This is a genomic window from Vibrio sp. 5S239, from assembly GCF_041439575.1.
In the GTDB taxonomy this organism is placed as follows: Bacteria; Pseudomonadota; Gammaproteobacteria; order Enterobacterales; family Vibrionaceae; genus Vibrio; species Vibrio kanaloae.
The window spans coordinates 1-57,068 of the sequence record NZ_JBGOOM010000025.1 but is presented as its reverse complement, the minus strand read 5'-3'; the positions used below and the strand labels follow the sequence as shown (position 1 = coordinate 57,068).

Below are 57,068 nucleotides of genomic sequence, written 5' to 3'. Positions count from 1 at the left end.
GGATATCCGCCTTGTAGCACCAAAAGCATTTTGGCCAGAAGAACAACTTGTCGAAAAGTGCCAAGCCATTGCACAAAGCTCTGGTGCAACAATCACACTAACTGAAGACGTAACTGAAGGTGTGAAAGGCTGTGATTTCCTATACACCGATGTTTGGGTTTCGATGGGTGAAGCACCAGAAGCCTGGGACGAACGCGTGGCTGTAATGACGCCTTACCAAGTAAATATGGATGTCATAAAGCTCACAGGTAACCCTCAAGTGAAGTTCATGCATTGCCTGCCAGCTTTCCACAACAATGAAACCGTGATCGGCCAACAAGTCGCAGATAAGTATGGAATGAACGGTTTGGAAGTAACAGACGAAGTGTTTGAATCTGATTACTCTATTGTGTTTGATGAAGCAGAGAATCGCATGCACACCATCAAGGCCGTAATGGTGGCAACCTTAGGTCAATAACGAAGAATGAAAGTAAACAAAAGCTTGATGTAATCGCTTGCGCTCACAATTTGAAAGCGTATAATTCTCGGCAATTTGTCTGAGAGTAGTGAAAATGACGCCAACTAATATTGTGAAAACACATAATAAAATTGTGAAAACACCTAATATTGATCGCAAGCTAAGATGCTTAACAGGTCGTCTATTCTGCTTTTCAGCACTTTTTTAAAGCCTCCCATTATGGGGGGCTTTTTTATGGCTAATACATTATTATGAGGAAGAAGATCATGGCGAATTCGCTCTATCAAAAGCACATCATCTCAATTCCAGAGCTTTCTCGTGAAGAGCTAGAATTAATTGTTCAAACGGCAGGTCGGCTAAAGGCTGAACCAAACCCAGAACTCATCAAGAACAAAGTTGTTGCAAGCTGCTTCTTCGAACCTTCAACGCGAACTCGTCTCTCTTTTGAAACGGCTATTCAACGCATCGGCGGTGATGTGATTGGTTTCGACAGTGGTGGTAACACTTCACTGGCGAAGAAAGGCGAAACGCTAGCAGACTCAGTACAGGTTATCTCTTCATACGTTGATGCTTACGTAATGCGCCACCCTCAAGAAGGCGCAGCGCGTCTAGCTTCTGAGTTCTCTAACGGTGTGCCTGTTATTAACGCAGGTGACGGTGCAAATCAACACCCGACACAAACGCTATTAGACCTGTTCTCTATCGCCGAAACTCAAGGCCGCCTCGACAACCTGAACGTTGCATTCGTTGGTGACCTTAAGTACGGCCGTACGGTTCACTCTTTAACTCAAGCCCTAGCTAAATTCGACAACATCTGTTTCTACTTCGTTGCTCCAGAAGCACTGGCGATGCCTGACTACATTTGTGAAGAGCTTGATGAAGCAGGCATCAAGTACCAACTGCTGACAGACATGGAAGATGTCATTCCTGAACTTGATGTTCTTTACATGACTCGAGTTCAAAAAGAACGTTTTGATGAATCGGAATATGCGCATATCAAATCAGCGTACATCCTGACCGCTTCGATGCTGGAAAATGCACGTGATAACCTAAAGGTTCTTCACCCTCTTCCTCGTGTTGATGAAATTACTGTCGATGTCGATAAAACACCTTACGCGTACTACTTCCAGCAAGCAGAGAACGGTGTTTACGCACGTGAAGCACTGCTAGCCCTTGTTCTTAACGAAACACTGTAGAGGAGAGATATCATGTCTAAAGAGACTCAATTAAAAGTTGAAGCAATCAAAAATGGAACGGTTATCGACCATATCCCAGCCAACATCGGGATCAAGGTGCTAAAACTGTTCGACATGCATAACTCAAATCAGCGAGTAACGATTGGCCTAAACCTGCCATCTTCTGCGCTCGGTGGAAAAGACCTGCTCAAAATTGAAAATGTGTTTATTACGGAAGAGCAAGCGAGCAAGTTGGCACTTTACGCGCCTCACGCAACCGTTAACCAAATCGAAGATTACGCAGTCGTTAAAAAGCTGCCATTAGAACTTCCTGAGCAAATCAACGACGTATTTGAGTGTCCAAACACCAACTGCATCACTCACAACGAGCCCGTTGAAAGCAGCTTTAAGATCTTTGAAAAAAATGAAGATATTCGATTAAGGTGTAAGTACTGTGAAAAAGTTTTCTCTCGCGAAATCGTGACAGAAAGGTAACACGATACGGCAACACCGATCGAACGCAAAAACTACTCAATACCTCGTCTGTGCGGGGTATTTTACTCTTTACCTATCCTAAGTTTGAAGGCACACTGAAAATCAATTTTTATCTAATAATTGATGGAATAACTAATGACTAAAGTACTTCACACAGAATCTGCTCCAGCTGCAATCGGCCCATACGTACAAGGTGTTGACCTTGGCAACATGGTACTGACTTCTGGTCAAATCCCAGTAAACCCAGCAACTGGTGAAGTATCTGCAGATATCGCAGAACAAGCTCGCCAATCTCTAGATAACGTTCAAGCCGTAGTTGAAGCTTCAGGCCTGACAGTAAAAGACATCGTAAAACTAACGGTATTCGTTAAAGATCTAAACGACTTCGGTACTGTAAACGAAGTTTACGGTAAATTCTTTGATGAACACGGTGTTGCAAACTACCCAGCACGTTCATGTGTTGAAGTAGCGCGTCTACCAAAAGATGTAGGTATCGAGATCGAGGCGATTGCAGTTCGCAAATAGATCTTAATATCTAGAATAAACGGTTTCTAGTAAACAAGTTGGCATAAAGCTGAACGTTTATCAGAGACAAAAAAGGTTGCCCTATTGGCAACCTTTTTTATTGTTCATCGTTTCGCTTAGCTTAAATTACTTCTTATTAAGCTCAACCACTTCTTTGTCTAACTCTTCAAGCTTAGCAGCCATCTGCTCACGAGCTAGGTTAGCCAGTTCACGAACATTCGACTTGCTGTAGCCTTCAGTGCTGATAGGTGGCAACATCTCAACAATCACGTGACCATTATTCCAGCGGTTCAGCTTCACGTCACCCGTTGAGCTACACACGATAGGAATAATAGGCAAGCCAGCACCAATCGCAGCATGGAAAGCACCCGTCTTAAACGGCAACAGGCCGCGGCCACGAGAACGAGTTCCTTCAGGAAACATCCATACAGACACATCGCTGCCTTTTAGGCTATTAACCACTTGATCAATCGTACCCACAGCTTTGCTGCGGTTCGCACGGTCGATCAAAATGTTACCCGTCAACCAGTAAAGCTGACCAAATAGAGGCATCCATGCTAGGCTTTTCTTACCCACTGTCACAACTTTAGGCGTTACCGCGGATGAAATCGTGAATAGGTCCCAGCTGTTTTGGTGGTTGGCCACATAAACATGCTGCCCGCGAGAGTATGCATCTTCCGGGATACGCAGCTCCAGCTTCATACCAAAGACTCTTGACATACGTCCAAAGTAACGGCCAAAAGTAAATACGTGTTTCGGGTTACGGGGGCTTAATAAACAGTAGCCACACCCAAATACAAACATAAGAATCGCAAATATCGCTAAAGCGAAAATACGTAAGATTGCTATCATTTTGTTCCTCACCAACCGTAACATTTATTTATCTGCTAACAGAGAATAGTAACAGAGTCATTTACGGTAAATACAACTATAAAAAAGCCGAAACCAAGGTTCCGACTTTTGTGTTTTTATCTTATTTACTCATGAAGACACTAACCTAAGTTAGTTAGGCTCATGAAATCGTGTGATGTTAGCACCTAAAGCTGACAGTTTATCTTCAATCTTATCGTAGCCACGATCGATGTGATAAATACGGTCAACGATGGTTTCACCTTGAGCAATACAACCAGCAATAACAAGGCTCGCTGATGCACGAAGGTCCGTAGCCATGACTTGAGCGCCGCTCAATTTCTCTGTTTCACCACAGATAGCCGTGTTGCCTTCGATTTCCGCTTTTGCGCCCATTCGCTGTAACTCAGGAATGTGCATAAAGCGGTTTTCAAAGATAGTCTCAGTGATAACACCACTGCCCTTCGCCATCATGTTAAGCAGAGTAAACTGTGCTTGCATGTCGGTTGGGAAGCCAGGGTGAGGTGCTGTTACGATTTTCACCGCTTTCAGCTCACGACCTGTCATATCAAGGCTGATCCAGTCTTCGCCCGTTTCGACCTTCGCACCCGCTTCTTCAAGCTTCGCTAAGGCAGCTTCAAGAAGATGAGCGTTGGTATTGCGACAAACCACTTTACCGCCAGACACTGCCGCAGCAACAAGGAAGGTACCCGTTTCAATACGGTCAGCAACCACAGAGTGTTGACCACCACCAAGACGTTCAACGCCTTCGATAGTAATCGTGTCTGTACCGGCGCCAGAAATCTTAGCACCCAGTTTGTTTAGGAAGTCAGCAGTATCAACGATCTCAGGCTCACGCGCAGAGTTGTCTAATACTGTTTTCCCTTCCGCTAGTGTTGCTGCACACATGATAGTAATCGTAGCGCCAACGCTTACTTTATCCATCACGATGTGCGCGCCTTTCAAACGGCCATCAACACTTGCTTTCACATAACCATCTTCCAATGTAATGGTCGCACCTAGTTGTTCTAGGCCATGGATATGCAGATCAACAGGCCGAGCACCAATCGCACAACCGCCAGGAAGTGACACTTGCCCTTCACCAAAACGGGCCACTAGCGGACCTAAAGCCCAGATAGAAGCACGCATTGTTTTTACCAAATCATAAGGCGCACAAAACTCATTGATTTCGCTACCATCAACATGAACACTACCGTTGCGTGATACTTTTGCGCCTAAACGCTTTAGCAGTTCCATCGTAGTATCGATGTCACGTAGGTGAGGAACGTTACTTACTTCTACTGGCTCTTCAGCAAGAATTGAAGCAAATAAGATAGGTAGCGCTGCATTTTTTGCGCCTGAGATCGTCACTTCACCGCTTAGCGGCTTATCTGATCCAATAACTCGAAACTTTTCCATCATAAACCTTAAAGTGACATCAGTTTCTTATCACGTTCCCACTCTTCTGGCGTGAAAGCCTTAATAGAAAGAGCATGGATGTCATTGCGTTGAATGTATTCCATTAATGGGCCGTAGATTAGCTGCTGCTTCTTAACTCGATTCATGCCATCAAAACATGAATCAACCGCAACAACTTCGTAATGACTGCCTTCACCCTTCACGAAAATCTCCTGAAGGTTCAGTGCTTCTGCTAATAATTCTTGTACTTTTGTGCTGTCCACAAATAGCTCCTGCCTAATTTTTTGTGTGTTCTGCCATCATTGGCTGGATATTGCTCAATTGGAACAACGTTCGTAATTGTTCTGGCACGAAACTGAGCATTATATGACAGTTTTGATTTTTTGCATGCTCTAATAAGTGAATTAGCATCACCATTCCTGCTGAATCGACTCGATTTATATGGCTAAGGTCAATTTCAACGCTCGATTCCGTCGTTTGCCACTTTTCCAATATACGCCAGATTGCAGGAACACTGTCACGGTCCAAATCGCCATGAAGCTGATACTCTCTAGAACTTAGCGTTTGCCATTGAGAGTGATTCATTATTTGCTACTCTCAAAACGAATCGGTTGTGCAGCCAATTTATCTAATTCAGCAGCCACCTGTAAGATACCTTCTTGACGAATCTTAGTATTCCACTCTGACTGCTTACTGGATAGTAAGCTAATACCTTCAGCAACCATATCAAATGCCTTCCACTCGCCCGATTTCTTGTCTTTGCGTAGCTTAAATTCAAGCTTAATATTTGGTCGTGGTGTATCAATAATATCGACTTTGATACTTGTAATACGGCTATCCGCTTTGATTTTGGGTTCTGGACCAAATTCAATCGTTTGATCTGTGTATTGGGTTAGCACCTGAGCATAAGAAGAAACGAGATATTTACGGAATGAATCGATAAATACAAACACATCTTTTCTATCCGCACCTTTCAAATTAGGCCCGAGTAGTTTAAGCGCCGCATATTGAGCATTCACATAGGGCATTAACTCTTCTTCCACAATGACCTTCAATAATTCAGGATCTTGTTGGATATTTTTTTGTTCACTCTTTAAGCGAGCAAAAGCAACTTCAGCGACCTGTTTCATCATTTGGTAAGGCTGGGTGCGGTCGATAGGCTCGGCCGCCAAAACCTGAGTCGATATCAGCAAAGTAACCATTGTCATAAACCATCTTTTCAAGATGGTAGTCGCTTTAAGCATGTTATAGACCTTCAACAGAATACTGTTTTTTAACATGAGACTACTCCTCAGCTTCGTTTTCATCAGAGCCACCAACGCTATACAGCACTTGGCCAATCAAGTCTTCTAACACTAACGCAGACTTAGTGTCTTCGATGGAATCACCATCAACCAACATCTCTTCGTCGTCAAAAACAAATCCTGGAACCAGACTAATGTACTGCTCACCGATTAAGCCAGACGTTAAGATTTGAGCACTCGAGGTATCTGGAAATTGTGAGTACTTCGCATCAATAGATAATTCAACCATAGGGAGATAGCTTTCAGTATCAAGTTGAATACTTTGCACTCGGCCAACAACCACGCCACCCACTTTCACCGGAGAGCGAACCTTTAGGCTACCAATATTGTCAAATGTCGCTTTCAGGTTATAAGTATGATTCGAACCTATGCCTTTTACGTCAGCGACTTGAAAGATCATGATTAAGATTGCGCAAATTCCGGCAATAACAAAGGTGCCGACCCATAATTCTAATTTTCGAGTTTGTTGCATGATTAATTCCCAAACATCAATGCGGTAAGAACAAAATCTAGCCCTAATACCGCTAGAGAAGAGTGCACTACAGTGCGTGTGGTAGCCTGACTAATACCTTCAGAGGTCGGTACTGCATCATAACCATTGAAAAGTGCGATCCAAGTTACGGTGATCGCGAAGACCATACATTTGATCATGCTGTTACCTATATCTCGGCCAAATTCAACTGAAGACTGCATCGCAGACCAGAAACTGCCGTGATCAATGCCTTTCCAATCAACACCAACCAACTGAGCACCCCAAATCCCGATCGCCATGAAGATCATAGCGAGCAGTGGCATTGAGATAAGCCCCGCCCAAAGACGCGGCGCAATAATGCGTTTGATAGGATCGACAGCCATCATCTCAAGGCTTGAGATCTGCTCCGTAGCCTTCATTAGGCCAATCTCAGCCGTTAACGCCGAACCTGCGCGACCTGCAAACAGTAGTGCCGTCACCACAGGGCCAAGCTCACGCAACAATGAAAGCGCAACCATTTGACCAAGGTTGCCCTCAGCGCCGTAATCAATTAACACGACATAGCCCTGCAGGCTAAGTACCATGCCAATAAACAACCCCGAAACTAAAATGATAGCTAATGACTGAACACCAACGCTATAAAGTTGCTTAACTAATAAAGGGAAGTTTTTTAGTCTCGGAATGCCAAACAAAGCCCCAAACAGCATTAGACTTGCTCGACCAAATGACTCACAGATCGCAAGTGTTCGCTTACCGACACCCGCAATAGTTTTAACAATCATATTAAAACAAATCCTCTTCTAGGCTCTTTGCTGGGAATCTAAATGGCACAGGGCCATCCGACTCGCCTTGCAAAAATTGTTGCACTCGTGGATCGCTGTTGCTGTACAGATCTTCAGGTGAACCCGCTGCAATGATTTTCCCATCAGCCATCAGATAAACCCAATCGGCAATGCTCATCACTTCAGGAACATCATGCGACACAATGACAGAGGTTAAACCCAAGGCTTGGTTAAGATTATGGATGAGTTCGACCAACACGCCCATGGTGATAGGGTCTTGGCCAACAAAAGGCTCATCATACATAATAAGTTCCGGATCCAACGCAATTGCACGAGCCAACGCCGCTCGTCTCGCCATACCGCCAGACAACTCACTCGGCATTAATTGTGCAGCCCCTCGTAACCCTACTGCTTCAAGCTTAAGCAATACGATGGTACGAATAAACTTCTCATTGAGTTCGGTATGTTCCCTTAATGGAAAAGCCACATTATCAAAAACATTGAGATCCGTAAAAAGTGCACCAGACTGAAAAAGCATGCTCATTTTTTTACGGGCCTGATATAGCTTTCGGCGTGATAATGCAGGGATATTATCCCCATCAAACCAGACTTCACCTTCATCTGGCGGCAATTGGCCACCAATCAAACGCAGCAAGGTCGTTTTTCCAATCCCAGATGGTCCCATGATCGCAGTAATCTTTCCTCGAGGCACCTCCAAGCTAATATCATCAAAGATAAGTCGCTCTCCTCGAGAGAAGCTAAGGTTCTTAACTTTCACAAGCTCAGTGTTCAACATATTTTTGTTGTTTCCTTGCTTTAAAAAACGCCAATTATGGCTGCAATAATAATGAGTCTACTTTAGAATTAAAAGCACTGTTCAATTAATTCATATTAAACATGAATCTATGCATGGATTTGAAAGCATTAGAAAATTATCTATTCAGCTCTTTTTCTTACCGACTAACTAGTAATTAATTTGCCGAGTGACTTCCCTTTTATCTAGCAACAGGTCAAAATTAGCGGTTAATTCTTCGTTTTTATTAATTTTTTTAGGAATCATCATGCTTGAAGCGATTGCGTTTCTTATTATCGGTCTAGGTTTTTTGGTGTGGAGCGCAGATAAGCTGGTCTACGGCGCCGCGGCTCTTGCTCGCAACTTCGGTATCTCACCACTAGTTATCGGTATGACGATCTTAGCAATGGGTTCTTCAGCTCCTGAAATGATGGTTTCTGCGACAGCAGCCCTTGACGGCAAAACAGATACAGCCGTAGGTAACGTTATCGGCTCAAATATCGCAAACATCGCCCTGATTTTAGGTATTACTGCGCTTATCAAGCCGTTATCGATTAGCTCTGGCGTCATTCGCCGTGAACTACCATTAATGATTGGTGTCACTTTATTAGCAGGCGCACTCCTCTGGGATAACCATTTAGGTTTCTATGAAGGCGTATTACTGTTTGTACTTTTTGCCGCGTTCTTGTTTGCCATGCTGCAAATCAGCCGCAGTGAGAAGAAAAACGGCGATGCCTTCCTGGATGAACAAGAATCCGAGATTCCTCAAGGTGTAAGTAATCCTAAAGCCGCGATGTGGGTCGTGATTGGTTTGATCATTCTGCCTTTGGCCGCCGACATGCTGGTTGATAACGCGGTGATCATCGCGAAATATTTCGGCATGAGTGATCTAGTGATTGGTTTAACCATCATTGCCGTTGGTACTAGTTTACCTGAACTTGCAGCGTCGCTTGCTGGTGTGATGAAAGGTGAAGATGATATGGCCGTTGGTAACCTCATCGGTTCAAACGTATTCAACATCCTTGCGGTAATGGGGATCCCGGGCATCCTAAACCCTTCAATCTTGAGCGAGTTCGCTATGGGGCGTGACTTCTGGGTAATGCTAGGCGTCTCGCTATTGCTTGTAGTCATGGCACTAGGGAAGTCTCGTAGCGTGAATCGTATTGAAGGCGGTGTGTTAATCGTGACGTTCGTGGCCTATCAAAGTTACCTACTAATGAATATGTCGGCTTAATTGTTAATTTAACTTCTCGTACTTGGAGTATTTGATGTCTCAGCCATTTGATTACCGCAGTGTTGCAAAACAAGTTTTGGACACCGAAGTTGCAGGTCTCACCCAATTAGACCAATATTTTAATGATGATTTTTGCAAGGCTTGCGACCTTATCCTGAACAACAAAGGCAAAGTCGTTGTGATGGGCATGGGGAAATCAGGTCACATTGGCAACAAAATCGCAGCCACATTAGCAAGTACCGGGACATCGGCTTTCTTTGTACACCCAGGAGAAGCAGCGCATGGCGACTTGGGTATGATCGAACCTGGCGATATTGTGATTGCAATATCCAACTCAGGTGAATCGGGAGAAATCCTCAGCCTATTCCCTGTATTGAAGCGTCTGAACATCAAGATCATCAGCATGACAGGTAAGCCAGCATCGAACATGGCGACCTTGTCCGATATTCATTTACAAATTTCAGTACCGGAAGAAGCGTGCCCACTGGGCTTAGCACCAACCACCAGTACCACGGCGACTTTGGTAATGGGTGATGCGTTAGCCGTTGCACTTTTGCAGGCTCGAGGATTCACCGCTCAAGATTTTGCACTGTCTCACCCTGGTGGCGCTTTAGGTCGTCAACTGCTGTTAAAACTGGACGACATCATGCACACAGGTGACGCACTTCCTGTTGTAGCACCTGATGCACTAGTTCGAGATGCTCTGTTAGAGATATCTCAGAAAGGCTTAGGCATGACAGCAATCGTTGGTGAAGATGGCCAAATGGCCGGTATTTTTACCGACGGTGATTTACGCCGTATCTTAGACAAACGCGTTGATATCCATAACACTCAGATCGGCGATGTGATGACACTTAACCCAACGGTAGCAGAACCAAACATGCTTGCGGTAGAGGGGTTAAACTTGATGCAAGCTAAAAGCATCAATGGCCTGATGTTGTGCCAAGAAGGTAAATTAGTTGGAGCGTTAAACATGCATGACTTACTGAAAGCAGGAGTAATGTAATGACACAGACAGTCGAAACTCTATACGGTACTGTTAACTCAGATGTATTTGCAATCGCAAAAGAGATCAAGCTGCTAATTTGCGATGTAGACGGCGTATTTTCTGATGGTCGTATCTACATGGGCAACAACGGTGAAGAGCTGAAAACCTTCCACACTCGTGACGGTTACGGCATAAAATCACTGATGAACGCTGGCATTGAAATCGCGATCATCACTGGTCGAAAATCTCAAATTGTTGAGAATCGTATGACCGCCCTAGGCATTAAGCTGATTTATCAAGGTCAAGACGATAAAGTGAAGGCATACCAAGATATTTGCGATAAGCTTTCTGTAAATCCTAAAAATACAGGTTACATCGGAGACGATCTGATTGACTGGCCTGTAATGGAAAAAGTCGGCTTGAAGGCCTGTGTGGCAGATGGTCACCCGTTACTTGCAAAGCGCGCAAACTACGTGACAACTATTAAAGGCGGGCATGGCGCAGTACGTGAAGTCTGCGACCTTATTTTACAAGCAAGAAATGAACTCGACGTGCATAAAGGTTTAAGCATATGAGTTTTACTCGTATTATCTATTTAATACTCATATTTATTGCTTCTTGGTCGACCTATTACCTGTACGACAAAGAGCAAACATCGACGATACAAGTAGCTCCAAATTTGGAGTTGCCCGCGTTTAGTGGCAAAAGTCTAAACAACATTAGCTATGACCAATCAGGTATTCGTAGCTATCAGGTTGAATCGACCTATTTAGAGCACTACTCAGTGGTGGGCGACACGCACTTTCAAAATCCAGTTCTTTCGGTATTCCGTGAAGGGCACACGATTGAATGGCAAGTTACCGCCGATCGCGCGATTATGGATGAGAATCAAGTTGTCACTTTTTATGACAACGTCGTGGCAAAGAACCTGTTGCCAGAAGCCAGCTTCGATACAATGACCACAGACAAAATGGTTGTTGAGCTGCCTAGCCGAGATTTTTATTCAGATACTCCGGTCCATATGATCGGTACATTTTTTGAAACTGAGGGGCAAGCAATGAAGGGTAACTTCGGTACCAACAATGCAACCCTCTTTAATTCTGTTCAAGGTAGATATGAAACTCTTACACCTTAGTTTATTCGCTTTGACCCTTGCGGCGCCTAATGTCTATGCCCTGTCTTCGGATAGCGAGCAGCCTGTCTACATTGACTCAGACAGCCAGCAATTGGATATGAAAAGTAACCAAGTGACGTTCCTTGGTGATGTGAACCTTAAGCAAGGTAGCATCAATATCAATGCCGATAAGATCATCGTTACTCGTAACGCAGTAAATGGTGAGATTGAAGAGATTCAAGGCTTCGGTAAGCCAGCAACCTTCTCTCAGCTTACTGACGACGGGAAGACACTCTACGGTGAAGCTGACGATTTACATTACCAGCTTGTTGCTGACCGACTGATCATGACCAAGAATGCAATGCTATCTCAAGATGGCAGCATCATTCGTGGTTCTAAGATCACTTACCAGATCGGCTCTCAGAAATTAGTCGCTGACAGTGGTGAGAACAAACGTGTGTCAACGGTTTTACAACCAACGGAAGTGAATAAGTAACGATGGCTGTCTTAAAAGCAAAAAACCTAGCGAAAACCTACAGTAAACGTAAGGTGGTAACCGACGTAAGCTTGCAGGTAGAGTCAGGCCAGATCGTCGGCCTGCTTGGACCGAACGGTGCAGGTAAAACCACGTCTTTCTATATGATAGTTGGTCTGGTTGCGCGTGATGAAGGCACCATCAGCATTGATGACCGAGACATCAGTATCTTACCAATGCACAGTCGATCTCGCCTTGGTATCGGATACCTACCTCAAGAAGCGTCGATTTTCCGCAAGTTGTCTGTAGAGAACAACATCATGGCGGTTTTACAAACCCGTGATGAGATGACCAACGAACAACGCCAAGATAAACTGGAAGACCTGCTAGAAGAGTTCCACATCCAACATATCCGCACCAGCAATGGTATGGCTCTGTCAGGTGGTGAGCGTCGTCGTGTTGAGATTGCTCGCGCACTAGCAGCAAACCCGCAGTTCATTCTATTGGATGAACCGTTCGCTGGCGTTGACCCGATCTCAGTAATCGATATCAAAAAAATCATTGTTCACCTGCGCGATCGCGGCTTGGGCGTTTTGATTACGGACCACAACGTTCGTGAAACATTAGACGTGTGTGAAAAAGCTTACATCGTAAGCCAAGGACACCTGATTGCTGAAGGTACTCCTGAAGATGTTCTCAATAACGAGCAAGTTAAACAAGTTTATCTAGGCGAACAATTCCGTCTATGATTAGATAGAGAGTATCGAGAATTCTAAGAATAATAACTAGGTAAGTCACACTGAATGAAACCCTCATTACAACTTAAGCTAGGCCAACAGTTAGCAATGACCCCTCAATTGCAGCAAGCGATTCGTTTGTTGCAATTGTCTACTTTAGATTTGCAACAAGAGATCCAAGAAGCACTTGAATCTAACCCACTACTCGATGTCGAAGAAGGCAATGAAGATACGCCGATATCGGAAGAAAAACCTAGCAGTGACGAGAAAGAAACAGTTGAAGCCACAGAGCAAGACTTACCTGATAGCTCTGATTTAATCGAAAAATCAGAGATTGGCAACGAACTCGAAATCGACACAACTTGGGAAGATGTCTACAGCGCAAATACTGGTAATACTGGTATTGCTATTGATGACGACATGCCCGTTTATCAAGGCGAAACCACACAAAGCTTGCACGACTATCTACTTTGGCAACTCGGCCTAACCCCCTTCACTGACACTGACCGAAGTATCGCCTTCGCGCTGATCGATGCCATTGATGATTATGGCTACCTCACTGTTTCTTGTGAAGATATCCTTGAAAACTTTGATAACGAAGAGATCGAGCTTGATGAGATCGAAGCCGTTCGCAAACGAATTCAGCAATTTGATCCATTAGGCGTTGGTTCCGTGAACCTGCAAGATTGCTTGTTACTGCAACTCGCGACCTTCCCTCAAGATACCCCTTGGCTTAATGAAGCTAAGTTAGTACTTACTAGCCATATCGATCAACTAGGTAATCGTGACTATAAACTTGTCATAAAAGAAACCAAGTTGAAGGAAGCAGAACTGCGTGAGGTTATGCAACTCATTCAGCAGTTGGACCCTCGCCCTGGCAGCAAAATTACACCGGATGAAACTGAATATGTGGTTCCTGATGTTTCAGTTTTCAAAGAGCTCGGTAAATGGATAGTCACCATAAACCCTGATAGCGTGCCTAAGCTTAAGGTAAATCAACAATACGCAGCTCTTGGTAGCAAAGGCAACAGCGCCGACAATCAGTACATTCGATCGAATTTGCAAGAAGCAAAGTGGCTAATTAAAAGCCTAGAAAGCCGAAATGAGACGTTACTCAAAGTTGCGAGATGCATTGTTGAACATCAGCGCGATTTCTTCGAACATGGCGAAGAGTCAATGAAGCCAATGGTCCTAAACGATGTTGCGTTAGCTGTTGAGATGCATGAATCCACAATATCCCGTGTGACGACTCAAAAGTTCATGCATACACCACGCGGCATCTTTGAGCTCAAATACTTTTTCTCGAGCCATGTTAGCACCGACAATGGTGGTGAGTGTTCATCTACAGCAATTCGTGCGCTCATTAAGAAGCTGGTCGCGGCGGAAAATACCGCGAAACCTCTCAGTGATAGTAAAATTGCTGCTTTGCTGGCTGATCAAGGAATTCAGGTAGCTCGACGTACCATAGCGAAATACCGTGAGTCTCTGGGTATTGCCCCATCAAGTCAGCGTAAACGCCTGCTGTAAAATAATTTAACTAACTATTTAATTTAGTTATAGCCAGGCAACCAACTGAAAAGGAAAGTCTATGCAAATCAATATTCAAGGCCATCACGTTGATCTTACCGATTCAATGCAAGACTATGTTCACACTAAATTAGACAAACTTGAGCGTTTTTTTGATCATATCAATAGCGTCCAGGTTGTATTACGAGTTGAGAAAGTTGATCAAATAGCAGAAGCGACTCTTCATGTTAATCAAGGAGAAATCCATGCAACAGCAACAGATGAAAATATGTATGCTGCGATTGATTCATTAGTTGATAAACTAGTCCGTCAACTCAACAAGCACAAAGAAAAGCTAAGTAGCCACTAACATGCAATTAAGCGAAGTACTTTCATTGGACTGCACTAAAAGTGCTGTCCAATGCACGAGCAAAAAAAGAGCCCTTGAACTCATCAGCCAGATTGCAGCAGAAAGCTGCGGTCAAGATTCAACAGAACTGTTTGAGTGCATGTTGAGCCGTGAAAAAATGGGCAGTACTGGTATTGGTAATGGTATCGCTATTCCTCATGCTCGTATGAGTGTCAGTGATAAAGCGATCGCAGTGCTGCTGCAATGCCAAGCTCCAATCGAATTTGACGCTATTGACAACCGCCCTGTCGACCTATTATTTGCTCTTCTTGTCCCTAGCGAACAGTGTAAGGAACACCTAAAAACCCTTTCTTGCATGGCAGAGCGCCTTAACGACAAGCAGACTCTTAAACAATTGCGTAATGCTCAAAGCGATCAAGAGCTTTATGACATCATGATTCAAGTACCATCTGGCGAGTAATAATATGCGACTCATCGTTGTAAGTGGCCAATCGGGGGCCGGTAAAAGTGTTGCGCTACGAGTCCTCGAAGACTTGGGGTATTACTGTGTCGATAACCTACCAGTAAATCTACTCAACGACTTCGTCAAATCCGTCAGTGAGATCAATCAAAACGTTGCCGTTAGTATTGATATTCGTAACCTACCGAAAGAGCCTCAATTAGTCACAGATACACTAGAACAACTAAAATCTGCCACTGATATTGACGTGAACGTTTTGTTCCTAGATGCGAGTAAGCAAACACTGCTTAAACGCTATAGCGAAACACGTAGAATTCACCCTCTATCTATTGGTCAAGAAAAGCTATCACTTGAGCAAGCTGTCGATTTAGAGAAAACACTCTTGGCTCCCCTTGCAGAGCAAGCCAGCATTGTAATTGACAGCAGTGAATGCAACCTTTACGAATTGAGTGAAAAGGTTCGCTTTAAAGTGGAAGGCAAAGAGAAGCAAGAGCTGATTATTGTCTTTCAATCGTTCGGTTTTAAGTTTGGCTTACCAAGTGACGCTGACTATGTGTTTGATGTTCGCTTCTTGCCAAACCCTCACTGGGAGCCAGACCTACGACCATTAACCGGTCTTGATGCTCCGATTCACTCTTTTCTAGAAAAACACCCCGAAGTTATTGAACTCAAGCAACAGATCCAAGGCTTTGTTGAGCAGTGGTTACCAATGTTAGAGAAGAATAATCGTAGCTACCTAACGGTCGCGATTGGCTGCACTGGCGGTAAACACCGCTCAGTTTATCTGACACAAAAAATTGGTGAGTACTTCGAACAACTTGGCCATCAAGTACAAATCAGACACGCCTCCCTAGAGAAGCACCAACAGGGCTAACCATGGAATTAACTCGAACTGTACTGATCCAAAACCGTTTGGGTCTTCACGCTAGAGCAGCCGTAAAGTTGGTTGAACTTGCACAAAGCTTTGATGCCACCATTACTATTCATAGCGAAGACGATAAGATCGCGACGGCAGACAGCGTTATGGGACTATTGATGCTGGAATCAGCACAAGGGCAACACATCACAATTCAAGCCATAGGCAGCGATTCACAGCAGGCGCTTGATGCCGTCTGTCACCTCATTGAAGATAAGTTTGATGAAGGTGAATAAGAGAAAAAGCGTTACTCACAACGCCTAAGACTTAAATAAATAGCCAACCAATATTAAATATTAATTCTACCTAAGTTAATGATTTAAATAAGCCCTAGAATTAAGTTACTATTCTAAATATTGTTAGAATAATGAGATAGGAGGAACATATGGCAGAGCAATTAGAATTTGACCAAGCTCACCAAACCCTCCAAGAAGTCAGCGAAGCCCTAGAAAATGGGCGATTTGTTCACGTACGCCGACAACTTCAGGACATGGAGCCTGAAGATATTGCACACCTTTTAGAAGCCTCCCCTCGCAAAAGTCGTGATGTACTCTGGCAACTCACCGATCCTGAAGACTTCGGTGAAATTCTTGATGAATTAAACGAAGACGTCAAAGATGCTCTTGTGTCAAAAATGGCACCAGAAACGTTGGCAGAAGCAACCGAAGGCATGGAGACCGATGACGTCGCGTACGTACTTCGAAGCCTACCCGACGATGTTTCTCGCGAAGTCCTTTCTCAGATGGACTCCGTTGACCGTGCTTTGGTTGAGACAGCACTATCATACCCAGAAAATTCTGCGGGTGCGTTAATGAATACCGACGTGATCACGATTCGTGGTGACGTCGATGTTGATGTTGTTTTGCGTTATCTACGTATGCGTGGTGAACTTCCGGACGCTACCGATACTTTATATGTCATCGATGAAGAAGAGCGTTTGATTGGTAACTTATCATTAACGACCCTGATCACAACACAACCGGATGTTGCAGTCTCTGAGGTGATGGAAGATGCAGACGAAGCTATCGCCGTTGAAACCAGCGCTTCCGATATTGCGAGCCTGTTTGAACGTCGTAACTGGGTTTCTGCCCCTGTAGTCGATAGTAACCAGCACCTTGTGGGTCGTATCACCATCGATGACGTGGTTGATGTCATCCGTGAAGATGCTGAACACTCAATGATGAGTATGGCGGGTATGGACGATGACGAAGATACCTTCGCACCGGTCGTAAAATCCGCTCGTCGTCGTAGCGTCTGGCTTGGGGCCAACGTACTTGCAGCACTGGCAGCGGCTTCAGTATCGAACATGTTTGAAGCAACGCTCGACCAAATGGCCGCAATTGCCGTACTGATGACTATCGTGCCTTCAATGGGCGGGGTTGCCGGTAACCAAACCGTTGCGTTGGTGATTCGTGGTTTAGCGCTCGGTCATATTGGTGATAGTAACAAGCGTGAATTGCTACTTAAAGAAGCGGCTATCGGTTTCCTAAACGGCATTTTATGGGCCGTTATCATTGGTGGTATCGTAGTAGCCTGGAAGGGTAACTGGATACTGGGAGGCATCATCTCCGCAGCGATGATGACCAACTTACTTGTCGCTGGTATTGCCGGTGTAACCATCCCGGTAATGTTGAAGAAAATGAACATCGATCCTGCATTGGCAGGTGGTATGGCACTCACCACAGTAACGGATGTTATTGGCCTATCGGTATTCTTAGGCTTAGCGACCATACTGATCTAGCTTGATTACCTACTCGGTAAATACAAAAAGGGAGCCATCGGCTCCCTTTTTGTATTCATCCAATAGCGTTAATTAAATTACTCGCCTGCGACTTTCATCGACTCAAGCAAGATAGAACCCGTTTGAATCTGTGAACGCGTTTCAACATCGTTACCGACTGCCACGATCTGATTAAACATGTCTTTTAGATTACCTGCAATCGTCACTTCCGATACTGGGTATTGGATCTCTCCGTTCTCAACCCAGAAACCTGCAGCACCACGAGAGTAATCACCTGTCACTGTGTTTACGCCTTGTCCCATTACTTCAGTAACAAGGAAACCTGTGCCCAATTCTTTCAGCATCTGCTCAAAGTTTTGACCGGTCGATTTAACGAACCAGTTATGAATACCACCAGCATGGCCGGTTGGTGTCATATCCATCTTACGCGCGGCATAGCTCGTTAGTAGGTAAGTTGCTAACACACCATCAGTGATGATTTCACGATCTTGAGTGTATACACCTTCACTGTCGAACGGGCTTGAAGCCAAACCTCGTAAGATATGTGGACGTTCAGAGATATTGAACCAATCTGGCAAAATTTTCTGACCTAGATGATCCAGTAAGAACGACGACTTACGGTAAAGGTTGCCGCCACTGATCGCCATCACAAGGTGACCAATTAGACCTGTGGCAACATCGTTAGCGAACATAATTGGGTATTGGCCTGTTGATAGCTTTTTCGCATCCAAACGGCTGATAGTCTTTTCAGCAGCCTCTTGACCTACACGCTCAGGCGTCCACAGCTCGTCACGGTGACGAGCAACGGTATAGCTGTAGTCGCGTTCCATTTCACCGTTAGTGCCTTGTCCAATCACACAGCAACTCGTGCTATGGCGGCTTGAAGCGTAGCTCGCTAGTAAGCCATGGCTGTTACCGTACACTTTAACGCCGTAATGGCTGTCGTAGCTCGCGCCATCACTTTGTTTGATCTTGTCGCTATAAGCTAGCGCTTGCTTCTCAGCAGCAATCGCAATCTCAGCGGCATAGTCAGGGTTTGGTTCATCAGGGTGGAAAAGATCCAAATCTGGAATGTCTTTTACCATGTACTCTTTTGCCGCAGGACCTGAAAATGGGTCTTCAGACGTGTACTGAGCGATATCAAGCGCAGCCGCTACCGTTTGAGCAATCGCCTTTTCACTTAGATCGGATGTAGATGCGCTGCCTTTTTTCTGGCCACGGTAAACAGTAATACCTAGCGCACCATCACTATTAAATTCAACGTTTTCCACTTCACACATACGTGTTGAAACACTTAAACCCGTTGACTTAGTAATAGCAACTTCAGCGGCGTCGGCACTCACAGAGGCCATGTCCAATGCTTTTGCTACTGCGGCTTCTAGCTCAACTCTTTGCTGAGCGACTTGCTGTTTTACATCCATATCTATTCTAATTTTGTAGGTCAATATTACGTAGGATAACAAGAATTTCGCTTTCTCCCCAAGATTCTTGCTAAAATAGGCAATATATTCGTTTGAGATAGTGACATAGGCAGAAAAGATGGCTCGCAAAAACCAAAAAGCCCCATGGGAACCAGAAGAAGAAATCATCTGGGTAAGTAAGACAGAAATGAAAACCGACATGGATGCCCTGCAAAAGCTGGGAGAAGAGCTTGTTGGTTTAAAGCCTTCTGTATTAGACAAGTTTCCTCTGTCTGAAGATTTGGCACAAGCGATAAAAGATGCACAACGCTTTAAAAATGAAGCGAAGCGTCGTCAACTTCAATACATTGGTAAAGTAATGCGTAGTGTCGATCCTGAGCCAATTCAAGCGGCTTTGGATAAAGTACGTAACAAGCACTCACAAGCAACCGCTGAGCTACATAAGCTTGAGCAATTGCGTGACCGTGTTGTAGCTGAAGGCGATACTGCCATTTCAGACGTTATGGAGATGTACCCTGAAGCAGACCGTCAACGTCTTCGTCAGCTAGCGCGTCAAGCTAACAAAGAAAAATCAGCGAACAAGCCAGCCAAAGCTTCTCGTGAAATTTTTCAAATCTTAAAAGAGCTAAAGCTAGGCGACTAATCCTCGTCTCGCTTTACTTATAAAGATAATAAAAGACCTAGCGCATGCTAGGTCTTTTTGCTTTCTACGTACTCAATATCAAGAGATATTAAACAGGATTGGTGAATCGTCACTCACCCGCTTTAACAAACGATCTTAGCTCTTGCTGTGGATGGTCAGCCGTCAGTGTCTCTATCAAATCTTCAACCAACACCTTACCTAGCGCCACAAACACAAACTTATTGGCGATACTACGTGCGTCACCTAAATGGTGAGTCACCATCAAAACCGTAATATTGCGCTCTGCTGCTAATCGTCTCACTAAGCTCAACATCTCTTCACGAAGCAAAGGGTCAAGCGCCGAAAAAGGTTCATCAAGCAGCCAAATGTCGTGTGGTTGAACAAAACAACGCGCCAGTGCGACACGCTGACGTTGGCCGCCAGATAAATGTTCAGGCAGCCTATCTAAATACTCTGCAACACCTACTTGTGCAGCGGCTTGCTCAACATCGAGCTTTTGGGTTGCGGTAAGCTTTAACCCCGGATGTAAGCCTAAGCCAATATTTTCACGCACCGTGAGGTGAGCAAATAGATTGTGTTCTTGGAACAACATCGCCAATGGACGCTGATGCGCTTCTTTGCCAATCAGCGATTGTCCTGCTACCGATATCTCACCCGATGTCGGCTCAATAAACCCAGCAACCAATGCGAGTAGCGTTGATTTACCCGCACCACTAGGCCCCATCAAAGCAACAATATCACCCTGTTCTGCTTGGAAATCAAAACTAAACAACTCTTGGTGATAGTGGTAATCCACCTCTTTCATCACTAACATCATCGGTTCCTTAACTCTTTAGCTTTGAGCTTCGAGTAAACAAAAATTCAATCAGACTAAAGCTGCCCACACTCAATAACAGTAAACTCACTGAAACCACCGCAGCCGCTTCCATTTGATAGCTGCCTAACAATTGGAATAGATACAAAGGCAGAGTTCTAAAATCGTGACTACCAAACAAGGCAATAGCACTTAAGTCGCCCATCGCCAACATAAAGCTGATAGAGAAAGCCTGCGCCATTGGCTTGCGAAGTGCACGCCATTCCACCAGTCTAAAGCGAGTGAATCCTGTCATTCCTAAGCTTGCACACACATACTGATACTGCTGAGAAAGATGCAGCATAGGTTGAGCCAAGGTTTTAATCACATAAGGCAGCGCCATCAAACTGTTTACTGCAATCACAATAAAGAATGCCAAGCTAAACACATCGGTAAAGGAACGCAGTAATAAAAAGAGACCAGTACTAATCACTAAGCCCGGCGTCACTAAAATAATAGTACCAATCAGTTCGATTTTATCGGCTCGAAAGTTCTTGTTCTGCAAACGCCATGCGCGACTGGTCAGGAGTATCGCAATACCAATACCAACGGCGATAATGCTTGCGAGGGAAGCGACACGAACCGAGGTCATTAACGCAGCCCAGAACGGATCACTGCTCAGCACTATCAAAGCTTGTGAGTTAATGCCACTGAATATGACCATGGCTAGTGGCGGCAATACCAGCATTGAGACAACTATGATCCAAAAGCTATCCCAAGCTTTTGACCACCAGCTGTCCTTAACCAGATATTTCTCTTCCGACAGTTGGCTGGCTGTTACGGAGATAGGTTTAGACAAGCGCTGAATACTCACCGCTAATACGCCACACAACAACATTTGCCATATCGCGAGTAACGCGCCAGCCTGCAGGTCAAAGTCGAATTTAATCGCTTGATAGATGGCCAGTTCGATAGTGGTTGATTTAGGGCCTCCACCAAGAGCCATCACGGTAGCAAAACTGGTGAAGCACAGCATGAAGACCAACCCGCACACATGCGGCAGTTGCTGTCTTAGCCTCGGCCATTCAACCCATTTAAATTTATTCCAATGGCTCATACCTAAGTGAGCACACAGCTTGTGCTGCTCGGCAGGCACAGTATCTAAAGCTTGTAAAAGCAAACGACTAGCATAAGGCAAATTGAAGAAGACGTGCGCCAACAAAATACCATTCAAGCCATAAATCGAGAATGGTAGCTCAATGTCGAAGTTTGCCAAAAACTTAGCTAACCAACCACTGTTGCCGTAAATCGCCAATAAGCCAAAGACACCAACTAACACAGGTAGAACCAAGGTCGACGCAAACAGCCTTAACAACAAAGCGCGTCCAAAAAATTGCCTACGACACAGGGCGTGAGCGATAGGTATAGCAAAGCTAACACTCAGAAAAGTTGAGAGTGTCGCCTGATAAAAACTGAATTTCGTTACATGCCAATAGTAAGGATCGGACCATACTTGGCTGATATCAAGAGAAGGGGCATTGCTAAGCAATGCCCCAACTGCTGAAACCACGAAGGCGGTAATGAGCATCGCAACCCAGATCCCGACCTTAGGTGTTTTCTTTATCATAAATTGATTTTTTACCGTAAATGGTTCACTCCAAACATAACGAATGAACCTTTAAATACAGAAAGCTAGTTTTTAAAGTACGTTAGAAAGCTCATTTTCTTAAATAGTAAATTAAAAAGTAAGCGCACTCTGCCATTCACGAATCCAAGGCTTGCGCTGAGCTGCAATTTCTTCAGGCGTAAAGCTCAGAGCTTTCTGAGGTACCGTTAACTGTTCGAACCCTTTTGGTAGTTCGATGTCCGTCACTGGGTACATCCAGTTACCTGTTGGCATCGCCGATTGGAATTCATCACTTAGGATAAACGCCATAAACTCATCAGCAAGTTTCTCGTTCTTACTGCCTTTAACTTTAGCGGCCACTTCCACTTGAGTGTAATGCCCTTCTTCGAAGCTTGCTGCTGCATACTTAGAATCGCTCTCAGCAATAATGTGGTAAGCCGGAGACGTTGTGTAAGACAAGACTAAGTCTGACTCACCTTCTAGGAACATAGAGTAGGCTTCAGACCAACCTTTGGTTACCGTCACTGTTTTCTGGGCAAGCTTCTTCCAAGCTGCCGTTACTTCGTCACCGTAAACCGATTTCATCCAAAGCATCATGCCTTGGCCTGGTGTTGAAGTACGTGGGTCTTGGTAGATAACCTTCAGATCATCACGCTGCTCAACCAGTTCTTTCAGGCTCTTAGGCGGGTTTGCCAGTTTCTCTTTGTTATAGATAAACGCAAAGTAACCAAAGTCATAAGGGACAAAGGTACTGTCGCTCCAACCATTAGGAAGCGTCACAGATGACGTATCAATCTTGTGTTCCGCCAATAATCCCGTTGCTTTCGCTTCAGCCATCAGGTTGTTGTCGAGACCTAGCAAGATATCGGCTTTGCTGTTGCCGCCTTCAAGACGTAAACGGTTCAGGATAGACACGCCATCTTCAAGCGCGACAAAGTTCACATCACAACCACACTTCTCTTCGAATGCTTTCTCTACGGCAGGACGAGGGCCCCAATCCGCTGCAAAAGAATCATAGGTGTATACGGTCAAAGTGTTATCTGCAGCAAAGGCAGAAAAAGAGATCGCTGTAGTAACAGCAAGGGTAGTTAATGTGAATTTCACTGGACGCTCTCCATGGTCTGAGCGGCACAGGTTTGAGGGAGGAGAACGGTAGAAGTTGTTCCTAACTCAATTCCTACGCCAGCATTATCTGGTTCAGGTTTACGGGTCCCAAGCGCCTGCTTGATCTCAGCTCGCATTCATTATTTGAATGGTCAGCTCCCCGATGAGTGTTCAGAATTGTAATTCGAACTTTAACAATAAGCTATCAAGTTTGGATTAATTACGTTGATCGTACCCCCAACGTGGCACTAAACCTTGATCAATACCAAGATGATCCAAAATGCGCGCCACCATAAAATCAACCAGATCTTCAATCGACTTAGGTTGGTGATAAAAACCTGGAGCGGCAGGCATGATTGTCACGCCCATGGTTGAGAGTTTGTGCATGTTCTCTAGGTGCAGAGTCGAAAATGGTGTTTCACGCACCACCAACAACAGTTGGCCTCGCTCTTTCATGACGACATCTGCAGCTCGTTCAATCAAGTTATCCGATAAACCATGAGCAATTGACGCCAAACTTCCCGCAGAGCATGGACATACCACCATCTGCTTCGGCGCAGCAGAACCAGATGCAACCGGTGAGAACCAATCATCTTTGCCACACACCATCAACTTTTCTGGGTCGCAGCCTAGATGCTTAACCAAGGCTTGTTTCGCCGCTTCCGGTCCAGCAGGTAACTTAAGTTCATGCTCGGTCGCTAAGACTACTCGCGCTGCCGACGATATCATCAAATAGACCTGATAATCGGCCGCCAAAAGGCATTCAAGTAAACGCAGTCCATAAGGCGCACCAGATGCGCCAGTGAAAGCAAGAGTTATCGCTTTATCGTGTTTTGTCATGTTCTCAATTACTTCAAATTATAAAGTCGTGAATCAGTTAAGCTTTGAGTGCCAATCCATCCAACAGCTTTTGATGAATACCACCAAAGCCACCGTTACTCATTACCAAGATTTGGTCACCCACTTGTGCCTCTGAGACAATTCTAGCAACGAATGCATCCATGTCATCACTTACATGGGCGGGTTGATGGCACGCATCGGCAACATCTTGTACTGACCAATCAATGTTATCCGGTTGGAATAAGTAGGTAGAATCCGCCTGTTTGAGCGAATCAGCCAAGGTTTCTTTGTGCACACCACGCTTCATGGTGGCAGAGCGAGGCTCTAGAACGGCAATGATTTTTTTCGTGTCGACCTTATTACGTAAACCACCGAGCGTAAGTTCAATTGCCGTTGGATGATGAGCAAAATCATCATAAATAGAGACACCTGCGACCTCGCCTTTAAACTCCAAACGACGCTTAGTATTAATAAAGGTAGCTAGCGATTCACAAGCAAGGTCAGGTGTCACACCCACATGTCTTGCCGCCGCAATCGCCATCAAGGCATTACTTACGTTATGATCACCAACCAAATCCCAGTCGACGGTTCCAATACATTCGCCTTGGAAGTACACCTCAAATTTAGAGCCGTCTTTAACCCGCTTCTTGGTATCCCAATCACCGAGTTCACCACTCGATTCCGTCTCACTCCAGCAACCGCGAGCTAGAACATCTTGGATCGCGATGTCTTGCTTCGGTGAAAAAATGCGGCCGTTGCTTGGCACTGTACGCACTAAATGATGAAACTGACGCTTGATCGCTTCAAGATCATCGAAGATATCGGCATGATCGAACTCTAAGTTATTCATGACTAAAGTTCTTGGGTGATAATGAACGAACTTAGATCGTTTATCGAAAAAAGCACTGTCATATTCGTCGGCTTCCACCACGAAGAACATACTTTCACCAAGACGAGCAGAGATACCAAAGTTACCCAACACACCGCCAACTAAAAAGCCCGGCGCATAGCCACAGTCTTCCAAGATCCAAGCCAGCATGCTGGATGTTGTGGTCTTGCCATGCGTGCCTGATACCGCCAGAACCCAACGGTCATGCAGTAAGAACTCTTGCAACCACTGTGGGCCTGATGTGTATCTAAGGTTGTTATTCAAGACATACTCAACGCACGGATTACCACGGCTCATTGCATTGCCGATCACCACGAGATCCGGCCTTGGCTCTAACTGGCTAGGATCGAACCCTTCAATAATTTCAATCCCTTGAGATTCCAACAAAGTACTCATTGGAGGGTAAACATTCGCGTCACTACCTGTAACCTTGTGCCCTAATTGACGAGCTAGTACTGCAGCACCACCCATGAAGGTGCCACAAACTCCTAAGATATGAATATGCATAAATTGCTTCCAAACGCTTGGCTAAATGAACCATGTCTAAATCAAACTACTGCACTCATTATCATGAAATGGCAATTAAAAGCGAGTAGCAATGCAAAACAAATGAAGTAGACATAGTAAGTGAGATCTGTGTCGCTTAGTTCATTACCATTAAAAAGATCTAAGCCGTAGAATTTAGGTAAGTGTCTAGATGAATAAAGCCCACACAAGAGGCAAGTTCTACAGTGCTCAAATCCCCCCTAATATTCAGAGAAGTTTAAGGAAATAACATGTCTGAGATGCGCACCCTTGGTGAGTTCATTGTTGAAAAACAAAGTGACTTCCCCCATGCAAGTGGTGATCTATCATCCCTTTTGTCATCAATTCGCCTTGCTGCAAAAATTGTTAACCGAGAAATCAACAAAGCAGGTCTTGTCGACATTACTGGCGCTGTTGGTACAGACAACGTTCAAGGTGAAGAGCAACAGAAGCTAGACCTTTACGCGAACGATAAATTTAAAGCGGCTCTTGAAGCTCGTGACCAAGTTTGTGGTGTAGCAAGTGAAGAAGAAGACGAAGCGGTAGCCTTCAATAAAGAGCTCAATAAAAACGCAAAATACGTTGTTTTGATGGATCCACTCGATGGCTCTTCAAACATCGATGTGAATGTCTCGGTTGGTACAATTTTCTCTATCTACCGTCGAGTATCACCGATTGGTACCCCACCAACACAGGAAGATTTTCTACAACCTGGCCACAAACAAGTAGCCGCTGGTTACGTGATTTACGGCTCTTCAACCATGTTGGTGTATACAACAGGGGCAGGTGTAAATGGTTTTACCTATGACCCATCACTGGGTACATTCTGTCTATCTCATGAAAATATGATGATTCCAGACGAAGGTAAGATCTACTCTATCAACGAAGGAAACTACATCCGCTTCCCTACAGGTGTGAAAAAATACATCAAATACTGTCAAGAAAGTGAGCCTAGTGATAACCGTCCATACACGTCACGTTACATCGGCTCTTTGGTTTCTGATTTCCACCGTAACCTACTTAAAGGCGGTATATACTTATACCCAAGCACAGAAAGCCACCCTCAAGGTAAGCTACGCCTACTTTATGAGTGTAACCCTATTGCCTTCATTATGGAGCAAGCTGGCGGTATCGCTTCTGATGGTGCACAGCGCATCATGGACATCAAGCCAACAGAATTACACCAACGTGTACCATTCTTTGTAGGTTCAAAGAACATGGTGAGAAAAGTAGAAGAGTTTCTTGAGCTTAACCGAGACTAAACCTCTCGTTTACTTCTCAAAATAACGTCATTAAAAAAGCCAGCATTCACATGCTGGCTTTTTGTTGGATATTGAGAATATAGAGAGACTACGGGTTGTTCTACTTACACCAGTCACCCGAAAGTATTTCTTTATTAGCGGTTAGCTCAAGTTGATACAAATATACCCACGCTAATCCAAATGTGGTCTCTATTTGCTCGCGACGATACTCAACCGGGACATCCTCTAGCCGCTCAAGCGAGGCTAGAACTTCATCGTTAATGACATAGACCTCGCCAGCAACACTTTTACTTCCACAAGTTAGAGCTGGATACGCACCTAAATCGAACAGAGCAAATTCCTTAGGAGTATCAAAGCGCCCCAACAACTCGCAATCCTGCACATAGTGATGATTGGACTGGCCTTGTCTCAAGGTGCCATATACAAAAACAAGATGTCGCATATACACTCCATAGCCTATTCACATTTGCACATCGACGAACTCACAAAGTCGCTACTCGAATTCAAACTGATATAACAGGTCAACGGCACTGTCTAGGCCAGATACCGCTTCAACATAAAGGTCCTGCATTAATCGGTAACGAACGGTAAACTCACCTAAAGAGTTAAAAATACCGACACCATACTTCACCTGCAAGCCAGGCAGAATGTAGCCACTGACTGTTACTTGAGAGTCATCACCTGAACCGGCAGTGTCCAGTTGTAAATCTTGTACACCAAATGCCTCACCGATTTCGCCAACAACCTTACCGCTTTTCGCCAAACTCAAGCCAATTAAGGTAGTCGTCATCGAACCATTCGACTCTCCATCTATATCTTGACCACGCAAAATATAAGACAGCGCGTTGGCTTGCGGCATGGCAGGATCAGAATAAATCTCGATGGCTGGCTCTGCCGCAGGGCCCGTAACTCGAATCCCTGCGATCACGTCATCCTGAGTATTATCCGGATTACGTATTGCATTTATCGCTACGTATGGCTGATCTGGCGGTCCATTCATCAAAATCTTACCCTCTTTGATCAACAGGTCTTGTCCGAATGATCGGTAAGTACCACCCACAATGTTTACTTCACCTGTGATAAACGGCCCTTGGTCTTTTTGAGCGACATTAAGCTTACCGACTAAACCGCCTTCTAGGCCGAATGCAGAAAGTTTAAAGTCATCACCGATAGAGATATTAATATTGGTCATCACATCAAATGGGATCGTGTCTTCGCTTTCCGGCTCAAGGTCTTTATTCAAGATAACTTGATCAGAAGAGACGCCAACGGCAGACGGTGGTAAGTCTTCGACAACAATGCGTCCCCATGGTAATGCAATATCACCAGTGATTTTTGCCAATTCTGGGGTGACATCGATGGTCATATCAGGCACAACCTTAACCTTAACCATCGGTGGAATATCGACCATCAACTCATCAGCGAAGACTCTAACGTTAGAGTGCCATGCTTTAAGATCTTGCCAATCCCCATTCCCCTCTATATCAAGATGACCATCAGGCGTTTCAACATTTGCATCCAGTTTTGCACTATAACCATCAAAGTCGAGGTCGATACGGCCATCTTGAACATCAATAGGCGTTACATCACCTTTAACTTGAATACCATCAACAGAGAACTGACCAAAGACTTGAGGATGCATCAAAGAGCCTTTTACTTTTAAATCACTCTCAAGGTCGGCCTTCAATAAGCTGTATTCACCGAGAATTGGTTGTAAGAAATCAAGATGGAACGTGGTCAGCTTAATTGCAGCATCGACCATTTTGTCTTCGGCAAGAATATTCGGCAACGACACCGTGCCAGACAGGTCACCATTGTCGGAAACATCCAACTTAAAGTAGGCATCCAGTTTGTTGTCTTTCAGTTGAGCATTCAATGCAACGCTTTCCCAACCTAGTGTGATGGGCTCTCCGACTTGTTGCACAACCTGACCTTTCGGCATATCGACACTGACCATCACCTCAGGCTCACCTTGCTCCGACCATTTAGCATGAGCGGTCGCATTCACTAAGCCCTGTAGTTGCGTCTCTTTAGGCACAAAAGCTTTAATTTGTTCGAAGTTGAATTGGTTGATCGCCAATTTCGCCTCACCCGATTTTCCAACACGAACGTCTTCATCCAGACACACACTCGAACCCGATTGATTCCAACAGTGTGCTTGAACATCGGCAAACTGCTTATCAACATTCGCCTTAATTGCGACAGGTTGATCTAACACCCAGGGCCCTTGCTGAGTGCTGATTTTGACTCTGTCTAGCGATCCATCCCAAATAATAGAAGGCTTTTGAATCAATTCACCAGAAATCGCTAAGCTTGTCGACACGATGTCAGATATCACATCAAGTGTTACCGTATGCTTCTTCTCACCGCCACTCACCGTTAAGTCGATGCTTTCAACGCTTTGCTCTTGATAGGTTAAGTTCTTGGCTGTTAATACAAGATCAGCTTGAGCTTCAGGTAATGGTAGGGGAACCACAGAGCCATTGAGCGACAATGACTCAAGTGTTGCCTCGCTATTCCAATCAACCTTATCGACATTTACAGCAAGATCGACCTTCGGTTCTTTCGTTGGGCCGCTCAGTTGGATGTTACCGATCGCTCGACCTTTCAACTCGGGGATACTTTTTAGAAGATCAGGGACGTAAATTTCAACGCCCATGTCCCATTGCTGATCAAGCTGACCCAAAGCCTTAATTGAGTTAACACCGTGAGCCAAACTCAAACCACTGGTCTTCAGTTTAGGTTCACCGCTCGCACTGCGATCCGACGCCGACAACTGGCCTTCGATATCCAGAGGATACTCTCGCAAGATCCCTTCAATATCCAATTTAGGCAGTTCAATCCCCCAGCCGCCCGCTTCCGTCAACTCACCCGAGGTGACGATGCTTCCGCTAATGTTGCCCTCGGCTTCAGGCCACTGCAGACCCGGTTGAATATCTTTGAGTGTTACATCAGCTTGCCAGTTAACGAGATTTTTCCAGTTCGCTTTAACGACACCGTTAAGTTCACCGCCTAACGTGTTCAGCTTAAGACGCTCGAGCTCAATCTGTTCCGTCGTGCCTTTGCCCTGTAGATCGATGGCTAACTCAGGAATCTCCTTACCATCGGCTTCACCTTTAAGTAGAACATTGAAACCATCTAGTGAACCATCGGCTTTGAATTGCTCAATTGTCGCTTGGTAATCGCTTTTTCCGGTAAGGGGCCACTGCGCTTGCCCGCCCTCTAAAAGAAGATCAAATGGCAGAGTCGGCTCTAAGGGTTGAATATCCCCAGACAACTTTGCCTCAATCAATTCAGAAAACTGGGAATCTAGGTTTAGCTTGGCCACACTCCCTTGTGCTTTCAGTGATAATTTCTGGCCTGCTAGATCGGTTTCTTTAACCAACGCCTCCAAAGAAAGATCTAACGGGTAACCTTCTTTCAGCTCAACCTTTGCTGCAAGATTAGCGCTTGCTTGTGGCATATCGAGTTCTAAAGTTGAAACATCGACCGTATGTTTGCCTGCCTTAGCTTCGAGGCCAAGGTGGTTGACGATAATTGGAGTTTCTTGCTCTAAAGTAAAACGGTTTAGGTCAAAACGCTCCAGCACAACCTGTAAAGGAATCCAGACTTCAGGCAGCTCGATCGCTGTTTTAGCGGTTGATCCTGGCTCGACCGCTTCTGCTTGCGTTTCTTCCTCCGATTCAGCAAGTTGAACTTTCAGATCATTGAATAAGGTTGGCGATACCGTCAGCTTTTCACCCTGCATGCTTAGAGCTGTTGAGAACAAGCTCCATTCGATTTCATGACCCAAGATATTCAGTTTAATATCAGACAAAGCGACGCGATTGATCACTATAGGTAAAGGTGTTTTCACCGATGTCACTGGCGGAGCCGGTTCTGTTTCTTCTGTAGAGGCAGGAGGTAATTCAGTAAATGCGAAGTCTAAACCTTGAATCGTTAAACGGTCGACACACAACTTAGGGTCGAGTACACAGCGAGGATTAATAGCCAATACCAGTTTTTTAACTTTGGTATCAATATGAAGGCTATCATCTTTAAACTTCACATTATTAAGCGTAAAACTTGGGAACAGTGCTCCTTTGGTGCTTTCCACTTCAAGTTGTGGCAATGCTTTTTCAGCGCCCCACAACACTGTATTCAGCCCTGGATTGGTGAACAAAACAAAACCGAGTAGGGCTATCAACAACAGCAAAATAGACGTCAAAGAAATCGACGTCCACTTAATGCATTTGCCCATCACTTTGATCATAATTCTGGCCCTAAACTAAAGTGCAGTTGGAACTCATCGCCTTTCTTCGCATCTAGTCCCCAAGCAAAATCTAAACTCACAGGACCAACAGGCGACGCCCAGCGAACACCCACACCAGTACCATGTTTCCATTCAGGTTTATCATTGAATGCATCACCAATATCGTAGAAGGCTGCTCCCCACCAATTACCAACCAATCTGTATTGGTATTCAAATGAGCTGGTGGCAATGTATTTTGCCCCCGTTAGTGCGCCACTTGCATCACGAGGAGAGATAGATTCATAACCATAACCACGAATACTATTGTCACCACCGGCAAAGAACCTTAGTGAGGGAGACAACTTATCAAATTCATCGGCAAAGTTACCGCCGAATTGAAGCTGAGTTAAGCCTCGGTGATTGTCACCAATGCTGCGAATCCATGCCGTTTGTCCCTGAAAACGCACCACTCGAGTTTCAGACAACAAGGTGTCGTCTGCAGCTTCTACCATGATGGTTTGTTTATCGCCCCACATTGGCATCGAGCCACCACGAGTTCGAGTTCTTGAGAAAGAGATCCCCGGCAACACGAATTGCGCTAAGTCATCTTGCAGACCTTGCTCATAGTTTTCGAGCAAATATCGAATAAAGACAGTGCGCTGCCAGCCATTATCAAGACGCCAATATCTTTCTAACGCTAAGTTTGACTCCAAACTCTTAGTATCACGGTTATCTAAATTCTTCATTCCGTACTTAACTTGATAATAATCATTAAGAACATCAGCTAGCGGGATTTTATAAGTCGCGGTTATAGTCTGCTCAGGCTTAGAAATTGACAGACTACTATTGAAACTGTGACCACTGGCGTTAACCCACGGTTTCTTCCATTTGAGAGTGCCTTTTACACCAAGGTCGGTTGATACACCGATACCCGTTTCGATTTGGTTACGCGATTGTGGAGCAAGGCTCACCTTCATCGGAATTTCACGGCCTTCGCCCAATTGACTTAAATCCGGTTCAACAAACACAGAAGAGAACCAATCCGTATTGGACAGGTTTTGGTTATACTCGCCGACTTTAGTAATCGAGTAAGCATCTCCATATTTAAAAGGCTTAAGAGATTGAACTTTGTCTTCCTCGATCTGGCTACCAGTCACCTTCGTTTCACCAAAGTGGTAGCGAATACCACTGTTGTAATGCAATCGAACATATGCACGATTAAGTTCCGGGGCGACTTCGAGTTTACTCACTTCATAAGTTCCATCAAAGTAGCCTTTCGCCAAGCCAAGGTTACGCACTGAAGACTTTAACGAATCGTAATTACCATGATTGAGAACCGAGCCTTTAGACAAGTTACTTTTTGCCACTAAAGCCAAAAAGTCGGGATCATCTTTTGCTTCTCCGCTGAGCACGATATCAGAGGTATAAATTAGAACAGGCTCGCCCGGTTCAACAGACACAATAAGCTCAGAATCATCTTCAGAGCGAGAGAATGTAATACTAGGTTGGTAATAGCCCAAAGCATTAAGCGCTTCTTGAATCATGGATTCCAAGCGTGATTGGAACCTAAGCGAAACTGAATACTCATCTTCGGGAATGGCACTTAAATAAGCATCCACATTGTCTTCAAGCGCACCTTTAACCCCTTCAATTCTAAGGGATACATCAGCGTAAGCGAGTGTCGAGGACAGCAGAGTGCCAATCAGAACTGGTAAAGTTTTTCTTATCATGTTTAATTGGTTGAAGAAGTTATCAGTACGTAAATGAGTGAAAATAAATCATACCGTTAAAAGGGCACTGAGTCTGTAATAAATCCAGTAATAACACGGTCTAATTTGAAGACTTAATCAATATTAACCAACCGTTAATATCAGCCTACCGTTCATAAAAACCAACGCGGTAAACGTATGCAAGAAGGAACATAACATGCTAAACAAACAACCTCTGGTTTCCGCAGCAACCGCATTACCGGGAAATGCTGACCCAATCCGAATCACTGAGCGCCATTTCGTCAATCAGACCGACTTGCTAGATACCCCTACAGGTTCTCAACAAGAAGTCCTGCTTGGCATGGGATGCTTCTGGGGAGCTGAGCGTTTGTTTTGGCAATTGCAAGGGGTTGTCTCTACCTCAGTGGGTTACGCAGGTGGATACACAGTCAACCCAACCTATGAACAAGTATGCTCAGGACAAACTGGCCATACCGAAGTGGTTCGTGTGATTTTTGACAGCAAACAAACCTCTTTAGCTCAAATACTAAAGACCTTTTGGGAGCGTCATGATCCAACTCAAGGCATGCGCCAAGGCAACGACTTGGGGACTCAATACCGCTCCGCAATCTACACTTTCAGTGAAGAGCAACAGGCTATCGCTGAGCACTCTAAGCAAGAATATCAAAGAGCAATGACTGAATCTTTAGGCAACGAGATCACAACGGAAGTTCTACCGGCAGGGAAATATTTTTTTGCAGAAACCTACCACCAGCAATACCTAGCCAAAAACCCTAATGGCTATTGTGGGTTGGGCGGAACAGGGGTTTGCTTTCCTCCACAATAACTTTCAGTTCGGGTAATAAACGAAAACGATACTCATTAAAAAAGGGCTTCCATTCGGAAACCCTTTTTTGCTGTTGGTCTATTTGAAGCTTGATCAATAAAGGTCGGTTATACCGGCAGAGCAGCAATCGTGCCGTTAACTTCTTTAAAAATGGTGAGCTTTTGCTTGTCTGACACTTCAGGAAGAAGCACCTTGCCTTGGTCGAAGCGAAACTCTCCGATACCTTCGATGGCAAACTGGCCTTTGAACAGGACTTTAACGAAACGCGCCACCTGATGTGGGCGATAAGTCGAAAATTCTCTTAACATAATACAACCTCAATTCCATTTGAGTACTACAGTCAGGCACCTGAACATATCCTAGTTCAAAGCACATTTAATCGCTAAATCCGTTAGCAAACAGCAAGATAATCTGTTATTTAACTTGCTATCAATGCATTATACCTTTTGGCAACAAGTGTGCAACTTATTTCAACATCGTACGATAAAAAGTTAAAGAGGCATTTTTCAAATTTCATATTATACTTCCAATGCAAACCAATAAGCGGAACAAAAATATAATGAAAAACAAAATTCTACTGGCTTTTTTAGCCGCAGCCTCTCCACTCTTCGCCAATGCTCACAATCTATCTGTAGGTGAAACTCTACCTGCTGTCGATGTTAGCAACTATGGTGAAATTGTTATAAACGACGGCAATACCGCCTATCAAGCTTGGGCAACCAGCAATCTCCTAGGTAAAGTTCGCGTCGTTCAAGCTATTGCTGGCCGCAGCAGCTCTAAAGAGCTCAACGCCCCATTAATGGCAGCGATTACCGCATCGAAGTTCTCAGAAGACAGCTACCAAACCACAACCATTATCAATCAAGATGATGCGATTTGGGGGACAGGGTCTTTTGTTAAATCGTCTGCCGAAAGCAGCAAAGAAGAGTTCCCATGGTCTTCTATGGTGTTAGATGAAGACGGCGCAGTCGCGTCTTCATGGGCTCTGCAAGAAGATAGTTCTGCGATTATCGTTCAAGACAAACAAGGTAAAATCTTGTTTGTTAAAGAAGGGGCGCTTAACGAATCAGAGGTCACACAAGTTATTGGACTGATTAAAGCGAACCTTTAATAAGATATTCGCGTCTTTTTCGAGACCTGACCAAAGGATATTGTTATATTATAACAGTATCCTTTTTTAATTTCTGTGGTTAATCATCCTGATGTGGAAAAACACACCTAACAATGTGAAACGTAAAACAGGCTTCTTGCTTGGGCTGATGCTTATGTTAAGCGTGTTAGCCGCGACACACATCGTGGATATCTCACCAGAACACCACACTTCACACCATTGTGAGCTGTTTTCGATAAATCAATTCATTACAGGGCACTCACTTCCACAGATCCCAGAGTTCCATTCGGAATTTACTGTCGCTATCACAGAGTCTGTCATTTCGTTACAGCGCCTGTATTTTGCCTATTTAGCACGTTCACCTCCTGTAAAGATTGCTTAATTACCACTACTTTTTAATTAACCTTTATTCAGGAAAAAAACATGAAACCTACTATTTTAGCCGTTGTTATCGGCATGACTGTCTCGACTAATGTTCTAGCTAACGAAGAATTCCGCTCTCACGAAGCACACGTGCACGGTAAAGTTGAAGTGAACATCGCTCAAGATGGACAAGAGCTACTTGTTGAAGTGACAGCACCCGGCGCTGATGTGGTTGGCTTTGAACATGCTCCAGAAACGGCTGAGCAGAAGAAAGTATTTGAACAAGCGATTGCGCAATTAAACAAGCCAGACGAGCTGTTTAGCTTTAACAATGCGAGCTGTACGCTGAAATTTAAATCGGTGACTAACACGCTAGAAGGCGAGCATGATGACCACAAAGACCCTGACCATGCAGAACACGATCATAATGACCACGAAGGCCATGATCATGCTGAACACGAGCATGATGACCACGAAGGCCATGACCACGCAGAACACGATCATGACGACCACAAAGGCCATGACCACGCAGAACACGATCATGACGACCACGAAGGCCATGACCACGCAGAACACGAGCATGACAACCACAAAGGCCATGACCACGCAGAACACGAGCATGATGACCACGAAGGCCATGACCACTCAGAAGGCGGCCACGGTGAGTTCACTGTCGAGTACCACTACCAATGTTCTGACATTGAAAAACTGGATACCGTGAATACTCAGTGGTTCTCTAAGTTCAGCAACACAAAATCAATGACTGTGAACCTGCTAGCTGACAGTGCTCAAATTCAAGAAGTACTTAACGCAGATCGTATTAGTTTTCGATTCTAATTAGCATTAGATTGAATTAAACGTAGATAAGCAGCCAAGTAAGTATTCACTTACTTGGCTGTACAAATCGGTGTGCTCTGGGAATTTATTATTCTAATAACTGTCCAGTAGAGACACCGCTTTAATTATTGGAGCTAATATGTCTTTTGACAGTTCATCACTTGTGGTCAAACTCGAAAATATCAGCTTTCGTTGGAAGCCTGAATTGCCCCCAACGCTAGAGATCCCCTCACTGCATATCCAAGCCCAAGAGCACCTTTTCATCAAAGGGCCTAGTGGTTGCGGGAAATCAACATTGTTAGGGTTACTGACCGGAATCAACCAAGCTGAACAAGGCGAAGTATCTATCCTTGGCCAAGATCTCACACAGCTAACACCTCGCCAGAGAGACAAATTCAGAGCCGATCATATTGGTTATATATTCCAACAATTTAACCTGCTTCCTTACTTGTCTGTCATCGACAACGTGACGCTTCCTTGTCAGTTTTCTAAGATTCGTAAGCAGCAAGTCACTGAAAGTCAGAACAGCTTGCAAGCAACCGCTCAAGAGTTGTTGCTCAGATTAAAGCTACCTCAAGCTCTAATGGACAAGCCCGTTACCGAGTTGAGTATTGGTCAACAACAACGTGTTGCTGCCGCTCGTGCTTTGATCGGCCAACCCAAAATCATTATTGCCGACGAACCGACATCGGCTCTGGATCATGACAACCGAGAAGCCTTTATCGAACTGTTGCTAGAACAAGCGAATCAGGCGGGTTCTACCCTGATCTTTGTCAGTCACGATCCAACACTAGAAAAACTGTTCACTCGAACCATAGATTTAAAAACCGTTAACCAAGCTAAGGTTGTCGTATGAAAGTCATTACTCACTTAGCCTTAAAAAGCGTACTCAACCGTAAAGCCACAGCCATTCTGACTATTCTCACTGTGGCGGTTTCAGTCATTCTATTACTCGGTGTGGAACGTGTAAGAACCGAAGCTAAGAGCAGCTTTGCGAATACGATTTCAGGTACTGACCTTATCGTCGGTGGCCGCTCTGGTCAGGTAAACCTGCTGCTTTATTCCGTATTTAGAATCGGTAATGCGACCAACAACATCGACTGGAAAAGCTATGAAGAATTTAGCCAGCACAACGCTGTAAAGTGGGCGATCCCAATCTCATTGGGTGATTCACATAAAGGCTTCCGCGTAATGGGTACCAATCATAGCTACTTCGAGAATTATCGCTATGGAAGTAAGCAACCACTTACTTTTCAGCAAGGCAAAGAGTTCAATCAGCTATTTGATGTGGTGATTGGTGCCGATGTCGCGAAGAAGTTAGATTACAAGATTGGTGATCACATCATTCTGGCGCACGGTATCAGTGATGTCGCCTTCAGTCGCCACGACAACCTGCCCTTCACGATTGTCGGAATACTCGCACCAACCGGAACACCGGTAGATAAAACGGTGCATGTGTCATTAGAGGCAATTGAAGCGATTCACGTTGGCTGGGAATCGGGGGCTAACCTCGGTCACACACCAGATGCTGAAACGTTAAAAACTTATGATTTCCAACCTAAGCAGATTACCGCCATGATGGTTGGGCTTAAATCTAAGATCCAAACCTTTGCACTGCAACGAGAAATCAATAACTACCGCCAAGAGCCGTTGAGCGCTATTATGCCGGGCATTGCTCTGCATGAATTGTGGGGAATGATGGCAGTAGCAGAGCAAGCACTACTGATTGTATCAGGCTTTGTTGTCATTGCGGGACTGTTAGGGATGCTGAGTAGTCTACTCACTAGCTTGCAAGAAAGACGCAGAGAGATGGCTATTCTTCGTGCAATGGGAGCAAGGCCTCGCCATGTCTTCGGTTTACTGATCAGTGAAGCCAGTGCCCTGACCTTTCTGGGAATCACACTTGGCGTCTCACTCTTATTTGCCCTGATCGCAGTGGTTGCCCCTATTGTGCAACAAAGTTATGGTATCAACATATCGATATCCGCAATCACACCTCATGAGTGGAAACTGCTTATGTTGGTGCAAGTTGCTGGAATCATTATCGGCTTTATTCCCGCTTTCAGGGCTTACCGTCAGTCATTGTCTGATGGCATGACTATTAGAATCTAAAATAGGAACCTACGATGCAACGCAAATTCCTACTGATACTTGGGTTACTTATGTTCCCATTGATCAGCACAGCTCACGCTGAAACCACTCAGACTGACGAATCGGTATTAACACTCGATTGGATTGACTTGATTCCAGAGTCAGAGCGAGCACAACTCGACTCATTTGGCATGCCAACGGTCGATCACTCGCAGGAAAGCCCACAACAATCGACACTTGGCGCAGTTCGTCCGGAACTGAATGGTAGCAAAGTGAAAATTCCTGGTTTTGTGATTCCACTAGAAGGTGATGAGAACATGATCACAGAGTTTCTGCTGGTGCCTTACTTTGGCGCATGTATCCACGTGCCACCACCGCCGCCAAACCAAATTATCTACGTAAAGTTTCCACAAGGAGCACCAATACAACAATTATGGGATGTGATCTATTTAGTAGGTACGCTGAAAACAGAGTCAATAAGCCACGACTTAGCTCAAACAGGTTATCTTATTGAAGGCACAGCGATTGAAGAGTATGACGATATGTAGCCATTAGAGGGGTGGCTTAAGGATGAGCTACCGTCACCGAACAAGTGATATTATTCAATAACAGTTTAATAACTAGAGCTTTCATCTAAATTATACGATGTAATTAGACATATAAGCTAGAAAACCAACATAAGTAACGAGTAATACCCCTATGCCAAGCTTTTTCTTCAGCTTATTATCATTAACTTGATTCATAAATCCCCCTTGATAATTACAACAAATTTAACATTTTATTATCATTATAAAAAGTAAAATTTTGTTGAAGTCTTCAACTCTGCACGCAAAATCTAGCCACTAATAAGATAAAGAGTTACATTTTAGGCAGTTAAATCGTCTCCTACGGTACTTTTATGTCTGAAACCAAACAACCAGTAATTATTGAGCATGCAAGTGATACACAGCATAAGCATGATAAAAAGCCTCATATTGCCGACAGTGCAAGCAGAATGCTGCATATCGCACAAACCTTCGGCTTAGATTCCTTAATCGTTCATAGTGTAAAACCAAACGGTAAAGCTGAGAGCACGCTTATCGAACGAGCCCTATTGCGTGAGAAAAAACGTAAGGAGCTGCGTCAAAAGAATCTAGAGCAGATTCTCAAATTGGCGCACTCTTCCTGTAAGGATGAAGCCGCGGGAGACCCGGATCAGGACTGGCTATACCGTTTTTTCGATATGGCGCAAGAGATCCATAATACATCGATGCAAAGACTCTGGGCTCAGGTGTTAAAAAGAGAAGTTACCAATCCAGGCTCAACCTCGATGAAGGCGCTGAAAATATTGCAAGACATGACCCCAAAAGAAGCATTAACTCTGCAAAGAGCAGCTTCACTGGGCTGCAGTTTTGGCAGTGATAACAGCAGGAAACTATTACTTGGTTTTAAATCCCATGCAGGAATATTCAGCTTTGGTAAAAGAGACTCCACCAACACTATCAACCTAGGTGGACACAATCTGCCCTACTCTAGCCTGCTTCACTTAATTGAGATCGGTATCATTCTAGGTACTGAATTAGAGTCTGGTGAAATTGATTTCGATCCAGCGTTACACTTGGCTTACCAAGGTAAGAGCATGTCACTGGCACCTATATCAAAAGGGGTTAAGCTGGTTTACTACCGATTTAGTCCAACAGGCAATGAGCTGTGTACCTTACTTGGCAACAAACCCAACATGCAGTACTACGACCAACTGATTACTCTGTTGAGCCAAAAATTCACGGTACAGACAGAAACGAAAAGCACCGTAAACTACACTGTTTAGCAATATGATTGAAGAGATAGGCTTGCAGTCTCGACACAACCAAGGCTACGTTACTGAAAGGGACATTCAATACATGGCTAAGTAAGCGTAGTCTCAGTCATACCACTCAACTCAATTGGCTAAAATGTTGCGCTTCTCTAAAGCGTCAATACACAATTCTACTAACTCATCGAGTGTTTTCTCTCCCGCGGGTAGATCTATCTCAGGACTCTGCGGCGCCTCGTAAGCTGAGCTAATGCCAGTGAAATTAGGGATTTCTCCAGCGCGCGCTTTCTTATACAGCCCTTTGGGGTCACGCTGCTCACACACCTCAAGTGGCGTATTTACAAACACCTCAAGAAACTCACCTTCCGGCAATAAATCACGCACTAACTGTCTTTCCGCTTGATGTGGCGAAATAAACGCTGACAACACGATCAAACCTGCATCTGCCATCAATTTAGCGAGCTCACCAATACGACGGATATTCTCTCGGCGATCTTGCTCAGAGAAACCAAGGTCACTACATAGCCCATGACGAACATTATCGCCATCCAACAAATAAGTATGGTAACCAAGCTGTGCCAAACGATTCTCTAGTGCCCCTGCGACTGTCGACTTTCCAGAACCAGACAACCCCGTGAACCAGAGCACGGCGGGCTTTTGTGATTTCAAATCAGAACGGAATGTTTTATTAATCGAGTGTTGGTGCCACACAACATTCTCATCTTTTGGCTTGAGTACTGCGGTCATAATGAGTCCTTTAAATAAAGAGCATTAAAATGGGAAAAAGTAAGGAATTAAGGTCAAGACCAAACCCGAATAGACAATCGAGATTGGAATGCCGATGCGCAGATAATCCGTGAGGTGGTAATTACCTACGCTATAAACTAGCAAATTGGTTTGGTAGCCGTATGGCGAAATAAAACTGGCACTCGCTCCAAACAAAACCGCCATAATGAACGGCATTGGGTCGACACCATAGCCAACAGCCATGCTGTAACCAATAGGAAACGAGAGTGCTGCGGCCGCATTATTGGTAACCAGTTCAGTCAACACCAACGTCATAAAGTAAGTCGCGACTAACGCACCAAACACGCCCCAACCATTAAAGGCTTCCATAAACATCAGCCCCATACGCTCAGACAGACCCGATGAAATCATCAGTTGAGCAATCGACAGCGCTGAACCTACAATTACCACAATATCAACGGGAAAACGTCGGCGAAGTTCACCAAGCTGTACCACTCCAAAGGCCACCAGCAATAAAAGAAAGACAGCTAAGCCTTTGATAATAGGTAGTACGTCAGCAAGTGCTAGGCCAATTACACTGGCGAAGCCAAATAGAACTAACGTCGACTTATCAGCATCCAGCTTGGCACTCGAATCTAGGTCATTCATCAACACAAACTCTTTGTTGTGTTGCTGACGCTGCTCTTCAAAACGTTTACCGGGAACCAAAATCAAGGTATCACCAGCCGTTAAAGTGATGTTTCCAAGGCCACCTTCAAGGCGCTCATGGCCACGACGAATAGCCACTACAACCGCATCGAAACGGTCTCTAAACTGACTGGTTTTCAGGGTTTTGTTACAGAAGCTGGCCGAAGAGCTCACCACAACTTCAACAAAGCTCTGGCCATTAAGGTGATGTTGACCAAACAGAGTCAGCCCTTGGATTTCTTGCAGTGTCGCTACGCTCTCGACGTCGCCACAAAACAGTAATCGATCACGAGCTTGAAGAATAAAATTAGGGTCAATAGACGCGGTGGTTTTACCGTCTCGAATCACTTCCGCTAAGAAGAGTTTTCTCAGTGCTCTTAGGTTGTTCTCACTAACACTGCGGCCAACTAACGGTGAGCCCGGTTCAACTCTGGCTTCTAAGAAGTAAGGCAGATCATCTTGAGATCCATCATCGTAACTGGGTAGAAAGTAGCTTAGAGGAATAAGGATCAACACACCACCGACCAAGACTGCCAAGCCAATTAGGGTGGGGGTGAAAAAATTCAGGCTCGGTAATCCCGCATCTTCAACAAAGCTATTAATGATCAAGTTGGTTGAAGTGCCGATCAATGTCAGCGTGCCACCTAATATGGCAGCGTATGACAACGGGATAAGCAATTGGGAAGGCGCATGTTGCTGATTACGTTTAATCGCACCGATCAGAGAAACAACGACTGCCGTGTTATTGGTAAAAGATGAAAGTAACGCGGTGGAAATACCCAACTTCGCGACTACTGTACCTAGCCGACCTTCAGATATATTGCGGCTAACCCAGCTGATTAAGCGAGTTTTCTCCAACGCACTCGATGCGAGGATCAGAAGAATTAAAGTCAGTAGTGAGGAGTTAGTGAAGTTATTAGCCAGGCTCGACAAGTCAATCATTCCTGCCATAAAAGCAATAAACGCCGCACCAGCAAAGATAAAGCTCGGCTTAATACGGGTTACGAGTAGGCAAGTAATGATGCCAAGCAAAATCGCTAATACAAATCCTTGTTGCCACATATACCCGTCCTTTATGGCGGAAACGATGGGTTTCCGCCTGATTCAATAAGCGATGACTTGGTCGTTATGACTTCAGTAGTTGGCTTAAATCTTTGGCATCCCAATGAGGGAAATGTTTGCGAACCAATGCGTTAAACTCAAGTTCAAATGCAGAGAAGTGACCAGCTTGCTGTTCAACTGAGCCCAAACGGTCTCGAATCAAACCAGCGCCAACCGTCACGTTAGTCAGACGATCAATAACGATGAAGCCTCCGGTATCAGCACTTTCACGATATTTATCCAACGCAATAGTCTCGTTCAGTGACCACTCACACAAGCCAATACCATTCAGCGGTAACTCGTCAACTTCGTGAGTCGACAGGTTGTTGATGTCGTATTGGTGACGAACCGTTTCAACCTGACCGACGGTTTTCTTGCCTGCGATTTTAATGTCGTAAGCTTTACCCGGTTGCAGTGGTTGTTCTGTCATCCACACGATATCGGCTAATACGTGGTTAGTTGATTCAATCTGCGCGTTTTCCAACACAATCAAATCACCACGACTGATGTCGATCTCATCTTCAAGTGTCAGCGTGACTGCTAAGCCCGCTTGCGCAGATTCCAAGTCACCATCAAAGGTAACAATACGTGCAACCTTAGAGCTTTTACCTGACGGCAGAGCCTTGATTTCATCACCGACACTCACACGACCAGAGGCGACAGTGCCAGCAAAGCCACGGAAGTCTAAGTTAGGACGGTTCACATATTGCACAGGGAAACGGAACTCACCTGCAGAACGCTTTTTATCAATATCGACGTTCTCTAACACTTCTAATAAAGACGGACCTTCGAACCATGCGAGCTCTTTATTTGACGTTGCTACGTTAATGCCTTCAAGCGCCGAAACCGGCAAGATCTGAATATTGGTTTCGCCTTCTAGGTTTTCAGCAAACTCTAGATATTGATCGCGAATCTCTTCAAAACGATCTTGCGAATAATCCACCAAATCCATCTTGTTCACTGCAACGATGAAATGCTTCAAACCAAGCAGGTTAGAAATAAACGAGTGACGACGTGTTTGATCCAGCACGCCCTTACGAGCATCAATCAAGATCACTGCCAGATCACACGTTGAAGCGCCTGTTGCCATGTTGCGCGTATACTGCTCATGCCCTGGGGTATCAGCAATAATGAATTTACGTTTTTGCGTCGAAAAGTAGCGGTAAGCTACGTCGATCGTGATGCCTTGCTCACGTTCAGCCTGCAAGCCATCAACAAGCAGTGCCAAGTCAGGCTTCTCACCTGTGGTGCCCACTCGTTGGCTATCTGAGTGAACCGCGGCTAGCTGATCTTCATAAATCTGTTTTGTATCATGGAGTAAGCGACCGATTAAGGTACTTTTACCGTCATCTACTGAGCCACAAGTTAAAAATCTAAGCATAGATTTATGCTGATGCTGACTTAGATAACCTTCAATTCCTAGTTCAGCCAATTCGGCTTCTACTGCACTATTCATTTTTCTTTCCTTAGATTCTTAGAAATAACCTTGGCGCTTTTTCAGCTCCATAGAGCCCGACTGATCATGGTCAATCGCTCGACCTTGACGCTCACTGGAGGTTGCCACCAGCATTTCTTCAATAATGCCAGTGAGCGTATTCGCCTCAGATTCAACCGCTCCAGTTAGTGGGTAGCAGCCTAAAGTACGAAAACGAACGCTTTTCTCTTCGATCACTTCACCTTCTTGCAACTCCATACGCTCGTCATCGACCATGATCAGCATGCCATCACGTTCAACAACAGGGCGCTTATCCGATAGGTAAAGTGGAACAATATCGATGCTCTCTAGATAGATGTATTGCCAAATATCCAGTTCAGTCCAGTTTGATAACGGGAATACACGGATGCTTTCGCCCTTATTAACCTGACCGTTATAAGTGTGCCAAAGCTCTGGACGTTGGTTTTTTGGGTCCCACGTGTGGTTCTTATCGCGGAAAGAGTAAACACGCTCTTTTGCTCTAGATTTTTCTTCATCACGACGCGCACCACCAAAAGCAGCATCGAACCCATACTTGTTTAACGCCTGCTTGAGGCCCTGAGTTTTCATGATGTCCGTATGTTTCGAAGAACCATGTACAAATGGGTTACAACCCATCTCGATACCTTCAGGGTTTTTATGTACCAATAAATCAAAGCCATACTTTTCTGCTGTACGGTCACGGAATTCGATCATCTCGCGGAATTTCCAATCCGTATCAACGTGTAATAATGGGAATGGAATCTTTCCTGGGTAAAACGCTTTGCGAGCTAAATGAAGCATCACAGAAGAATCTTTACCGATGGAGTACATCATCACTGGGTTATCAAACTCAGCCGCCACTTCACGGATAATATGGATACTTTCCGCTTCTAGCTGTTTTAGGTGGGTTAAACGTTCTTGGTCCATTACAGTGCTTCCTTTAAGGCTCGCATAACGAGCAATTCATTACTTGTTCTTGCCAAGTAAGGGATTTAACTCATCCACTTCAGTGAATAGGAGTATTGGCACTAGAAGAAAAAGAAGCTTCGTTTTGAGCTGTCCTTGCTATTCATCTGCCTGATACGTCCTTGACTTAGGCATTATGACGAGCCTCTCATATTACTGGAAATTCTAAAATTTCATTCTTTATTCGAAAAGCTGATAAGGAACTGAATTCATCGATAGATAGACCTATTAAATTGGTATCAATTATTTGTCGATTTAACAGATTTGGGAGGCTCATTGCAGAGCAGCACAAAGTAATCGATCTAAGTCACGGATTAAAATTAGCTGTAATCATTGTTTCATTGCATTTTGTTACATTACGCAATGAATTTTCTACCATCCACTTTGGAGCCCACAATGAAAGTTGCAATAAAACCTTTGTCATTGGCTGTACTTGCAGGCCTTGGTCTGACTCTAGCAGGCTGCACAACCACACCAGATACCGATGAAGTGATTAAACTACGTGTCGTAGAAACAACGGACATCCATACCAACCTAATGGATTACGACTACTACAAAGACAAGCCATCAAAAAAAATCGGCTTAGCACGTACTGCAACCCTAGTAAAAGAAGCGCAAAGCGAAGTAATCAACAGCGTATTGGTTGATAACGGTGACTTACTGCAAGGTAGCCCAATGGGTGACTACATGGCAGACAAAGGTATCGAAGCAGGTGAAGTTCACCCCGCATACAAAGCCATGAATCAACTAAGCTATGAGGCTGCAAACCTAGGTAACCACGAATTCAACTACGGTCTTGAGTTCCTAGAAGAATCGATCAACGACGCTGATTTCCCGTACATCAGTGCTAACGTTTACGATGCAAAAACCAAAAAACACTACTTCACGCCATACATCATCAAGACGCACACGTTTGAAGATACTGCAGGCGTAGAGCATGAAGTAAAAGTGGGTTACATCGGTTTTGTTCCACCACAAATCATGACGTGGGATAAGAAGAATCTAGAAGGCAAAATGATCGCTCGCGATATCATTGAGACCGCTAACGAGTTAGTGCCTCAAATGAAAGCGGAAGGCGCAGAGGTTATCGTTGCTATCCCTCACTCTGGCGTATCTCAAGACCCATACAAAGCTGGCGAAGAGAACTCTACGCTTTACCTTTCTGAAGTAGAAGGCATTGATGCTATCGCATTCGGCCACTCTCACGCCGTGTTCCCAGGTAAAGGGTTCGACAACATCCAAGGCGTTGACAACGAAAACGGCACCATGAACGGTGTTGCGGCAGTAATGCCAGGTCGTTGGGGTAGCCACGTTGGTGTTATGGATCTAACACTTGCACAAAAAGACGGTAAGTGGGAAGTGGTTAAGGGCCAATCGGAAGCGCGTCCTATCTACGACAAAGTAGAGAAGAAGTCGCTTGCTGCTGCTGATGAAGGCATCGTAACGGCACTAGAGAAAGACCACGCGGGTACTCGTGAGTTTGTTAACCAACCAATAGGTAAAGCAGACGATGTGATGTACAGCTTCCTGTCTCTAGTACAAGACGATCCAACCGTACAGATTGTTAACCTTGCACAGAAAGATTACGTTGAGCAATTCATCCAAGGTGACCCAGACCTAGATGGCACACCAGTACTTTCAGCGGCTGCACCATTCAAAGCAGGCGGTCGTAAAAATGACCCAGCTAACTTCACTGAAGTAGAATCTGGTCAACTGACATTCCGTAACGCAGCTGACTTGTACCTTTACCCGAACACGCTAGTTGCGATGAAGGTAACAGGTCACGAAGTAAAAGAGTGGCTTGAGTGTTCTGCTGGTCAGTTCAACCAAGTGGATGTTAACTCAACAGCACCACAACAGTTGATCGAGTGGGATAATTTCCGCACTTACAACTTCGATGTTATCGACGGTGTTGATTACCAAATCGACGTCACTCAACCTGCGAAATACGATGCAAACTGTAAAGTCGTTAACCCTGACTCACAACGTATTGTTAGCCTAACTTACCAAGGTAAGCCAATCGACATGAAGCAAGACTTCTTGATCGCAACCAACAACTACCGTGCATACAGTGCTAAGTTCCCAGGTACCGGTGAAGACTTCATCGCATTTGATGCACCAGATGAGAACCGTACTGTACTTGCAAACTACATCTCTCGCGTAAGCAAAGAACAAGGCCAAGTGAGCCCAACAGCTGACAACAACTGGTCATTCGCACCAATCAAAACGGATAAAAAGCTAGATATCCGCTTTGAAACATCGCCAAGTGAGAAAGCGGCACAATTCATCAAAGATAAGGGTCAATACCCAATGAAACGTGTTGCGACTGACGATGTTGGCTTCGGCGTTTACCAAATTGACCTAACTAAATAGATTACTCAATTAATCAATAGTTAACCGTCTAAAAGGCTGAGTTTAACGACTCAGCCTTTTTGTTTTCTCGTCTAAATTCACAGTTTAAAGCCTTAACTTTCGAACCTCAAACTCCTGCTCATTCTTCATCTAAACAACACAGCTCAAGCCGCTAATTGAATCCAATCAACGTAAAAAAGCAGCAATACGCTGTAAGTTTTTCTCAGCTCCTCCTGTCTATTTAATTTACTACACTCAATGAATGGCCAATAAGCCATTCATCTATAGGATAGATAAGGACATTTGATGGGCACCGTCGAGAGCATTCAAGCATGGTTAAATTCAGGAGAGGAGTCGCTGCTATGGCTGATGCTTGGCATTATTGCGCTTTCTTACCTGCTTGAAGATCTGGCCATCGTTACGGCGGCAGGTTTAGCGACCCAAGGGCTCATCCCACCTCAATATGCGTTACTTGCGATTTTCATTGGCATTGCTACTGGTGATCTTGGCCTTTATTACCTTGGTAAATCAGGACGTTATTTCAGAGGCGTTCGTTACAAAGCCCTCACCAACCGATACTTTCGAATGCTTCGCACCAAATTACGTCAAAACGCATTCAGCAGTCTTTTTGTCATTCGCTTTATACCGGGGCTTCGTACCGTTGGTTTTACCTTAAGTGGTTTTTTCGCCATACCACTGCCTACTTTCTTGTTTGCCGTTATTAGCGCGACAGCGATCTGGACTGGCATTGTCTTCTCTGCCATCTACTATTTAGGGACATCAGCGTGGCTGCAAGCCTCTGAATATCAATGGATCATCATCCCGTGTGCCATCGCTTTGCTGCTAGTCGGCAATCGATTAATGAATAAAACCTACTCTAGAGGATTATCATGAGTTCACCGCAAGATATTCACATCATTACAGCACATCAAATTAATGCCGGCATGCCCCTGCTTGAAAAAGATACCGTGCGCAGTATCTCTCCTTACGAGTTTCTTCCGACGTGGTTCTTTTACACTCCAGTAGTGATTCAAAGCCTGATACAAGGGTTACGGCACTTTGACTGGGCGCTGCCGCTCATCGCCAACCCGAGCATCAAACTCAGTGGCATGGTCGGCGAATCAAAGCATGAGATATTGAGCCTTGCCGGATCTTCAAGTCAGCGTTGGATCTCACCGTTTATCACCCTAACCAAAACGGATCTCAGCAGTAAAAAACAAGCCGAAAATGCACACTGCGCATTGATACAATCGGATCTCGATTTCCCTATTGTGGCGAAACCGGATCTGGGTTGCCGAGGTGTTGGAGTAAAACTGATCAACAACCAAGATCAGCTTGAGCAATATATTGAATCCTTCCCAATTAGTGCTCGCTTTCTATTGCAAAAAAAGGCGCCTTATCAGGCTGAAGCGGGTGTTTTCTATGTTCGTTATCCAAACAAAAAACAAGGTGAGATCATCTCGATCACTCTTAAATATTCGCCAATGGTGACGGGGGATGGTACCTCGACACTCAAACAGTTAATCGAGAACAGCCCACGTGCTGGGCAGCTCAGTCACCTGTATCTACCAAGACATCAAGATAAATTGGATCGAGTACTCGCAGAGGGCGAAGAATTCCAACTTGCGTTCGCAGGTAGCCATAGCCGTGGCAGTATCTTCCGAGACGGAAATCAATACATAACTCAAGCTTTAACCGAATGTTTAGATGAGATATTCGACGACTTCGATGGCTTCCATTTTGGTCGACTCGACGTCAAGTTTAAGGACATGTACAGCCTAATGAAAGGTGAGGATTTCACCATCCTTGAGGTCAATGGTGCAAGCAGTGAAGCCGGGCACATCTGGGATCGCAACACACCACTACGAGAGATATTTTCCACACTACTTCTGCAATACCGCATTCTTTTTGATATTGGCGCTCAACAAAAACAAAGAGGCCATCAACCTCCTTCTTTTAAGAGCTTGCTTCACGCGTGGCAAGAAGAGCGACGCCTTGTTCAACAATATCCGACCACCGACTAACTTTGTACGAGGATCATGAATGAACCCGATAGCCCAACCAATCGCCCTCACTTCTGCCTCTCCCAGTATCAAGGGAGCGACAGAGATATTGAATCAGGGTTTAGAGTTTTTGTTAGCGATATCTGACAGTGACTATCTGACACGAGCAAAGCCGCACGTCACAAGCTCTATTGGTGAGCATACTCGTCATACGCTCGATCTTTTTCATGCTCTGATTTTAAAAGAGAACGCGACCGTTGATTACAATACCCGTCGTCGTGGCCATCCAGTCGAATACAACCGCTCAATTGCAGTCAAAGAGATCCGCTATGTGATCAACTGGCTTGAGCGACTAGACCACAACGATCTCGAAGCGCCCATCATGATCCAAACCGAGGTTTCGATGGATACTCAGGTGTTTGCAAGCCTGCCTTCTACGCTAGAAAGAGAGATCACCTTTGCCGCGCTGCATGCCAATCATCATTACGCGATGATCAAGGTGATCACCAGCTTCCTAGACATGGAAACCTGCAACACTTTTGGTTATGCCCCAGCCACCAGTAGTTATCTGAGGGAGCAATAACCATGTGTTCAGTATCTTGGCTACTTGAAGAAAATGGCTATCAGGTCTTTTTTAATCGTGATGAACAAAAGACGCGAGCACTGGCGATGCCGCCCAAACAATATCGAGTTAACGGTGTCGATATCATCATGCCACTCGACCCAAGTGGCGGTGGTAGTTGGATAAGTATTAATGAGTTCGGGCTTTCGCTTTGTCTACTCAATAACTATCAAGGCATTGTACCTGATGGCCCTTTGGTCAGCCGTGGTTTGTTACTTAAGAACCTATCATCGAGTCGTCATATCAGTCAGCTCTCTGATGCATTTCATAAGCTCGATCTGCATTCCTTTGCCCCGTTTACCCTACTGGCTTTCGCGCCGAACTTAACTCAACACCATGGTTTGGTTATCACCTACATGTGGGATGGCATTCAACAAAAAATAGTCGAAACCGATTCTCCACTCTTCTCATCTGGTGTTGATTTAGAGCGAGTGCAAACCTACCGACAAGCAAAGTACGACCAACTTATGGCAACAGGCAAGAATCAACAGAACTTACTGCAGTTTCACTCTCACCATCACAACGAACAACCTCATTTAGCGACCTGTATGCATCGCGAAGACGCACATACCGTGAGCTTTACACACTTACGTAATCTGCATGGCCAAGCCTCTATGTTTTATACACCCGGCTCGCCATGCGAGCCCATTAAACCATGCCAGATAAATCAGCAACGCTTTAACTTTGATTTATCACCCGCAATCAATCTATAGATGGAGCCCATCATGAGAAAACTATTAACCATGGTTCTGCTACTTGTTAGCCCTTACGTATTTGCCGCCGATGAAATCTACACCGGATTCTTTAGCAGCAAGGCGCTCGATGGCTACGACACCGTCGCGTATTTCACTTCCGGGAAGCCCGTTGAAGGCAGTAAAAAATTCAACACTGAGTACAAAGGGGCGGACTGGTATTTCTCTTCTGAAAAGAATCTGACTTTATTTGTTAATAATCCTGAAAAATATGCCCCTCAATATGGTGGTTATTGTGCTTGGGCCGTATCGGCAAAAAGTGACTTTGCGCCGGGTGACCCACATCAATGGTCGATCGTTGATAACAAGCTTTACCTCAACTACGACCAAGAGATTAAGCAGCGTTGGGAACAAGACCAAGCACAGCACATTCAACAAGCCGATAAAGTTTGGCCGAAACTCATTAAATAGAGCTGAACCAAATCTAGCTATGCGGTGCGGTTTTTAAGTGTGACAGATTTCAAGAATCAAGACGGTTTCCTAAACAACTTTAGTCAATAAGGTAGCTTCATTATGATTGATAGTCCTTTTCGTTTACCACGTTACACGCCTTTGGGGTTGGGTGAGTCTGTTGTCGAGTGGGCAACTGGGCTATCTAAGCTAGACCGACTCTATCAAGATCGACAAAACGAGTTATCTAGCTTCGAGTTCATGAATTACACTCTGTCGGCGCTCAATATCGACTACTCGGTTGCATCGGGAAGCACAGAAAGCATCCCGGAAAAAGGGCCTGTCGTGATTGTGGCTAACCACCCTCTTGGCGCGATTGAAGGCGTGATCCTTGCCGATCTCGTAGGATCGGTAAGAAAGGATGTGAAGGTGTTGGCAAATGAGTTACTTAAACGCCTGCCTGAATTGGATGAGCTTTTCATTGGGGTCGATGTCTTTAATAGTAAAGAATCGAAACGCACCAATGCCAAGGCCATTCGAGATGCCAATCGCCACTTAGCAGACGGTGGACTGTTGATCGTGTTCCCTGCGGGCGAAGTATCGAGTTACCGTAAAGGGACAAAAACACTAACAGACATCGAATGGAGCAAATCGGTTGCCAAATTCGTCAAACGTCATCAAGCCACTACGGTTCCGACCTTCATCAATGGTAAAAACAGTGAACTTTTCTATCAAGCAGGTCGAGTCCATCCGCTATTAAGAACCGCTCTACTCGGCCGTGAACTTCTGAATAAGCAAGCTACGACTATCTCTATCTCAATTGGCTCATCGATTCCGTATTCAGAGATAAAATCGTTTGAAAAAGAGATGGATATCGTCAACTACCTACGACTCAATACCTACCTCATGAGTCAACAAGATAGCCTGAGTACGCCAATCCACGCGCCCTCTTTCGATACCCAAGTGATAGCGCCAATATCACCAGAAGTATTATCAATCGAAATAGACTCACTCCCTGAAGATATGAAACTACTCGATCAGGGCGACTTTGAGGTCTACTGCACACCAAGCCAATCCATTCCAAACTTAATGCGTGAGATCGGTCGAGTCAGAGAAGAGAGTTTCCGAGAAGTTGGAGAAGGCAGCGGGCTTGCTTGTGATTTAGATGAGTACGATCTTTACTACCACCAACTGTTTGTGTGGAACAAAGCGAAGGCAGAATTGGTCGGCGCTTATCGACTTGGTATGGTCGACAAATTAATCGCAGAGCACGGACTTGATCAGCTCTACTCTCGTAGTCTGTTTAACTACAATCAAGAGTTCATCGATACGTTAGACAACAGTATCGAGCTTGGGCGTTCTGTAGTGAGTAAACCTTATCAAAAAAGCCTTAACTCACTGTTACTGCTATGGAAAGGTATCGCAACCTTTGTCTCTCGTCACCCTCAATACACCCACCTATTTGGCCCGGTCAGTATCAGTAATGATTACAGCCACAATGCGCGCCTGTTGATCGCGACCACCTTATCAATTCACCACTACGATGAAGAAAAAGCGCATCTGGTTTCACCTTCTTCACCACTCAATACCAGTAGTCATGTGTTCTGGCAGAATCACCTGCTCTCTTCACTGGCGAGTGTGCCTCTGCTCTCTAAAGTGTTAGCACGTATGGAGCAAGGCAAAGGCCTGCCGGTACTGCTGCGCCAATATCTAGGGATGAACGGTAAGCTGGTGTGCTTTAACGTCGACCCATCATTTAATGATGCGTTAGACGGCTTAATTGTGGTGAACCTTAAGAAAGTACCATTGAAAACTCTAGGTAAATACATGGGTCGAAAACTTGCTCAAGACTATCTAGAACAACATGCTCGACGCTGATTTATCCTGCTCTGTACGTCTCTCCAAATAAGTGCGATGATTTCGGCACTTATTTGGGATAGGTTATTTTCATGCACACCTCTTTTATCGAACAATTACAAAGCTTCGACTTCTCTGAAAATCAAATTGAGTCTCTATTAGGCGTCGCGAAACCGCTTGAACTGCCGACTAGACACATACTGATCAACCAAGGAGAGATGGCGAGCTCAATCTACTTTGTACTTGAGGGCTTGTGCCATGCTTGCTACCTCACTGACGACGGTAAACAATACAGCAAAGAGTTCTACTGGGAACAAGATTGGATCATCGGTTTTGAGAGCCTAATAAAAAAGCAAGCCTCCCCTTATCTACTGGAAACTTTAACGCCAATCACGCTATTAGAACTTCCAATGATAGCCCTAACTGAGTGGCGTTCATCGAATAACCCCTTGTATTTAAAGTTGTTAGAAACTCAACTGATGCATAAAGAAAACAAAGAACGCTTTATGCTACTCTACACCCCAGAGCAACGTTACCAACTTTTCTGCGAACATTATCCCGATCTGGAACAGCGCTTGAACAACAACCAGATTGCAGCCTACCTAGGAATAACCTCGATAAGCCTTAGCAGAATTAAAGGTAGAATTAACAATAGTTAATGCCAATAATCATCACGCATAGTACATTCAGATCATCGATAATCTCTGGATATAAACATGATCAATTGGTACTCACTTCCCTTTACAGAACTTTCAACGCAACAACTTTATCAATTACTTAAATTACGAGTAGATGTATTTGTGGTTGAGCAGACTTGTCCTTATCCGGAGCTTGACGGTAAAGACACACTCGCAGGTGTTCAACACCTATTAGGCTACGCTGATGAAGAATTGGTAGCGTGCGCTCGTTTACTGCCACCGGGCACGACTTATGACAACGCCAGTATTGGTCGAGTCGCAACCAAACAATCCGCAAGAGGTGATGGCCTAGGACACCAACTACTGAAAGAAGCATTAACAAGCTGTGAAGTTTTTTGGCCGGGTACAACCATCGATATTGGCGCACAACAACACCTAGAAAGCTTCTACAAAAGTCATGGATTCAAGACGATCTCTGAGATGTACCTGGAAGATGATATTCCACATGTAGACATGAGATTAGAGAAGTAATGTCGAATATCACTGTCGGTATCCTAATGCTGATTGCGGGTAACCTGTTTGCCTCACTTTCGGACGTAGCAGTTAAACTATTGAATGGCGAAGTACCGCCTCTTCAGTATATTTTTTTCCGACAGTTGATATCCCTACTTATCATCACCCCTTTGTGGCTGCAACAGAAAAAAGAGCAACGACGCTTACAGCAAGCCAAAGTCACCTTTATACGAGGGCAGCTAATATTAATTGGCAGTGGGTGTATGGTTGTGGCGATCACCCATTTATCTTTGGCAACTGCTAACGCTGTGTTTTACGTCGCCCCCTTATTGATGTTGCCTCTTGCTATGTTTCTACTGAAAGAGCAACCAGCACTTGGCAAGGTTATCGCCACTACCATCGGCTTCATTGGTGCGCTGATAGTCTTAAGGCCATCGCAATTCCACTGGGCAGCACTGTTTGCTTTGGGCACAGCGCTCACACTCGCACTCTTCAATGTCCTAGTAAGAAAACTCCCTAGCGAGCAATCGGTGGTCACGACGCTGTGGTGGACAACATTATTCTCAGTTCCAGCTTCATTGATATTATGCTTCCTGTACTGGCAACCGGTTTCCATAGAACATTTGGGATACATTGGATTAAGCGCAACATTGATACTGAGCTATAACGGTCTGGCCGTTGCCGCCTATCAGAAAGCTCACTCTAGCCAAATTGCATTGGCAGAGTATTCGGGGTTAGTCTTTGTTGCATTCATCGGAGCAGCATGGTTCGATGAAATCCCAGACACATTGACCTTTATCGGAATCATGCTGATTATCTTGCCGCTGGCACCTTTCAAACGCCCAAAAAAAAGAGCTAGTCATTAGCTCTTTTCTATCAAAGAATAGGTAGCTATCAACTTCGTCTGATTTACTTGCTTCGACCAAAGCCACCATCAGACAGTCGGAAAAACATCACCGAAGTGTCGCCTTTCTCTAGTTGAAGAATATCCAGTTGACCCGTTTCTGCAACTTTAAATCGCACTAGCTGGCCTTTTCGGATCTGGCTAAGAGGCTTATCAGAGCCTTCAATACGGACTAAAGCGTTAAGATCAGACAGCGGTAAATCATTGTTTCGAAAAACCTGCGCCAAAGTGTCACCTTGCTTAACAAGATACTCCTGCCAGGTGCTAGATTCTGATGGGGTACTTTTTGTATTTTGCTGTTTACTTAACCCAACGGTGTCTATCTCAAGTGCGACACGCGATGTTGATGGAACTACCTCTACTTTAGGCTCTGGGAGCGGCACGAAAAGTAAGACCAATACGATTGGCACTATGACCATCAATAACCTTTGGTGCAACTTCGGCAATGCTTGCCAAGTTTGCGTAACTGTGGCCTTCATTTTTTTTATATCGAGTGAGCTCAATTTGACTTTGAGCTGTAGCAGTCGATCCTTAAGCTCTGCAAAGTGGTCAACTTGCTGTTTTTTCTTTTGACGACGATTCATACCACTGCGTCCTATACGTTGAATCACTACAGTATAAAAACCAAAGTACCAACAGTATAGATCTTTCCGTCACAACGAGGAGCAAAGCAGAAAAATTAACATAGCTGTGATTTTGGGCTTAGTAAAGCACAAGTGATCAGGGGCTAACCATTTCTTCACGATGCTAATACTGGTATTCTTACTGTTTTCGTACTGACAAAAAGAGTGACTTTTCATGTCTGAAGTAAAATTTGAAACTGTAGAGCAAAAAGCAAGCTACGGTATCGGTCTACAAATGGGCCAACAACTTGCTGGTTCTGGTCTTGAAGGCCTAAACGTTGACGCAATCGCTGCCGGTATCGCAACAGCTCTAGTTGGTGACATGCCAGCTATCGAAATTGACGAAATCAACAACGCACTACAAGAGCTACACGCTCGTGGTGAAGCAGCACGTCAAGAACTAGCTAAAGCTGCAGCTGCTGACGGCGAGGCTTTCTTAGCTGACAACGCTCTTCGTTCAGAAGTGACGGTTCTTGAGTCTGGTCTTCAGTACGAAGTACTAACTGAAGGTACTGGCGAAATTCCAACAGCAGACAAGCAAGTACGTGTTCACTACCACGGTGAACTAACTGACGGTACTGTTTTCGACAGCTCTGTATCTCGTGGCCAACCAGCTGAATTCCCAGTAACTGGCGTAATTCAAGGTTGGGTACAAGCTCTACAAATGATGCCTGTTGGCTCTAAGTGGAAGCTATACGTCCCTCAAGATCTAGCATACGGTGAGCGTGGCGCAGGCGCAGCAATCCCACCATTTGCTGCTCTAGTATTTGAAGTAGAACTTCTAGCTGTTCTTTAATTTTTGAAAAAACCTATAGTAAAACAAACTACTATAGGGAAATAAAATTAAAATAATCCAACGGCGATGTCACTACATCGCCGTTTTTCGTTTATAGTGAAAGAGTAAATTACTTTATTACTTAAGGACGAATAATGAAGAAAGTACTCATCACAGTTTTAAGCAGCCTTGCTGTTGTCTCTTGCGCTAGCACTAGCGACTCTGAACAAACCAGTTCATCATCAGATACCAACTATTCCCAACTATCCCAAACTGCACTAATGGCGGCAGTGAATATGTGGTCTCAACAGAACGAAACAACACCTCTTGTGGATACAGTAGCTGACCAAGCTTCTGTTACTAGCGACCAAGCAGTTGGTGGTATTGGTTCAATGTTAGCCCTTGCACAAAACTCACTAGGCACAGTCGACAACAAAGAACTCGCATCACTTATTCCTGGCATGTCGAGCCTAGAGTCTACAGGTCTATCATCGCTATTAAGCTCACAAGGTGCCGTTGAAAGTGCATTTTCTGGATTAGGTATGGATCCATCAATGGTTACGACATTTGCGCCAATCATTCTTCAAGCATTACAGTCACAAGGTGCCACGAGCGGCCTGATGGATTCACTTGCAGCTGTATGGCAATAATCGTTAGTTATTAATAGCTAGCTTGAAATTTGATAAGGGCACTTCGGTGCTCTTTTTTGTGTATGGAAGAAAAGATATGTGAGATACGAGATACGAGATACGAGATACGAGATACGAGATACGAGATACGAGATA

61 protein-coding genes and 1 riboswitch (1 of these 62 running past the window's edge) are annotated in these 57,068 nt (G+C 44.7%); of the genes, 38 read left to right on the top strand and 23 right to left on the bottom strand.

Features of this window, described 5'->3' with window-relative positions; translation table 11 throughout:
* The 4 genes from ACED48_RS17040 to ACED48_RS17025 form a co-directional block, all read left to right on the top strand.
* Positions 1-457: the end of an ornithine carbamoyltransferase gene (locus tag ACED48_RS17040; RefSeq protein ID WP_017055310.1), read on the top strand. The gene continues 548 nt to the left of window position 1, outside the view; the window shows 457 of its 1,005 coding nt (coding positions 549-1,005); its start codon lies beyond the left edge, outside the window; the stop codon is at positions 455-457.
* Positions 458-723: 266 nt separating this feature from the next.
* Complete coding sequence (pyrB, locus tag ACED48_RS17035) at positions 724-1,653, top strand: aspartate carbamoyltransferase (RefSeq protein ID WP_017055311.1); 930 nt, start codon at positions 724-726, stop codon at positions 1,651-1,653.
* A gap of 12 nt (positions 1,654-1,665) precedes the next feature.
* Entirely contained in the window at positions 1,666-2,127 is a 462-nt protein-coding gene (pyrI, locus tag ACED48_RS17030) for an aspartate carbamoyltransferase regulatory subunit (protein WP_017055312.1), read from the top strand.
* A gap of 135 nt (positions 2,128-2,262) precedes the next feature.
* Positions 2,263-2,652, top strand: coding sequence for a RidA family protein (locus ACED48_RS17025; RefSeq protein WP_004735319.1), 390 nt, complete (start codon positions 2,263-2,265; stop codon positions 2,650-2,652).
* A 126-nt stretch (positions 2,653-2,778) separates the two neighbouring features.
* On the opposite strand, the gene ACED48_RS17020 is transcribed toward ACED48_RS17025, so the two are convergent.
* The 8 genes from ACED48_RS17020 to mlaF all read right to left on the bottom strand — a co-directional run bounded on the left by ACED48_RS17020 (position 2,779) and on the right by mlaF (position 8,274).
* Entirely contained in the window at positions 2,779-3,504 is a 726-nt protein-coding gene (locus ACED48_RS17020; RefSeq protein WP_017055313.1) for a 1-acylglycerol-3-phosphate O-acyltransferase, read from the bottom strand.
* Between the two features lie 150 nt (positions 3,505-3,654).
* Positions 3,655-4,920: a UDP-N-acetylglucosamine 1-carboxyvinyltransferase gene (murA, locus tag ACED48_RS17015; RefSeq protein ID WP_017055314.1), complete on the bottom strand. Its 1,266-nt coding sequence runs from the start codon at positions 4,918-4,920 to the stop codon at positions 3,655-3,657.
* Between the two features lie 8 nt (positions 4,921-4,928).
* Entirely contained in the window at positions 4,929-5,183 is a 255-nt protein-coding gene (gene ibaG, locus ACED48_RS17010) for a BolA family iron metabolism protein IbaG (RefSeq protein ID WP_017055315.1), read from the bottom strand.
* A 13-nt stretch (positions 5,184-5,196) separates the two neighbouring features.
* Positions 5,197-5,505: a lipid asymmetry maintenance protein MlaB gene (locus ACED48_RS17005; RefSeq protein WP_017055316.1), complete on the bottom strand. Its 309-nt coding sequence runs from the start codon at positions 5,503-5,505 to the stop codon at positions 5,197-5,199.
* Positions 5,505-6,128 (bottom strand): phospholipid-binding protein MlaC, encoded by a 624-nt coding sequence (locus ACED48_RS17000; RefSeq protein ID WP_133154058.1) that lies wholly within the window; start codon positions 6,126-6,128, stop codon positions 5,505-5,507. The genes ACED48_RS17005 and ACED48_RS17000 overlap by 1 nt, the downstream gene beginning before the upstream one ends.
* A gap of 76 nt (positions 6,129-6,204) precedes the next feature.
* Positions 6,205-6,696: an outer membrane lipid asymmetry maintenance protein MlaD gene (gene mlaD / locus ACED48_RS16995; protein WP_017055318.1), complete on the bottom strand. Its 492-nt coding sequence runs from the start codon at positions 6,694-6,696 to the stop codon at positions 6,205-6,207.
* Between the two features lie 2 nt (positions 6,697-6,698).
* Positions 6,699-7,478 (bottom strand): lipid asymmetry maintenance ABC transporter permease subunit MlaE, encoded by a 780-nt coding sequence (gene mlaE / locus ACED48_RS16990; RefSeq protein WP_017055319.1) that lies wholly within the window; start codon positions 7,476-7,478, stop codon positions 6,699-6,701.
* A 1-nt stretch (position 7,479) separates the two neighbouring features.
* Positions 7,480-8,274 carry a phospholipid ABC transporter ATP-binding protein MlaF gene (gene mlaF, locus ACED48_RS16985; RefSeq protein WP_017055320.1) on the bottom strand — a complete coding sequence of 265 codons (795 nt, stop codon included), beginning with the start codon at positions 8,272-8,274 and terminating at the stop codon, positions 7,480-7,482.
* A 265-nt stretch (positions 8,275-8,539) separates the two neighbouring features.
* Here mlaF and ACED48_RS16980 point away from each other — a divergent pair, with 265 nt between their 5' ends.
* From ACED48_RS16980 to mgtE, 12 genes are all read left to right on the top strand, one after another.
* Positions 8,540-9,505 (top strand): calcium/sodium antiporter, encoded by a 966-nt coding sequence (locus tag ACED48_RS16980; protein WP_017055322.1) that lies wholly within the window; start codon positions 8,540-8,542, stop codon positions 9,503-9,505.
* A 34-nt stretch (positions 9,506-9,539) separates the two neighbouring features.
* On the top strand, positions 9,540-10,511 hold the full coding sequence (gene kdsD, locus ACED48_RS16975; protein WP_017055323.1) for an arabinose-5-phosphate isomerase KdsD: 972 nt from the start codon (positions 9,540-9,542) through the stop codon (positions 10,509-10,511).
* Entirely contained in the window at positions 10,511-11,068 is a 558-nt protein-coding gene (gene kdsC, locus ACED48_RS16970) for a 3-deoxy-manno-octulosonate-8-phosphatase KdsC (RefSeq protein ID WP_017055324.1), read from the top strand. The genes kdsD and kdsC overlap by 1 nt, the downstream gene beginning before the upstream one ends.
* Positions 11,065-11,628, top strand: coding sequence for an LPS export ABC transporter periplasmic protein LptC (gene lptC, locus ACED48_RS16965; protein ID WP_017055325.1), 564 nt, complete (start codon positions 11,065-11,067; stop codon positions 11,626-11,628). Before kdsC ends, lptC begins: the two co-directional genes overlap by 4 nt.
* Complete coding sequence (gene lptA / locus ACED48_RS16960; RefSeq protein ID WP_017055326.1) at positions 11,609-12,103, top strand: lipopolysaccharide transport periplasmic protein LptA; 495 nt, start codon at positions 11,609-11,611, stop codon at positions 12,101-12,103. The genes lptC and lptA overlap by 20 nt, the downstream gene beginning before the upstream one ends.
* A gap of 2 nt (positions 12,104-12,105) precedes the next feature.
* On the top strand, positions 12,106-12,831 hold the full coding sequence (gene lptB, locus ACED48_RS16955; protein ID WP_004735304.1) for an LPS export ABC transporter ATP-binding protein: 726 nt from the start codon (positions 12,106-12,108) through the stop codon (positions 12,829-12,831).
* Between the two features lie 54 nt (positions 12,832-12,885).
* A complete protein-coding gene (locus ACED48_RS16950; RefSeq protein ID WP_017055327.1) occupies positions 12,886-14,346 on the top strand; it encodes an RNA polymerase factor sigma-54 in 1,461 nt (486 codons plus the stop codon).
* 61 nt (positions 14,347-14,407) lie between these two features.
* Positions 14,408-14,695, top strand: a complete 288-nt coding sequence (gene hpf, locus ACED48_RS16945; RefSeq protein WP_017055328.1) for a ribosome hibernation promoting factor — start codon at positions 14,408-14,410, stop codon at positions 14,693-14,695.
* A gap of 1 nt (position 14,696) precedes the next feature.
* A complete protein-coding gene (ptsN, locus tag ACED48_RS16940) occupies positions 14,697-15,155 on the top strand; it encodes a PTS IIA-like nitrogen regulatory protein PtsN (RefSeq protein ID WP_017055329.1) in 459 nt (152 codons plus the stop codon).
* 4 nt (positions 15,156-15,159) lie between these two features.
* Positions 15,160-16,029 (top strand): RNase adapter RapZ, encoded by an 870-nt coding sequence (gene rapZ / locus ACED48_RS16935; RefSeq protein WP_017055330.1) that lies wholly within the window; start codon positions 15,160-15,162, stop codon positions 16,027-16,029.
* A 2-nt stretch (positions 16,030-16,031) separates the two neighbouring features.
* Positions 16,032-16,307, top strand: a complete 276-nt coding sequence (locus ACED48_RS16930) for an HPr family phosphocarrier protein (RefSeq protein WP_017055331.1) — start codon at positions 16,032-16,034, stop codon at positions 16,305-16,307.
* A 149-nt stretch (positions 16,308-16,456) separates the two neighbouring features.
* Complete coding sequence (gene mgtE, locus ACED48_RS16925) at positions 16,457-17,812, top strand: magnesium transporter (RefSeq protein WP_017055332.1); 1,356 nt, start codon at positions 16,457-16,459, stop codon at positions 17,810-17,812.
* A gap of 77 nt (positions 17,813-17,889) precedes the next feature.
* On the opposite strand, the gene pmbA is transcribed toward mgtE, so the two are convergent.
* Positions 17,890-19,233 (bottom strand): metalloprotease PmbA, encoded by a 1,344-nt coding sequence (gene pmbA, locus ACED48_RS16920; RefSeq protein ID WP_017055333.1) that lies wholly within the window; start codon positions 19,231-19,233, stop codon positions 17,890-17,892.
* Positions 19,234-19,351: 118 nt separating this feature from the next.
* Here pmbA and yjgA point away from each other — a divergent pair, with 118 nt between their 5' ends.
* A complete protein-coding gene (gene yjgA / locus ACED48_RS16915) occupies positions 19,352-19,876 on the top strand; it encodes a ribosome biogenesis factor YjgA (RefSeq protein ID WP_010435062.1) in 525 nt (174 codons plus the stop codon).
* A 109-nt stretch (positions 19,877-19,985) separates the two neighbouring features.
* Here the strand turns inward: yjgA and thiQ are convergent, their stop codons facing one another.
* From thiQ to mpl, 5 genes are all read right to left on the bottom strand, one after another.
* Entirely contained in the window at positions 19,986-20,690 is a 705-nt protein-coding gene (gene thiQ, locus ACED48_RS16910) for a thiamine ABC transporter ATP-binding protein (RefSeq protein ID WP_017055334.1), read from the bottom strand.
* A 10-nt stretch (positions 20,691-20,700) separates the two neighbouring features.
* Positions 20,701-22,296 carry a thiamine/thiamine pyrophosphate ABC transporter permease ThiP gene (thiP, locus tag ACED48_RS16905; RefSeq protein ID WP_017055335.1) on the bottom strand — a complete coding sequence of 532 codons (1,596 nt, stop codon included), beginning with the start codon at positions 22,294-22,296 and terminating at the stop codon, positions 20,701-20,703.
* Positions 22,297-22,407: 111 nt separating this feature from the next.
* Positions 22,408-23,400 carry a thiamine ABC transporter substrate binding subunit gene (gene thiB / locus ACED48_RS16900; RefSeq protein ID WP_017055336.1) on the bottom strand — a complete coding sequence of 331 codons (993 nt, stop codon included), beginning with the start codon at positions 23,398-23,400 and terminating at the stop codon, positions 22,408-22,410.
* A 53-nt stretch (positions 23,401-23,453) separates the two neighbouring features.
* A riboswitch (TPP riboswitch) is annotated at positions 23,454-23,573 on the bottom strand.
* 43 nt (positions 23,574-23,616) lie between these two features.
* Positions 23,617-24,240 carry a flavin prenyltransferase UbiX gene (locus ACED48_RS16895; RefSeq protein ID WP_017055338.1) on the bottom strand — a complete coding sequence of 208 codons (624 nt, stop codon included), beginning with the start codon at positions 24,238-24,240 and terminating at the stop codon, positions 23,617-23,619.
* 37 nt (positions 24,241-24,277) lie between these two features.
* Positions 24,278-25,636 carry a UDP-N-acetylmuramate:L-alanyl-gamma-D-glutamyl-meso-diaminopimelate ligase gene (gene mpl / locus ACED48_RS16890; protein WP_017055339.1) on the bottom strand — a complete coding sequence of 453 codons (1,359 nt, stop codon included), beginning with the start codon at positions 25,634-25,636 and terminating at the stop codon, positions 24,278-24,280.
* A gap of 269 nt (positions 25,637-25,905) precedes the next feature.
* On the opposite strand from mpl, the gene fbp reads away from it, so the two are divergent.
* Positions 25,906-26,916: a class 1 fructose-bisphosphatase gene (gene fbp / locus ACED48_RS16885; protein ID WP_017055341.1), complete on the top strand. Its 1,011-nt coding sequence runs from the start codon at positions 25,906-25,908 to the stop codon at positions 26,914-26,916.
* A gap of 100 nt (positions 26,917-27,016) precedes the next feature.
* Here fbp and ACED48_RS16880 read toward each other — a convergent pair whose 3' ends face one another.
* The 3 genes from ACED48_RS16880 to ACED48_RS16870 are packed head-to-tail and all read right to left on the bottom strand — an operon-like array spanning position 27,017 to position 32,877.
* Positions 27,017-27,358, bottom strand: coding sequence for a gamma-glutamylcyclotransferase (locus ACED48_RS16880; RefSeq protein ID WP_017055342.1), 342 nt, complete (start codon positions 27,356-27,358; stop codon positions 27,017-27,019).
* A 51-nt stretch (positions 27,359-27,409) separates the two neighbouring features.
* Positions 27,410-31,168, bottom strand: a complete 3,759-nt coding sequence (locus ACED48_RS16875) for a translocation/assembly module TamB domain-containing protein (RefSeq protein ID WP_017055343.1) — start codon at positions 31,166-31,168, stop codon at positions 27,410-27,412.
* Positions 31,165-32,877 carry an autotransporter assembly complex family protein gene (locus tag ACED48_RS16870; protein WP_029626831.1) on the bottom strand — a complete coding sequence of 571 codons (1,713 nt, stop codon included), beginning with the start codon at positions 32,875-32,877 and terminating at the stop codon, positions 31,165-31,167. The genes ACED48_RS16875 and ACED48_RS16870 overlap by 4 nt, the downstream gene beginning before the upstream one ends.
* 196 nt (positions 32,878-33,073) lie before the next feature.
* On the opposite strand from ACED48_RS16870, the gene msrA reads away from it, so the two are divergent.
* Positions 33,074-33,703 carry a peptide-methionine (S)-S-oxide reductase MsrA gene (gene msrA, locus ACED48_RS16865; RefSeq protein WP_017055345.1) on the top strand — a complete coding sequence of 210 codons (630 nt, stop codon included), beginning with the start codon at positions 33,074-33,076 and terminating at the stop codon, positions 33,701-33,703.
* 107 nt (positions 33,704-33,810) lie between these two features.
* Here the strand turns inward: msrA and ACED48_RS16860 are convergent, their stop codons facing one another.
* Complete coding sequence (locus ACED48_RS16860) at positions 33,811-34,011, bottom strand: DUF1107 family protein (RefSeq protein WP_017055346.1); 201 nt, start codon at positions 34,009-34,011, stop codon at positions 33,811-33,813.
* A gap of 251 nt (positions 34,012-34,262) precedes the next feature.
* Here ACED48_RS16860 and ACED48_RS16855 point away from each other — a divergent pair, with 251 nt between their 5' ends.
* The 7 genes from ACED48_RS16855 (at position 34,263) to ACED48_RS16825 (ending at position 39,912) form a co-directional block, all read left to right on the top strand.
* On the top strand, positions 34,263-34,814 hold the full coding sequence (locus ACED48_RS16855; RefSeq protein WP_029626833.1) for a YtfJ family protein: 552 nt from the start codon (positions 34,263-34,265) through the stop codon (positions 34,812-34,814).
* Positions 34,815-34,905: 91 nt separating this feature from the next.
* The gene (locus tag ACED48_RS16850) at positions 34,906-35,196 is read left to right on the top strand and encodes a DUF2607 domain-containing protein (protein ID WP_017055348.1); all 291 of its coding nucleotides are present in this window, start codon (positions 34,906-34,908) and stop codon (positions 35,194-35,196) included.
* A 41-nt stretch (positions 35,197-35,237) separates the two neighbouring features.
* Positions 35,238-36,014, top strand: coding sequence for a DUF2796 domain-containing protein (locus tag ACED48_RS16845; protein ID WP_017055349.1), 777 nt, complete (start codon positions 35,238-35,240; stop codon positions 36,012-36,014).
* A gap of 139 nt (positions 36,015-36,153) precedes the next feature.
* On the top strand, positions 36,154-36,870 hold the full coding sequence (locus tag ACED48_RS16840) for an ABC transporter ATP-binding protein (protein ID WP_004735279.1): 717 nt from the start codon (positions 36,154-36,156) through the stop codon (positions 36,868-36,870).
* Positions 36,867-38,126, top strand: a complete 1,260-nt coding sequence (locus tag ACED48_RS16835; RefSeq protein ID WP_017055350.1) for an FtsX-like permease family protein — start codon at positions 36,867-36,869, stop codon at positions 38,124-38,126. The genes ACED48_RS16840 and ACED48_RS16835 overlap by 4 nt, the downstream gene beginning before the upstream one ends.
* Positions 38,127-38,140: 14 nt before the next feature.
* Complete coding sequence (locus ACED48_RS16830) at positions 38,141-38,653, top strand: DUF3299 domain-containing protein (protein ID WP_017055351.1); 513 nt, start codon at positions 38,141-38,143, stop codon at positions 38,651-38,653.
* 350 nt (positions 38,654-39,003) lie between these two features.
* Positions 39,004-39,912: a TIGR03899 family protein gene (locus tag ACED48_RS16825; RefSeq protein ID WP_017055353.1), complete on the top strand. Its 909-nt coding sequence runs from the start codon at positions 39,004-39,006 to the stop codon at positions 39,910-39,912.
* Positions 39,913-40,023: 111 nt separating this feature from the next.
* On the opposite strand, the gene cysC is transcribed toward ACED48_RS16825, so the two are convergent.
* The 4 genes from cysC to cysD form a co-directional block, all read right to left on the bottom strand.
* Positions 40,024-40,644 (bottom strand): adenylyl-sulfate kinase, encoded by a 621-nt coding sequence (cysC, locus tag ACED48_RS16820; protein WP_017055354.1) that lies wholly within the window; start codon positions 40,642-40,644, stop codon positions 40,024-40,026.
* A 24-nt stretch (positions 40,645-40,668) separates the two neighbouring features.
* Positions 40,669-42,393: an SLC13 family permease gene (locus ACED48_RS16815; RefSeq protein ID WP_017055355.1), complete on the bottom strand. Its 1,725-nt coding sequence runs from the start codon at positions 42,391-42,393 to the stop codon at positions 40,669-40,671.
* 64 nt (positions 42,394-42,457) lie between these two features.
* A complete protein-coding gene (gene cysN, locus ACED48_RS16810) occupies positions 42,458-43,888 on the bottom strand; it encodes a sulfate adenylyltransferase subunit CysN (RefSeq protein WP_017055356.1) in 1,431 nt (476 codons plus the stop codon).
* A gap of 18 nt (positions 43,889-43,906) precedes the next feature.
* Positions 43,907-44,851: a sulfate adenylyltransferase subunit CysD gene (cysD, locus tag ACED48_RS16805; RefSeq protein WP_261382954.1), complete on the bottom strand. Its 945-nt coding sequence runs from the start codon at positions 44,849-44,851 to the stop codon at positions 43,907-43,909.
* 399 nt (positions 44,852-45,250) lie between these two features.
* Here cysD and ACED48_RS16800 point away from each other — a divergent pair, with 399 nt between their 5' ends.
* The 10 genes from ACED48_RS16800 (at position 45,251) to ACED48_RS16755 (ending at position 54,847) form a co-directional block, all read left to right on the top strand.
* The gene (locus tag ACED48_RS16800; RefSeq protein WP_017055358.1) at positions 45,251-47,227 is read left to right on the top strand and encodes a bifunctional 2',3'-cyclic-nucleotide 2'-phosphodiesterase/3'-nucleotidase; all 1,977 of its coding nucleotides are present in this window, start codon (positions 45,251-45,253) and stop codon (positions 47,225-47,227) included.
* 285 nt (positions 47,228-47,512) lie between these two features.
* Positions 47,513-48,100, top strand: coding sequence for a DedA family protein (locus ACED48_RS16795; protein WP_017055359.1), 588 nt, complete (start codon positions 47,513-47,515; stop codon positions 48,098-48,100).
* Positions 48,097-49,230: an ATP-grasp domain-containing protein gene (locus ACED48_RS16790; protein WP_017055360.1), complete on the top strand. Its 1,134-nt coding sequence runs from the start codon at positions 48,097-48,099 to the stop codon at positions 49,228-49,230. Before ACED48_RS16795 ends, ACED48_RS16790 begins: the two co-directional genes overlap by 4 nt.
* Positions 49,231-49,249: 19 nt before the next feature.
* Positions 49,250-49,792, top strand: coding sequence for a hypothetical protein (locus ACED48_RS16785; protein WP_017055361.1), 543 nt, complete (start codon positions 49,250-49,252; stop codon positions 49,790-49,792).
* Between the two features lie 2 nt (positions 49,793-49,794).
* On the top strand, positions 49,795-50,544 hold the full coding sequence (locus ACED48_RS16780) for an NRDE family protein (protein ID WP_017055362.1): 750 nt from the start codon (positions 49,795-49,797) through the stop codon (positions 50,542-50,544).
* Between the two features lie 12 nt (positions 50,545-50,556).
* On the top strand, positions 50,557-50,994 hold the full coding sequence (locus ACED48_RS16775; protein WP_017055363.1) for a YHS domain-containing (seleno)protein: 438 nt from the start codon (positions 50,557-50,559) through the stop codon (positions 50,992-50,994).
* A 102-nt stretch (positions 50,995-51,096) separates the two neighbouring features.
* Entirely contained in the window at positions 51,097-52,851 is a 1,755-nt protein-coding gene (locus tag ACED48_RS16770; protein WP_017055364.1) for a lysophospholipid acyltransferase family protein, read from the top strand.
* Positions 52,852-52,922: 71 nt separating this feature from the next.
* Positions 52,923-53,489, top strand: coding sequence for a Crp/Fnr family transcriptional regulator (locus tag ACED48_RS16765; protein WP_017055365.1), 567 nt, complete (start codon positions 52,923-52,925; stop codon positions 53,487-53,489).
* A gap of 57 nt (positions 53,490-53,546) precedes the next feature.
* Complete coding sequence (locus tag ACED48_RS16760) at positions 53,547-53,999, top strand: GNAT family N-acetyltransferase (RefSeq protein WP_017055366.1); 453 nt, start codon at positions 53,547-53,549, stop codon at positions 53,997-53,999.
* Complete coding sequence (locus ACED48_RS16755; RefSeq protein ID WP_017055367.1) at positions 53,999-54,847, top strand: DMT family transporter; 849 nt, start codon at positions 53,999-54,001, stop codon at positions 54,845-54,847. The genes ACED48_RS16760 and ACED48_RS16755 overlap by 1 nt, the downstream gene beginning before the upstream one ends.
* A gap of 43 nt (positions 54,848-54,890) precedes the next feature.
* Here ACED48_RS16755 and ACED48_RS16750 read toward each other — a convergent pair whose 3' ends face one another.
* Complete coding sequence (locus ACED48_RS16750; protein WP_017055368.1) at positions 54,891-55,469, bottom strand: LysM-like peptidoglycan-binding domain-containing protein; 579 nt, start codon at positions 55,467-55,469, stop codon at positions 54,891-54,893.
* A 214-nt stretch (positions 55,470-55,683) separates the two neighbouring features.
* On the opposite strand from ACED48_RS16750, the gene ACED48_RS16745 reads away from it, so the two are divergent.
* Entirely contained in the window at positions 55,684-56,304 is a 621-nt protein-coding gene (locus ACED48_RS16745; RefSeq protein WP_017055369.1) for an FKBP-type peptidyl-prolyl cis-trans isomerase, read from the top strand.
* Between the two features lie 134 nt (positions 56,305-56,438).
* Positions 56,439-56,933 (top strand): DUF2780 domain-containing protein, encoded by a 495-nt coding sequence (locus tag ACED48_RS16740; RefSeq protein ID WP_017055370.1) that lies wholly within the window; start codon positions 56,439-56,441, stop codon positions 56,931-56,933.
* The last annotated feature ends 135 nt before the right edge of the window (positions 56,934-57,068 follow it).

Coding starts and splice junctions, on each gene's coding strand:
- pyrB (WP_017055311.1), top strand. CDS start 724: ATGGCGAATTCGCTCTATCAAAAGCACATCATCTCAATTCCAGAGCTT.
- pyrI (WP_017055312.1), top strand. CDS start 1,666: ATGTCTAAAGAGACTCAATTAAAAGTTGAAGCAATCAAAAATGGAACG.
- ACED48_RS17025 (WP_004735319.1), top strand. CDS start 2,263: ATGACTAAAGTACTTCACACAGAATCTGCTCCAGCTGCAATCGGCCCA.
- ACED48_RS17020 (WP_017055313.1), bottom strand. CDS start 3,504: ATGATAGCAATCTTACGTATTTTCGCTTTAGCGATATTTGCGATTCTT.
- murA (WP_017055314.1), bottom strand. CDS start 4,920: ATGGAAAAGTTTCGAGTTATTGGATCAGATAAGCCGCTAAGCGGTGAA.
- ACED48_RS17005 (WP_017055316.1), bottom strand. CDS start 5,505: ATGAATCACTCTCAATGGCAAACGCTAAGTTCTAGAGAGTATCAGCTT.
- ACED48_RS17000 (WP_133154058.1), bottom strand. CDS start 6,128: ATGACAATGGTTACTTTGCTGATATCGACTCAGGTTTTGGCGGCCGAG.
- mlaD (WP_017055318.1), bottom strand. CDS start 6,696: ATGCAACAAACTCGAAAATTAGAATTATGGGTCGGCACCTTTGTTATT.
- mlaE (WP_017055319.1), bottom strand. CDS start 7,478: ATGATTGTTAAAACTATTGCGGGTGTCGGTAAGCGAACACTTGCGATC.
- mlaF (WP_017055320.1), bottom strand. CDS start 8,274: ATGTTGAACACTGAGCTTGTGAAAGTTAAGAACCTTAGCTTCTCTCGA.
- ACED48_RS16980 (WP_017055322.1), top strand. CDS start 8,540: ATGCTTGAAGCGATTGCGTTTCTTATTATCGGTCTAGGTTTTTTGGTG.
- kdsD (WP_017055323.1), top strand. CDS start 9,540: ATGTCTCAGCCATTTGATTACCGCAGTGTTGCAAAACAAGTTTTGGAC.
- kdsC (WP_017055324.1), top strand. CDS start 10,511: ATGACACAGACAGTCGAAACTCTATACGGTACTGTTAACTCAGATGTA.
- lptC (WP_017055325.1), top strand. CDS start 11,065: ATGAGTTTTACTCGTATTATCTATTTAATACTCATATTTATTGCTTCT.
- lptA (WP_017055326.1), top strand. CDS start 11,609: ATGAAACTCTTACACCTTAGTTTATTCGCTTTGACCCTTGCGGCGCCT.
- lptB (WP_004735304.1), top strand. CDS start 12,106: ATGGCTGTCTTAAAAGCAAAAAACCTAGCGAAAACCTACAGTAAACGT.
- ACED48_RS16950 (WP_017055327.1), top strand. CDS start 12,886: ATGAAACCCTCATTACAACTTAAGCTAGGCCAACAGTTAGCAATGACC.
- hpf (WP_017055328.1), top strand. CDS start 14,408: ATGCAAATCAATATTCAAGGCCATCACGTTGATCTTACCGATTCAATG.
- ptsN (WP_017055329.1), top strand. CDS start 14,697: ATGCAATTAAGCGAAGTACTTTCATTGGACTGCACTAAAAGTGCTGTC.
- rapZ (WP_017055330.1), top strand. CDS start 15,160: ATGCGACTCATCGTTGTAAGTGGCCAATCGGGGGCCGGTAAAAGTGTT.
- ACED48_RS16930 (WP_017055331.1), top strand. CDS start 16,032: ATGGAATTAACTCGAACTGTACTGATCCAAAACCGTTTGGGTCTTCAC.
- mgtE (WP_017055332.1), top strand. CDS start 16,457: ATGGCAGAGCAATTAGAATTTGACCAAGCTCACCAAACCCTCCAAGAA.
- pmbA (WP_017055333.1), bottom strand. CDS start 19,233: ATGGATGTAAAACAGCAAGTCGCTCAGCAAAGAGTTGAGCTAGAAGCC.
- yjgA (WP_010435062.1), top strand. CDS start 19,352: ATGGCTCGCAAAAACCAAAAAGCCCCATGGGAACCAGAAGAAGAAATC.
- thiQ (WP_017055334.1), bottom strand. CDS start 20,690: ATGTTAGTGATGAAAGAGGTGGATTACCACTATCACCAAGAGTTGTTT.
- thiP (WP_017055335.1), bottom strand. CDS start 22,296: ATGATAAAGAAAACACCTAAGGTCGGGATCTGGGTTGCGATGCTCATT.
- ACED48_RS16895 (WP_017055338.1), bottom strand. CDS start 24,240: ATGACAAAACACGATAAAGCGATAACTCTTGCTTTCACTGGCGCATCT.
- mpl (WP_017055339.1), bottom strand. CDS start 25,636: ATGCATATTCATATCTTAGGAGTTTGTGGCACCTTCATGGGTGGTGCT.
- fbp (WP_017055341.1), top strand. CDS start 25,906: ATGTCTGAGATGCGCACCCTTGGTGAGTTCATTGTTGAAAAACAAAGT.
- ACED48_RS16880 (WP_017055342.1), bottom strand. CDS start 27,358: ATGCGACATCTTGTTTTTGTATATGGCACCTTGAGACAAGGCCAGTCC.
- ACED48_RS16875 (WP_017055343.1), bottom strand. CDS start 31,168: ATGATCAAAGTGATGGGCAAATGCATTAAGTGGACGTCGATTTCTTTG.
- ACED48_RS16870 (WP_029626831.1), bottom strand. CDS start 32,877: ATGATAAGAAAAACTTTACCAGTTCTGATTGGCACTCTGCTGTCCTCG.
- msrA (WP_017055345.1), top strand. CDS start 33,074: ATGCTAAACAAACAACCTCTGGTTTCCGCAGCAACCGCATTACCGGGA.
- ACED48_RS16860 (WP_017055346.1), bottom strand. CDS start 34,011: ATGTTAAGAGAATTTTCGACTTATCGCCCACATCAGGTGGCGCGTTTC.
- ACED48_RS16855 (WP_029626833.1), top strand. CDS start 34,263: ATGAAAAACAAAATTCTACTGGCTTTTTTAGCCGCAGCCTCTCCACTC.
- ACED48_RS16850 (WP_017055348.1), top strand. CDS start 34,906: ATGTGGAAAAACACACCTAACAATGTGAAACGTAAAACAGGCTTCTTG.
- ACED48_RS16845 (WP_017055349.1), top strand. CDS start 35,238: ATGAAACCTACTATTTTAGCCGTTGTTATCGGCATGACTGTCTCGACT.
- ACED48_RS16840 (WP_004735279.1), top strand. CDS start 36,154: ATGTCTTTTGACAGTTCATCACTTGTGGTCAAACTCGAAAATATCAGC.
- ACED48_RS16835 (WP_017055350.1), top strand. CDS start 36,867: ATGAAAGTCATTACTCACTTAGCCTTAAAAAGCGTACTCAACCGTAAA.
- ACED48_RS16830 (WP_017055351.1), top strand. CDS start 38,141: ATGCAACGCAAATTCCTACTGATACTTGGGTTACTTATGTTCCCATTG.
- ACED48_RS16825 (WP_017055353.1), top strand. CDS start 39,004: ATGTCTGAAACCAAACAACCAGTAATTATTGAGCATGCAAGTGATACA.
- cysC (WP_017055354.1), bottom strand. CDS start 40,644: ATGACCGCAGTACTCAAGCCAAAAGATGAGAATGTTGTGTGGCACCAA.
- ACED48_RS16815 (WP_017055355.1), bottom strand. CDS start 42,393: ATGTGGCAACAAGGATTTGTATTAGCGATTTTGCTTGGCATCATTACT.
- cysN (WP_017055356.1), bottom strand. CDS start 43,888: ATGAATAGTGCAGTAGAAGCCGAATTGGCTGAACTAGGAATTGAAGGT.
- ACED48_RS16800 (WP_017055358.1), top strand. CDS start 45,251: ATGAAAGTTGCAATAAAACCTTTGTCATTGGCTGTACTTGCAGGCCTT.
- ACED48_RS16795 (WP_017055359.1), top strand. CDS start 47,513: ATGGGCACCGTCGAGAGCATTCAAGCATGGTTAAATTCAGGAGAGGAG.
- ACED48_RS16790 (WP_017055360.1), top strand. CDS start 48,097: ATGAGTTCACCGCAAGATATTCACATCATTACAGCACATCAAATTAAT.
- ACED48_RS16785 (WP_017055361.1), top strand. CDS start 49,250: ATGAACCCGATAGCCCAACCAATCGCCCTCACTTCTGCCTCTCCCAGT.
- ACED48_RS16780 (WP_017055362.1), top strand. CDS start 49,795: ATGTGTTCAGTATCTTGGCTACTTGAAGAAAATGGCTATCAGGTCTTT.
- ACED48_RS16775 (WP_017055363.1), top strand. CDS start 50,557: ATGAGAAAACTATTAACCATGGTTCTGCTACTTGTTAGCCCTTACGTA.
- ACED48_RS16770 (WP_017055364.1), top strand. CDS start 51,097: ATGATTGATAGTCCTTTTCGTTTACCACGTTACACGCCTTTGGGGTTG.
- ACED48_RS16765 (WP_017055365.1), top strand. CDS start 52,923: ATGCACACCTCTTTTATCGAACAATTACAAAGCTTCGACTTCTCTGAA.
- ACED48_RS16760 (WP_017055366.1), top strand. CDS start 53,547: ATGATCAATTGGTACTCACTTCCCTTTACAGAACTTTCAACGCAACAA.
- ACED48_RS16755 (WP_017055367.1), top strand. CDS start 53,999: ATGTCGAATATCACTGTCGGTATCCTAATGCTGATTGCGGGTAACCTG.
- ACED48_RS16750 (WP_017055368.1), bottom strand. CDS start 55,469: ATGAATCGTCGTCAAAAGAAAAAACAGCAAGTTGACCACTTTGCAGAG.
- ACED48_RS16745 (WP_017055369.1), top strand. CDS start 55,684: ATGTCTGAAGTAAAATTTGAAACTGTAGAGCAAAAAGCAAGCTACGGT.
- ACED48_RS16740 (WP_017055370.1), top strand. CDS start 56,439: ATGAAGAAAGTACTCATCACAGTTTTAAGCAGCCTTGCTGTTGTCTCT.